At 64.2% G+C, this 53,064-nt stretch carries 52 protein-coding genes, 1 tRNA gene, 1 other RNA gene and 4 pseudogenes; 33 read left to right on the top strand and 25 right to left on the bottom strand.

Annotated features, from left to right (window positions below; translation table 11 throughout):
• Both WJW29_RS10005 and WJW29_RS10010 read right to left on the bottom strand, forming a co-directional pair.
• Window positions 1-240: transposase (locus tag WJW29_RS10005; protein ID WP_143684359.1), on the bottom strand; the 240-nt coding region annotated here is incomplete at its 3' end.
• Between the two features lie 70 nt (window positions 241-310).
• A pseudogene (locus tag WJW29_RS10010) lies at window positions 311-496 on the bottom strand (hypothetical protein); the annotation flags it as partial.
• Here WJW29_RS10010 and WJW29_RS10015 point away from each other — a divergent pair.
• Window positions 490-816, top strand: a pseudogene (locus tag WJW29_RS10015) (hypothetical protein); the annotation flags it as partial. The pseudogenes WJW29_RS10010 and WJW29_RS10015 sit on opposite strands and share 7 nt — an antisense overlap.
• On the opposite strand, the gene WJW29_RS10020 reads toward WJW29_RS10015, so the two are convergent.
• Together WJW29_RS10020 and WJW29_RS10025 are read right to left on the bottom strand one after the other, a co-directional pair.
• Window positions 770-1,285: an IS110 family transposase gene (locus WJW29_RS10020; RefSeq protein ID WP_011257475.1), complete on the bottom strand. Its 516-nt coding sequence runs from the start codon at window positions 1,283-1,285 to the stop codon at window positions 770-772. The pseudogene WJW29_RS10015 and the gene WJW29_RS10020 sit on opposite strands and share 47 nt — an antisense overlap.
• A 402-nt stretch (window positions 1,286-1,687) precedes the next feature.
• Window positions 1,688-3,910 carry a primosomal protein N' gene (locus WJW29_RS10025; protein ID WP_011257476.1) on the bottom strand — a complete coding sequence of 741 codons (2,223 nt, stop codon included), beginning with the start codon at window positions 3,908-3,910 and terminating at the stop codon, window positions 1,688-1,690.
• Between the two features lie 465 nt (window positions 3,911-4,375).
• Here WJW29_RS10025 and WJW29_RS10030 point away from each other — a divergent pair, with 465 nt between their 5' ends.
• Together WJW29_RS10030 and WJW29_RS10035 are read left to right on the top strand one after the other, a co-directional pair.
• Entirely contained in the window at window positions 4,376-5,401 is a 1,026-nt protein-coding gene (locus tag WJW29_RS10030; protein WP_113084432.1) for a hypothetical protein, read from the top strand.
• Window positions 5,385-5,987 (top strand): DUF3106 domain-containing protein, encoded by a 603-nt coding sequence (locus WJW29_RS10035; protein WP_012443959.1) that lies wholly within the window; start codon window positions 5,385-5,387, stop codon window positions 5,985-5,987. The genes WJW29_RS10030 and WJW29_RS10035 overlap by 17 nt, the downstream gene beginning before the upstream one ends.
• Before the next feature lie 330 nt (window positions 5,988-6,317).
• On the opposite strand, the pseudogene WJW29_RS10040 reads toward WJW29_RS10035, so the two are convergent.
• Window positions 6,318-7,391: pseudogene (locus WJW29_RS10040) on the bottom strand (DUF3667 domain-containing protein).
• 280 nt (window positions 7,392-7,671) lie between these two features.
• Between WJW29_RS10040 and WJW29_RS10045 the strand changes: the two are divergent.
• Window positions 7,672-9,048, top strand: a complete 1,377-nt coding sequence (locus WJW29_RS10045; RefSeq protein ID WP_041181945.1) for an MATE family efflux transporter — start codon at window positions 7,672-7,674, stop codon at window positions 9,046-9,048.
• Between the two features lie 84 nt (window positions 9,049-9,132).
• Window positions 9,133-11,034 (top strand): signal peptide peptidase SppA, encoded by a 1,902-nt coding sequence (sppA, locus tag WJW29_RS10050; protein WP_041181946.1) that lies wholly within the window; start codon window positions 9,133-9,135, stop codon window positions 11,032-11,034.
• 185 nt (window positions 11,035-11,219) lie between these two features.
• Here sppA and WJW29_RS10055 read toward each other — a convergent pair whose 3' ends face one another.
• Window positions 11,220-11,435, bottom strand: coding sequence for a hypothetical protein (locus WJW29_RS10055; RefSeq protein WP_011257482.1), 216 nt, complete (start codon window positions 11,433-11,435; stop codon window positions 11,220-11,222).
• A 106-nt stretch (window positions 11,436-11,541) separates the two neighbouring features.
• Between WJW29_RS10055 and WJW29_RS10060 the strand changes: the two genes are divergently transcribed.
• Window positions 11,542-12,318: an SDR family oxidoreductase gene (locus tag WJW29_RS10060; RefSeq protein ID WP_011407495.1), complete on the top strand. Its 777-nt coding sequence runs from the start codon at window positions 11,542-11,544 to the stop codon at window positions 12,316-12,318.
• A 161-nt stretch (window positions 12,319-12,479) separates the two neighbouring features.
• Here the strand turns inward: WJW29_RS10060 and WJW29_RS10065 are convergent, their stop codons facing one another.
• The 9 genes from WJW29_RS10065 to WJW29_RS10105 form a co-directional block, all read right to left on the bottom strand.
• Window positions 12,480-13,127, bottom strand: coding sequence for a DUF4124 domain-containing protein (locus tag WJW29_RS10065; RefSeq protein WP_171970790.1), 648 nt, complete (start codon window positions 13,125-13,127; stop codon window positions 12,480-12,482).
• Window positions 13,128-13,150: 23 nt separating this feature from the next.
• Window positions 13,151-13,924 (bottom strand): hypothetical protein, encoded by a 774-nt coding sequence (locus tag WJW29_RS10070; RefSeq protein WP_011407497.1) that lies wholly within the window; start codon window positions 13,922-13,924, stop codon window positions 13,151-13,153.
• Window positions 13,925-14,147: 223 nt separating this feature from the next.
• Complete coding sequence (locus WJW29_RS10075) at window positions 14,148-14,711, bottom strand: Sua5/YciO/YrdC/YwlC family protein (RefSeq protein ID WP_011257486.1); 564 nt, start codon at window positions 14,709-14,711, stop codon at window positions 14,148-14,150.
• Window positions 14,712-14,721: 10 nt separating this feature from the next.
• Window positions 14,722-17,214 carry a DNA topoisomerase I gene (locus WJW29_RS10080; RefSeq protein WP_011257487.1) on the bottom strand — a complete coding sequence of 831 codons (2,493 nt, stop codon included), beginning with the start codon at window positions 17,212-17,214 and terminating at the stop codon, window positions 14,722-14,724.
• Between the two features lie 182 nt (window positions 17,215-17,396).
• Window positions 17,397-18,671 (bottom strand): RDD family protein, encoded by a 1,275-nt coding sequence (locus WJW29_RS10085; protein ID WP_011257488.1) that lies wholly within the window; start codon window positions 18,669-18,671, stop codon window positions 17,397-17,399.
• 41 nt (window positions 18,672-18,712) lie between these two features.
• A complete protein-coding gene (locus WJW29_RS10090; RefSeq protein ID WP_041181947.1) occupies window positions 18,713-19,435 on the bottom strand; it encodes a pilin in 723 nt (240 codons plus the stop codon).
• A 40-nt stretch (window positions 19,436-19,475) separates the two neighbouring features.
• Entirely contained in the window at window positions 19,476-19,949 is a 474-nt protein-coding gene (locus tag WJW29_RS10095) for a DUF494 family protein (protein WP_011257490.1), read from the bottom strand.
• Between the two features lie 42 nt (window positions 19,950-19,991).
• On the bottom strand, window positions 19,992-21,134 hold the full coding sequence (gene dprA / locus WJW29_RS10100; RefSeq protein WP_011257491.1) for a DNA-processing protein DprA: 1,143 nt from the start codon (window positions 21,132-21,134) through the stop codon (window positions 19,992-19,994).
• A gap of 71 nt (window positions 21,135-21,205) precedes the next feature.
• Window positions 21,206-22,342, bottom strand: coding sequence for a LysM peptidoglycan-binding domain-containing protein (locus WJW29_RS10105; protein ID WP_011407499.1), 1,137 nt, complete (start codon window positions 22,340-22,342; stop codon window positions 21,206-21,208).
• A gap of 132 nt (window positions 22,343-22,474) precedes the next feature.
• On the opposite strand from WJW29_RS10105, the gene def reads away from it, so the two are divergent.
• The 5 genes from def to WJW29_RS10130 all read left to right on the top strand — a co-directional run bounded on the left by def (window position 22,475) and on the right by WJW29_RS10130 (window position 28,831).
• The gene (def, locus tag WJW29_RS10110) at window positions 22,475-22,987 is read left to right on the top strand and encodes a peptide deformylase (RefSeq protein ID WP_011257493.1); all 513 of its coding nucleotides are present in this window, start codon (window positions 22,475-22,477) and stop codon (window positions 22,985-22,987) included.
• Between the two features lie 393 nt (window positions 22,988-23,380).
• A complete protein-coding gene (fmt, locus tag WJW29_RS10115) occupies window positions 23,381-24,304 on the top strand; it encodes a methionyl-tRNA formyltransferase (RefSeq protein WP_011257494.1) in 924 nt (307 codons plus the stop codon).
• Window positions 24,304-25,617: a 16S rRNA (cytosine(967)-C(5))-methyltransferase RsmB gene (gene rsmB / locus WJW29_RS10120; RefSeq protein WP_011407500.1), complete on the top strand. Its 1,314-nt coding sequence runs from the start codon at window positions 24,304-24,306 to the stop codon at window positions 25,615-25,617. The genes fmt and rsmB overlap by 1 nt, the downstream gene beginning before the upstream one ends.
• Before the next feature lie 50 nt (window positions 25,618-25,667).
• Window positions 25,668-27,389, top strand: coding sequence for a glycosyltransferase family 39 protein (locus WJW29_RS10125; protein ID WP_011257496.1), 1,722 nt, complete (start codon window positions 25,668-25,670; stop codon window positions 27,387-27,389).
• Window positions 27,390-27,553: 164 nt separating this feature from the next.
• Window positions 27,554-28,831, top strand: coding sequence for an O-antigen ligase (locus WJW29_RS10130; RefSeq protein WP_011257497.1), 1,278 nt, complete (start codon window positions 27,554-27,556; stop codon window positions 28,829-28,831).
• A 197-nt stretch (window positions 28,832-29,028) separates the two neighbouring features.
• Here the strand turns inward: WJW29_RS10130 and WJW29_RS10135 are convergent, their stop codons facing one another.
• Window positions 29,029-29,853, bottom strand: a complete 825-nt coding sequence (locus WJW29_RS10135; RefSeq protein WP_011257498.1) for a glycosyltransferase family 2 protein — start codon at window positions 29,851-29,853, stop codon at window positions 29,029-29,031.
• Here WJW29_RS10135 and WJW29_RS10140 point away from each other — a divergent pair, their 5' ends adjacent.
• On the top strand, window positions 29,854-30,912 hold the full coding sequence (locus tag WJW29_RS10140) for a UDP-N-acetylglucosamine 2-epimerase (RefSeq protein ID WP_011257499.1): 1,059 nt from the start codon (window positions 29,854-29,856) through the stop codon (window positions 30,910-30,912).
• Between the two features lie 165 nt (window positions 30,913-31,077).
• Here WJW29_RS10140 and WJW29_RS10145 read toward each other — a convergent pair whose 3' ends face one another.
• The 3 genes from WJW29_RS10145 to ribA all read right to left on the bottom strand — a co-directional run bounded on the left by WJW29_RS10145 (window position 31,078) and on the right by ribA (window position 34,287).
• Window positions 31,078-32,544 carry a PH domain-containing protein gene (locus WJW29_RS10145; protein WP_011257500.1) on the bottom strand — a complete coding sequence of 489 codons (1,467 nt, stop codon included), beginning with the start codon at window positions 32,542-32,544 and terminating at the stop codon, window positions 31,078-31,080.
• Window positions 32,541-33,044, bottom strand: a complete 504-nt coding sequence (locus WJW29_RS10150; RefSeq protein WP_042465436.1) for a PH domain-containing protein — start codon at window positions 33,042-33,044, stop codon at window positions 32,541-32,543. Before WJW29_RS10150 ends, WJW29_RS10145 begins: the two co-directional genes overlap by 4 nt.
• A gap of 109 nt (window positions 33,045-33,153) precedes the next feature.
• Window positions 33,154-34,287 carry a GTP cyclohydrolase II RibA gene (ribA, locus tag WJW29_RS10155; protein ID WP_011257502.1) on the bottom strand — a complete coding sequence of 378 codons (1,134 nt, stop codon included), beginning with the start codon at window positions 34,285-34,287 and terminating at the stop codon, window positions 33,154-33,156.
• 242 nt (window positions 34,288-34,529) lie between these two features.
• On the opposite strand from ribA, the gene WJW29_RS10160 reads away from it, so the two are divergent.
• Window positions 34,530-35,051, top strand: a complete 522-nt coding sequence (locus WJW29_RS10160) for a GNAT family N-acetyltransferase (protein ID WP_011407503.1) — start codon at window positions 34,530-34,532, stop codon at window positions 35,049-35,051.
• A 61-nt stretch (window positions 35,052-35,112) separates the two neighbouring features.
• A non-coding RNA gene (locus tag WJW29_RS10165) (sX9 sRNA) lies at window positions 35,113-35,192 on the top strand.
• Window positions 35,193-35,250: 58 nt separating this feature from the next.
• Here WJW29_RS10165 and WJW29_RS10170 read toward each other — a convergent pair.
• Window positions 35,251-36,267 (bottom strand): lauroyl acyltransferase, encoded by a 1,017-nt coding sequence (locus WJW29_RS10170; RefSeq protein WP_011257504.1) that lies wholly within the window; start codon window positions 36,265-36,267, stop codon window positions 35,251-35,253.
• Between WJW29_RS10170 and dtd the strand changes: the two genes are divergently transcribed.
• From dtd to WJW29_RS10260, 18 genes are all read left to right on the top strand, one after another.
• Window positions 36,266-36,706, top strand: coding sequence for a D-aminoacyl-tRNA deacylase (dtd, locus tag WJW29_RS10175; protein WP_011257505.1), 441 nt, complete (start codon window positions 36,266-36,268; stop codon window positions 36,704-36,706). The two genes, WJW29_RS10170 and dtd, sit on opposite strands and share 2 nt — an antisense overlap.
• Window positions 36,707-36,814: 108 nt before the next feature.
• The gene (rpoD, locus tag WJW29_RS10180) at window positions 36,815-38,689 is read left to right on the top strand and encodes an RNA polymerase sigma factor RpoD (RefSeq protein ID WP_011407505.1); all 1,875 of its coding nucleotides are present in this window, start codon (window positions 36,815-36,817) and stop codon (window positions 38,687-38,689) included.
• A 192-nt stretch (window positions 38,690-38,881) separates the two neighbouring features.
• Entirely contained in the window at window positions 38,882-39,202 is a 321-nt protein-coding gene (locus WJW29_RS10185; RefSeq protein ID WP_011407506.1) for a hypothetical protein, read from the top strand.
• 598 nt (window positions 39,203-39,800) lie between these two features.
• Window positions 39,801-39,877 (top strand) — tRNA-Ile (locus tag WJW29_RS10190).
• A gap of 74 nt (window positions 39,878-39,951) precedes the next feature.
• Window positions 39,952-41,046, top strand: a complete 1,095-nt coding sequence (locus tag WJW29_RS10195) for a site-specific integrase (protein WP_041181948.1) — start codon at window positions 39,952-39,954, stop codon at window positions 41,044-41,046.
• A gap of 238 nt (window positions 41,047-41,284) precedes the next feature.
• Window positions 41,285-41,524 carry a hypothetical protein gene (locus WJW29_RS10200; protein ID WP_025988679.1) on the top strand — a complete coding sequence of 80 codons (240 nt, stop codon included), beginning with the start codon at window positions 41,285-41,287 and terminating at the stop codon, window positions 41,522-41,524.
• The gene (locus tag WJW29_RS10205; protein ID WP_011257508.1) at window positions 41,521-42,372 is read left to right on the top strand and encodes a helix-turn-helix domain-containing protein; all 852 of its coding nucleotides are present in this window, start codon (window positions 41,521-41,523) and stop codon (window positions 42,370-42,372) included. The genes WJW29_RS10200 and WJW29_RS10205 overlap by 4 nt, the downstream gene beginning before the upstream one ends.
• Window positions 42,373-42,633: 261 nt before the next feature.
• Window positions 42,634-42,789: a hypothetical protein gene (locus tag WJW29_RS10210; protein WP_162899400.1), complete on the top strand. Its 156-nt coding sequence runs from the start codon at window positions 42,634-42,636 to the stop codon at window positions 42,787-42,789.
• A 215-nt stretch (window positions 42,790-43,004) separates the two neighbouring features.
• Window positions 43,005-43,724, top strand: a complete 720-nt coding sequence (gene virB5 / locus WJW29_RS10215) for a P-type DNA transfer protein VirB5 (RefSeq protein ID WP_069959713.1) — start codon at window positions 43,005-43,007, stop codon at window positions 43,722-43,724.
• A gap of 13 nt (window positions 43,725-43,737) precedes the next feature.
• The gene (locus WJW29_RS10220) at window positions 43,738-44,217 is read left to right on the top strand and encodes a hypothetical protein (RefSeq protein WP_011257512.1); all 480 of its coding nucleotides are present in this window, start codon (window positions 43,738-43,740) and stop codon (window positions 44,215-44,217) included.
• The gene (locus tag WJW29_RS10225; protein WP_041181949.1) at window positions 44,214-44,474 is read left to right on the top strand and encodes an EexN family lipoprotein; all 261 of its coding nucleotides are present in this window, start codon (window positions 44,214-44,216) and stop codon (window positions 44,472-44,474) included. The genes WJW29_RS10220 and WJW29_RS10225 overlap by 4 nt, the downstream gene beginning before the upstream one ends.
• Window position 44,475: 1 nt before the next feature.
• Window positions 44,476-45,561: a type IV secretion system protein gene (locus WJW29_RS10230; RefSeq protein WP_011257514.1), complete on the top strand. Its 1,086-nt coding sequence runs from the start codon at window positions 44,476-44,478 to the stop codon at window positions 45,559-45,561.
• A 6-nt stretch (window positions 45,562-45,567) separates the two neighbouring features.
• On the top strand, window positions 45,568-45,870 hold the full coding sequence (locus tag WJW29_RS10235) for a hypothetical protein (RefSeq protein WP_041181950.1): 303 nt from the start codon (window positions 45,568-45,570) through the stop codon (window positions 45,868-45,870).
• Entirely contained in the window at window positions 45,867-46,025 is a 159-nt protein-coding gene (locus WJW29_RS10240; protein ID WP_011257515.1) for a hypothetical protein, read from the top strand. The genes WJW29_RS10235 and WJW29_RS10240 overlap by 4 nt, the downstream gene beginning before the upstream one ends.
• A gap of 648 nt (window positions 46,026-46,673) precedes the next feature.
• Window positions 46,674-47,345, top strand: a complete 672-nt coding sequence (mobC, locus tag WJW29_RS10245) for a plasmid mobilization relaxosome protein MobC (protein WP_198912804.1) — start codon at window positions 46,674-46,676, stop codon at window positions 47,343-47,345.
• Complete coding sequence (gene vsr / locus WJW29_RS10250) at window positions 47,338-47,748, top strand: DNA mismatch endonuclease Vsr (RefSeq protein WP_011257516.1); 411 nt, start codon at window positions 47,338-47,340, stop codon at window positions 47,746-47,748. Before mobC ends, vsr begins: the two co-directional genes overlap by 8 nt.
• 80 nt (window positions 47,749-47,828) lie before the next feature.
• Entirely contained in the window at window positions 47,829-49,103 is a 1,275-nt protein-coding gene (locus tag WJW29_RS10255) for a DNA cytosine methyltransferase (RefSeq protein WP_041181951.1), read from the top strand.
• The gene (locus WJW29_RS10260; RefSeq protein WP_011257518.1) at window positions 49,100-49,897 is read left to right on the top strand and encodes a hypothetical protein; all 798 of its coding nucleotides are present in this window, start codon (window positions 49,100-49,102) and stop codon (window positions 49,895-49,897) included. Before WJW29_RS10255 ends, WJW29_RS10260 begins: the two co-directional genes overlap by 4 nt.
• Window positions 49,898-50,156: 259 nt before the next feature.
• Here the strand turns inward: WJW29_RS10260 and WJW29_RS10265 are convergent, their stop codons facing one another.
• From WJW29_RS10265 to WJW29_RS10285, 5 genes are read right to left on the bottom strand one after another with little or no spacing between them, the layout of a single operon-like run.
• Window positions 50,157-51,344 (bottom strand): integrase, encoded by a 1,188-nt coding sequence (locus tag WJW29_RS10265; protein WP_011407507.1) that lies wholly within the window; start codon window positions 51,342-51,344, stop codon window positions 50,157-50,159.
• Window positions 51,344-51,568, bottom strand: a complete 225-nt coding sequence (locus WJW29_RS10270) for a hypothetical protein (protein WP_024745954.1) — start codon at window positions 51,566-51,568, stop codon at window positions 51,344-51,346. Before WJW29_RS10270 ends, WJW29_RS10265 begins: the two co-directional genes overlap by 1 nt.
• Window positions 51,565-51,771, bottom strand: coding sequence for a hypothetical protein (locus tag WJW29_RS10275; protein WP_011257520.1), 207 nt, complete (start codon window positions 51,769-51,771; stop codon window positions 51,565-51,567). The genes WJW29_RS10270 and WJW29_RS10275 overlap by 4 nt, the downstream gene beginning before the upstream one ends.
• Entirely contained in the window at window positions 51,768-52,040 is a 273-nt protein-coding gene (locus WJW29_RS10280) for a hypothetical protein (RefSeq protein ID WP_011257521.1), read from the bottom strand. The genes WJW29_RS10275 and WJW29_RS10280 overlap by 4 nt, the downstream gene beginning before the upstream one ends.
• Window positions 52,037-52,282 (bottom strand): hypothetical protein, encoded by a 246-nt coding sequence (locus WJW29_RS10285; protein ID WP_011407508.1) that lies wholly within the window; start codon window positions 52,280-52,282, stop codon window positions 52,037-52,039. The genes WJW29_RS10280 and WJW29_RS10285 overlap by 4 nt, the downstream gene beginning before the upstream one ends.
• A gap of 482 nt (window positions 52,283-52,764) precedes the next feature.
• Here WJW29_RS10285 and WJW29_RS10290 point away from each other — a divergent pair.
• Window positions 52,765-53,064 (top strand): annotated as a pseudogene (locus WJW29_RS10290) (transposase); the annotation flags it as partial.

Genomic DNA, 53,064 nt, shown 5'->3' on the forward strand with positions numbered 1-53,064 from the left:
CAGCAGCGCTTGATCGCTCCAGTCGGCATCGGCCACCAGATGGTGCATCGATTGATGGGCTGAGCGCACGTTCTGCGGGTGCACCCGCGCGGCCATGGGCTCCACGCTCTTGCGCCCTCCAGGCAGTAGCAACCCCTTCAGGTACCAGTGTGCGGGCTGTTTGCGATCCGCATGGGACAGGGCGGCAGCAACTACTTCCCCGTACTGTTCAAAACGCACTTCCAGTGACCTATTCAACACAGCTCTCCCGCGTGGCCTGAAGGTCTTCCAATAGTGGCACAAAGGTACGATTATTTGTAACACAGTGGAATTAAGTGGCGAGCTGGCAGCTGGCCGGTTTGGCCGGATTGAACAGGCGGGCGGTGGCCCTGGACGCTGAAGATCACCTGGTTGCGGGCGCGGTCTGCACGATCTTGCTGCGGTCGTCGGTGCGCTCCAGGTCAGGCTCGGCTTGGCCGGTGGTCGCATCAAGGCCGCCTTCGTAGCGGATCGCCACGCAGCAGCACTCGCAAGCTCCACTCGACGCTGCGCGTCGGCCGCGAGGCGTTGGTCAGGCACTGGCCCATGGAACCGGTCTCACGCTGGCTAGATCGCTTGCGCACACTGCCCGACGCAGCGCGCGAGCAGCTGACATTGGTGCTGCAAAACGTGGGGATACCTCAGTATCTGCTCCAGGTGTCGAGTCTCCACCGACGCCAGTGTTGTTCATTGCATGGGCCACACGCGCTGCCTGCGGGCCTGGCGTTTTTCGCAGATACCGTCTTGCCCCTCATGTGGCAAGGGCCTTCTGCGGGTCAAACGCAGTGCTGGATTTGAGCACGCCGTAGGCCAGATGCAGCAGCTTGCGCATGGCGGCGCAGACGATCTGCTTGCCGTGTTTGCCGCGGGCATGCAGAGGCTGTTTGAGCGCGGTAACCACCGGGTGATGGCGCATGGCCACCAGGGCTGGCATGTACAGTCCGGCGCGCAGCCGCGCCGAGCCGGTGCGGGAGATGTAGCTGGCGATCAGCTTCGCATCGCTGCGGTCGGTCTTGCCCCGCTGCAACTGGCTGCGCGCGTCTAGCGCCACCTGCGCTGGATTGAGTACGCACACCCGGTAGCCGTGCGCGTACAGGAACTCGGCCAGCGCCTGGTGATAGATGCCGGTGGCTTCCATCACGACCCAGCTGTCCGGCTGGGCGTGGGTGCACAGCCAGGCGTACAGGGCCGCACATCCTGTCGGATCGTTGGAGAGCTTGGCCTTCATGCGGTACTTGCCATTGCCCAGCTCGATGGCCAGATCCACGCTGTGCTTGGCGACGCGATGCCCACGATCAGGGACATGGAAACCTCCTCAGACGGAATGGACGACGATCAACGCCGGTCCTGGTCCTGCCTTGTGATGCGAGTTCACGCCTGTGGCGGACTCTGGATACCGTTCGGACACGCAAGGACCAGCAAATGCAGATGCGCGAGCCGATCCACGATACAAGCTTGACGCTTCAGGAGCGCATGGACTTCCCGCATCTGCTCGGATGATCAGTCGGAAGACACACCGCTGTTAGGCGGCCATGTCCAGATACAAGGAGCGAACCCGGGCGCGACGGGCATTGCCGGTAGCCGCATCGCGTGCGAGCGCGTCCCTAAAAAGCGAGCAAACTGCGCAGAGCGTGTGTCTGGCTGCGAACGATGTTCGATACGCCGTGCCCTAATACAAATCGATCGGGTCCACATCCAGCGACCAGCGTACGCGGCGGGCTTGCGGAAGCGCATGGATCGCCGGCAGTTGCGTATCGAGCAAGCGATGCAACGCCGAGCGTTGTTGCGCCGACAACAGCAGTTGGGTGCGCTGGAATCCGGCGCGGCGTGGCATTGGGGCCGGCATCGGGCCGTAGCATTCTACTGCGGCAAACGCCGGCGATTGGGTGCTGGGGTCGGTGCTGGTCAAACCACGCACCGCCAATAGGAAGTGATTGGCCGCAGCCACATCCTTGGCTTCGGCACGGAACAAGGCCAGGTGCGCGAAGGGTGGGAATCCGGCCGCTTCGCGCTGTTGCAGCTCGGCGTCGGCAAAGGCGTGGTAGCCGCCGTTGACCAGGGTCTGCAGCAACGGATGTTCGGGGTGATGGGTCTGCAACCAGACTTCGCCCGGGCGGTCGGCGCGGCCGGCGCGTCCTGCTACCTGGATCAACTGCTGGGCCAGTTTTTCGGCGGCGCGGAAGTCGGCCGAAAACAGGCCTTCGTCGATGCCGACCACCACCACCATGGTCAGCCGGGGCAGGTCGTGGCCCTTGGCCAGGATCTGCGTGCCGACCAGGATGCCGGCCTCGGTGCCGAGTCGGGCGAACTGGGTTTCCAGTGCGTCGCGGCGCTGGGTGGTGCTGCGGTCGATGCGCACCACCGGCACGTCCGGGAAGGCGTCGGTCAAGCGCTCTTCCAGTCGCTCGGTGCCGATGCCCTGCGGCTGCAGCGCCAGGCTGGCGCAGGCCGGGCAGGCCAGCGGTGCAGGTTGGCGCGCGCCGCAATGGTGGCACTGCAGGCGGCGGCCGCCGGCATGCACGGTCATCGGGGTCTGGTGCAGCGGCGTGCTGCAGCGCTGGCAAGCCGCGGTCCAGCCGCAGTCGTGGCACAGCAGCACCGGCGCATAGCCACGCCTGTTCTTGAACACCAGGACTTGCTCGCCGCGCGCCAGGGTAGCGCCGATGCCGGCCAGCACTTCCGGCGACAGGCCGTCCTTGAGCGGCCGCTTGCGCACGTCGAGCACGCGCACGCGCGGCGGACGCGCTTCGCCGGCGCGCCGCGACAGGCGCAGATGCTGGTAGCGGCCCGAGTAGGCGTTGTGCAGGCTCTCCAGCGATGGCGTGGCGCTGCCCAGAATCACCGGCACATCCAGCGCCTTGCCGCGCACCAGGGCGAAATCGCGCGCGTGATAGCGGATGCCGTCCTGCTGCTTGTAGCTGCCGTCGTGTTCTTCGTCGATCACGATCAGGCCGGCGTTCGGCAGCGGAGTGAACACCGCCGAACGAGTGCCGACGATCAGCTTGGCCTCGCCGCGCCAGGCCGCTGCCCACACGCGTGCGCGCTCGCCATCGGAGAGTCCGGAGTGCAGCGCGTGCACCGGCACGCCCAGGCGCGCCCGGAAGCGGCCTAATGTCTGCGGTGTCAGGCCGATCTCCGGTACCAGCACCAGCGCCTGCCTGCCGGCGGCCAGGCAATCGGCGATTGCCTGCAGATAGACCTCGGTCTTGCCGCTGCCGGTGACGCCATCGAGCAGATAGGTGGCGAAACCGCGATGCGCGCGGATCGCGGCGGCGGCGGCCTGTTGTTCCTCGTTGAGCTGGGGGCCGCTGCCCGGGCGCGGTGAGATGGTGTCGGCTGGCACTGCCACACGTTCGGTGTAGTTGCGCTTGGCCAGGCTGCGCGCGGCTTCGCGCCATTGCGGCAGTAGCGGGTCCAGTTGTTCTTCGCCCACTGCGCCGGTGAGCAGAAGAGCGGCCAGCAGGGCAGGGCGGCTGCCCGTGCGCAGGCTGGCGGCACCGCTGCGGCCGGCTTCGGTCAGCTGCCAGGCCCAGGCGTGGGTATCGGCCAGCGGCTCGCCGCGGCGCAAGGGGCCGGGCAGGGCGCTGGCCTGGGCCTCGCCGAGCGGGGCGTGGGTGTAGCGCGCTAGCCACTGCAGCGAGCGGGCCAGTTCATCGACCAGCAGCGGCGCTTGGTCGCACCAGGCCAGTGCCGGGCGCAGGCCGTCGGCCGTGGGCAGTTGGCCGATCTCCACCACCACGCCGATCAACTCGCGTGGCCCGAACGGCACCCGCACCCGGCAGCCGACCCGCACCGGGTCGGCCAGCGGCGCATCGGCCGGAGGCAGATAGTCGAATAACTGCGGCAGCGGCACCGGCAAGGCGACGCGCAGGGTGGCGACGGTCGAAGACATCCGACCAGTCTACCGACCCTGTCCAGAGGCCGGCAGCCGACCCGAACCGGCTCAAATCGGCGCCGGTGCGGCGGCGTTTCTGTGACGGAAGTGATAAATCCGACGTAAACCTATGGGAGGGCTATGGAAACAGGTTTATCCACACCGCCTGTGGATAAAGCTGTGAATTAGTCTTGTGCTCCACGCTGCGACGATGGATTCACTAGCCTTCGCAACCTCTTGGACATTTTTTAGCCAACATGAATAAGTCAATAAATTTCAATCACTTAGGCGTGAAACACGATTGCAACAAAGAAAAAACAACAGTTGACAGACGCCTGTGTATCGGTATGTCCGCCGCTGTGCACAACCCACCGCAGAGATCGGCTCGGGTGGTGTGAAGGCAGAACGCGGCCGGGCCGATCTGTCAAGCCATCGGCGGGGGCCAATCGCGTCGGTATCATGCCGGCCGATGCTGGAGTTCTCATGACCGTAGTCCCCGACGCCCCCGTGACCCCTGCCGCGTTATCTGCCTTCTTGCGCGGTGTCGAACGCCGGGGTCTGGTGCTCGCACAATTGCAATGCGGCGACGTAGCCGCCGCTGAGCGCGCCCTCGCAGCGGCCTTGCGCGCCTTCAGCAGCCAGGCAGCAGGTCGACCGATGGCTGGCTGGCCGATGCGCTTCTGGAGCTTGCTGGCCACCGCGCCACCGCTGCGACGCGAGCCGATGTCGGGCACCTGGCTGCCCCCATTCACCGCGTTGGGCCGGATGCAGACCGCCGACCGCCTGGCCCTGCTGCTGCGGATCGTGGCCGGGCTGGAAGAGGAAGCGGCCAGCGAGGTGCAGGGTATCGAGGCGGCGGACTACCGGCAGTCGCTGGCCGGTGCCTGCCCGCGCGATGCTGCCGGCAACCCGGACGCACAGGCCTGGCGGGCCCTGGCCGAGGCAGCGCAGATGGAACTGCGCGATCTGACCCCGGCCCAGCTGACCCGGCTCAGCCAGCTGCGCGATTCGGCCTTGGCCGGGATGTCGCTGCAGACGGCCGCGCCAGCACCGGCGCCGCAGCGTCCGGCCGCTGCACGCACGCGCCCCAGGCGGCAATGGCAGTGGCCGCAGCTGGAGCGTCGCCATGCAGGCATGGCGCTGGGCGTGCTGGCCTTGGCTCTCTTGCTGGCGGTGCTGGGCTGGTGGTGGACCCACCGCCGGCCGGCGCTACCACCCGAGCCCGTGTCGCAGGCGCCGGCCGGCGTACTGCATGTGACCGACGCGGCACCGGTCTTGGTGGAAGAACTGCCCGCGGCCGACCTGTCCGATGCAGTGGCTAAGCCAGGCATGGACCCGCGCGACCAGGCCATGCTGGCCGACCCCGATCTGGAATTGGTGCGTTCTGCGGATTTCTATGCCTGGTATGCTGCCGGCCACCCGGTGCCGGTGGACGAATCCGGCGCGCATGCCAGCGCGGTCGAGCAGCCTTCCGCCCCGCTGGAGACGGTCGATGATGAAGCCAACTAACTGGTGCGGCCTGTTGCTCTGCGCGATTGCAGGCATTACCGGCGCGCAGACAATGCCGATGCCGCTGGAAGAAGCCAGCGCTGCACCGTCGGCATCCACGCCGGCTGCCCCAGTATCGAGCACAACCCCGAGCGCCGCGCAGCAACGCGCGCGCTGGGAGGCGATGACGCCCGCGCAGCAGGCCGAGCTGCGCGCGCGCTACGCCGCCTGGAAGGGGCTGACTGCAACCGACCGCGTAGTGCTGCGTCATGCACGCGAGCGTCTGCAGGCTTTGCCTGAGGATCAGCAACGCGCGTTGCACACGCAATTCGGCGCGATGGATCGCCTGCATCGCGACGGCTGGCGCCTGGGCTCGCAGGTGGGAGCGTTCTATGCGCAATTACAGCCCCTGATCGGCTACGTGCCGCCGGCCCAGCGCGACGCCATGCTGGCCGCGCTGCGCAGCCTGGATGCCGGCCAGCTGGAGCAACTGGCAGTGCTGGCACAGCGCACCCCGTCCCAGGAGCGCGATGGTTTGCGCGATGCCTTCCTCGTCCAAGCACCGGCCACCCGCAGCACATGGTTGAAGCGGCAGCTGGCGCGTTGATCGGTCGCGGCAGGATTTTGGCGCGGTAGGCGTGCGCGCCATGTTTAAGCTTGCGCGCGCGGCATTGGTGGAAGCGGCTGTTGGCGTCAGATAGCGCGGCCACATACGGCGCACCGCGCGCGCTCAGCCTCACTGCGTCACACGGCGGTCTCAAGAGTCAAGTGCAACAGCTCGAGAGACCTGCTGTTAGCGCAACGTATGGACGGGCAGCCCAGCAGGCCATTGATTGTGCAAAAGTTACGTGAGCCAGTGTTTTGACAGAAAACGCGGGTCTGCAGTGGAGAAAAGTGTTGCACTTGGAACTTGAGTCGGCCCACTGCAATGCGGGTGTTATCGCTCAGTCGCATCCACATCGGCACCGCAGCAAAGACGCGCCGGGCTCGCCACCATCAACAGCGCGGCGGCAACCGTCACGAACACCAGGTACACGCCGCTCAGGCCGATGTACGTGAGCCCGGTCACTGGCCAGGACTGCGCATACACGCATCGCTGCATCCACAGCAGATACACCGGCATCCACACCGTCAGGCCCAACTGCACCAGTCCAAACAACGCCACCACCAGATGCTCCAGATACACCTGCCCGCTGCGCACATAGAACACGCGTAACAGCAGCGCAAACAGCGGCACCAGCACCAGCAACGCAGACGGCACTGCGGCGAAGAACGCGTGATGGAGCAGCTGCGGATTGCTGGGCAGGCGCGGCACGTTGTCGCGGATATGGCTGCGTAGCGTGTTGATCCAGCGGTTGGCGAATTGCGGTAGCGCCGCGTAGTGCAACGGGTTGCTCACCGGGTCCCACGGCTTGCCCATCACCGCAAAGAACGTGCTGTCGCTGTCTGCCTCCGCGGTGGGCACGGCGCTGATCGGGCGCGCATCGGCTTGCAATTGCGCCAAGCGCCTGTGCGCTTCGGCATTGGTGCGCGCAATGCCGGCGTCCACGCTGTCGCGTGCGATGGCGGTCGGCACCACGGTGCGCGTCTGCGTCAGCGTCTCGACCAGTTGACTGCGCAGCGCTTCCACCTGTGTCGGCGTGTGTGCGTGCGCGAAATCCTTGGGCACAGCAGTCTGGCTGGTACCGGGCGGCGTGGCGATATCGTTGTCTGCGTCGGACGCGTGCACGGCGATGCGCGCGATGAAGAACGTCAACAGGCTCAGGATCAGCAACAGCCGCATCGGCGCGGCGTTGGCCGCTCAGCAAGCGCAGCGCCAGGCGTCCGGGCACCAGCAGATCGCGCAGGGTGCGGAAGATGCGCCCATCCAGATGCCAGAACGATTCGAACACTTCTTCCACCGCGTGCGCATCGGGTTGTGCACGCTTTGCCCGCAGGCGTGGCAGAACGCGCCGTGCCGTGCAGTCGAACAGTTTTCGCAATCCGTGGGGTGGTGCGCGGTCAAATGCAGTGACCTGAGCCAGGTCCGGTTGGCGGGTGGTGGGAGGGGCGCGCTGCCGAAGACGCGATTCCGAAGGGACCGCGTTGGCGCACGCTTGCAACGTTTATGCCGCGCTGGTCCGGTCGCAGCAGCCGTCGCGTCTTTTTGCCCGCACGCGCTTACGCGCAGCAGGCTCTACCCATATGCGCGACAAGGCCGCAGTCGGAAAGTAGGGGTAAGATAGCCGGCCCACGCGACCCGGTGCCAGCGCCTCCCGGCACGGCCGTAGTCCACGCAGCAATTGGTTTTCATGTCTGTTTCTTCAGCCCCCCCGTCCGCGACGCCAGGCTTCGCCTCGGAAGTGCGTACCACCGGCCTGCTTGCGTTGCCGCTGGTGCTCGGCCACGTCTCCACCGGCCTGATCGGGTTTGTCGACAACGTCATCGCCGGCCACCACGGCACTGCCACGCTGGCCGCGGTGACCATCGGCACCTCGCTGTTGTGGCTGCCGATGCTGGTGCCGATCGGCACATTGATCTCATTGACCACCTCGGTTTCGCAACTGATGGGCGCCGGCCGCGAGCGCGAGATCGGGCCGCTGTTCCGGCAGGCGCTGTGGCTGTCGCTGGGGCTGAGTGCGCTGATGTTCGTGTTCCTGAGCGTGGTGCCGCCGTTGCTGCCCACCTTCGGGATTGCGCCGGACATCGTGCCCGGCGCCACCGACTTTCTGCATACAGTGCGCTGGGGCGTGCCGGCGCTGACGTTCTACTTTTGCATGCGCTACCTCAGCGAGGGCATGCACTGGACGCTGCCGACCATGCTGCTGGGCTTTGGCGGTTTGCTGGTCCTGGCACCGACGGGCTATGCGCTGACCTATGGCAAGTTCGGCTTCGCCGAGCACGGTGCCGAAGGACTGGGCATGGCCTCGGCCATCACCCTGTGGGTGCAGGCGAGCGTGTTTGCGCTGTACCTGTGGCGCGCGCGGCGCTTTGCGCATCTGCAATTGTTCACCCACCTGGAAGGCCCGCGCTGGCGCGCCATTGGCGAGTTGCTGCGCACCGGCTTGCCGATCGGCATCACCGTGCTGATGGAAGGCGGGTTGTTTATCGTCACCGCGTTGTTGATCGGCCGGCTGGGCTCCACCGAAGCGGCCGCGCACCAGATTGCGATCAACGTCGCGCAGCTGTGTTTCATGATCCCGATGGGCGTGGCCGAGGCCACCACCGTGCGCGTCGGCCATGCGGTGGGGCGTGGCGATCCGCTGGGCATGCGGCGCGCGGCCTGGGCCGGCTATGCGATCGTGCTGGGCACCCAAGCGCTGTCGGCCAGCGCACTGTTGCTGGGCCATGATGCCATCGTCGGCGTCTATACGGACGATGTGGCCGTGGCCGCGCTGGCCTCGGTCTTGCTGCTGTTTGCCGCCACATTCCAGTTTCCCGATGGCATCCAGGTGCTCTCGGCCGGTGCGCTGCGCGGGCTCAAGGACACCCATGTGCCAATGTTCCTGGCAATGTTTTCGTACTGGGGCGTGGGCATGCCGATCGGCGCCGGGCTCGGCCTGGGGCTGGGCTGGGGGCCGCAGGGCATGTGGGTAGGCCTGATTCTGGGCCTGACGGTGGCCTCGCTCCTGATGGGGCTGCGCTTTCGCCAGACCAGCCGGCGGCTGACCGCCACCGCGACACCCTGACTTCCAGCGCATGCCGCGCGCGCTGCGCAGCCGGTATGCTGGGCACCATCGATTTGTATGCAGCGTCTTTCGACGGAGTTTTCCATGAACCATCCCGTGCGTCGCAGTCCCATCGCCAGCTTCTTCGTCGGCCTGTGGGATGTGATGAATTTCACCCGGCGCCTCATTTTCAACCTGGTGTTCTTCGGTTTCCTGTTTATGCTGCTGCTGGTGTTCGTGGTGGCGCTCGCGCGTGGCGACGGCACTAAGCCGCTGGCTGAGCGCACCACCCTGGTGATCAACCCGGAAGGCACGCTGGTCGAGCAGTTCAGCGCCGACCCGGTAAGCCGGTCGCTGGCCAAGGCAGTGGGCGACAAGAGCGCTCAAGAAGTGCAGCTGCGCGACCTGGTGCGGGTGATCGAGGCGGCCGGCAAAGATCGCAAGATCGAGCGCGTGCTGTTGAATCTGGACAAGTTCCAACCGTCCGGTTTCGCTTCGCAGCGCGAAGTGGCCGCTGCGCTGCAGAAGCTGCGTGCCTCCGGCAAGCAGATCGTGGCCTTCAGCGAGAGCATGAGCCAGGGCCAGTACCTGCTTGCCGCGCAGGCTAACGAGGTGTATCTGGATCCGATGGGCAGCGTGCTGCTGGAAGGCCTCGGCCGCTATCGCCAGTACTTCCGCGAAGGCCTGCAGGACAAGCTCGGCGTGGACGTGCATCTGTTCCGCGTGGGCGAGTACAAGTCCGCCGCCGAGCCGTACATCCTCGACGCGGCCTCTGCCGATGCCAAGGAAGCGGATCTGTTCTGGATGAACGATGTGTGGCAGCGCTATCTGGCCGACGTGGTCACTGCGCGCAAGCTGAGCCCGGCGCAGCTGACCGCCGGTATCGACACGCTGCCTGAGGGCGTGGCCGCCGCCGGTGGCGACCTGGCCAAGTTCGCGCTGCAGCAGAAGCTGGTGGACGGGCTCAAGACCCGCGAGGAAGTCGATGCGTTGCTGGTCAAGCGCGGCGTGGCCGATAGCGATGCCGAAAGCGGTTTCCGCAACATCGGTTTCAACGATTATCTGAGCCAGTTGCAGGCGCAGGATTCGCCGATGGACAGCCGCCCGCAGGTGGCGGTGGTGGTGGCGACCGGCGAAATCAGCGGCGGTGAACAGCCGGCCGGTCGCATCGGTGGCGAGTCCACCGCGGCGCTGCTGCGCCAGGCGCGTGACGACGAGAAAGTGAAGGCGGTGGTGCTGCGCGTGGATTCGCCCGGCGGCGAAGTGTTCGCCTCCGAGCAGATCCGCCGCGAAGTGGTCGCACTCAAGCAGGCCGGCAAGCCGGTGGTGGTCTCGATGGGCGATCTGGCCGCTTCCGGCGGTTATTGGATCAGCATGAATGCCGATCGCATCTACGCCGACCCGTCGACCATCAGCGGTTCCATCGGCATCTTCGGCATGGTGCCGAACCTGACCCGCGCGCTGGACAAGATTGGCGTGCATACCGACGGCGTGGGCACCACGCGGTTCGCTGGTGCGTTCGACATCACCCGGCCGCTGGATCCGGCCGCCGGCCAGGTTATCCAGGCGGTGATCAACAAGGGTTACGCCGATTTCACCGGCAAGGTGGCGCAGGCGCGCCACCAGTCGGTGGACGCGATCGACAAGGTTGCGCGTGGCCGTGTGTGGAGCGGCGCGCAGGCCAAGGAGCGTGGGTTGGTGGATGCGTTCGGCGGCATGTCCGAAGCGGTGGCCGATGCGGCCGACCGCGCCAAGCTGAGCCGTGGCAAGTTCCGCGTGCGCTATGTGGAAAAGCCGGCCACGCCGTTCTCGCAGTTCATGAACGGGTTCGCCGGCAGCCGCATGGGCGCATGGATGCTGAGCGACTCGGGCATGGCACGCGCACTTGTGGCCCGCGCGTTGCCGGAAGTGGACACGCAGCTGCGCTTTGTCGAAAGCGCCGTGCACGACAGCAAGGCGGGTGGCACGCCGGTGAAATCGCTGGCGTATTGCTTCTGCGGATTCTGATGCGGCGCGTTTGAGCAGCACCTGATGCGTCGCAACGCCGGCCATGTGCCGGCCTTGCTGTGTTGCAGGCGGATGATGCGGTGTGCGACGGCCGAACGAAGCAAGCAGACGGCAGGACGCTTGATTCAAATCGTCGGCGCGCACATCAGGTCGCGACGCCAGCAGATTGCGGACCTCCGATTCCGCTACTGCGTGGCGGCGTCGATCGCCTTGCGCTGCTCTTCGGCGGCCTGATCGGTCGAGGCCTGCACCGCGTGCGCCTTGTTCAGCGGCTCCTGAATGTGGTCGCGCAGCGCGGTGGCCTGGGGATCGGGCTTCTGTTCGGTGGGCGCGGGCTGCGGCCGCTGACAGGCGCTCAGCGACAACGCCAGGCCGGCTGCAAGCATCCAATGCATCTTCATCGTCGTGACCTCGCTCGGGGTGGCGGTATCCTAACGCTTGGGCCACGCATGCGCGTCAACTGCGCAGCAGCGGCCGTTTTCCTGCGTCTTGAAGAGGGGTACCCACGTGACAACGCACCGTTGGCGGCTGGATGGACAGACCGCCCTCATCACCGGCGCCAGCGCCGGGATTGGCCTTGCCATTGCGCGCGAACTGCTCGGCTTCGGCGCCGACCTGCTGATGGTGGCCCGCGATGCCGATGCCCTGGCGCAGGCGCGCGATGAACTTGCCGAGGAATTTCCCCAGCGCGAACTGCACGGGTTGGCCGCCGATGTTTCCGACGATGAAGAGCGCCGCGCGATCCTGGATTGGGTGGAAGACCACGCCGACGGCTTGCATCTGCTGATCAACAATGCCGGCGGCAACGTCAGCCGCGCCGCGATCGATTACACCGAAGACGAGTGGCGCGGCATCTTCGAAACGAATGTGTTTTCCGCATTCGAATTGTCGCGTTATGCGCATCCGTTGCTGACGCAACATGCTGCGTCAGCGATCGTCAATGTCGGCAGCGTCTCGGGCATCACCCATGTGCGCAGCGGCGCGCCGTACGGCATGACCAAGGCGGCGTTGCAGCAGATGACGCGCAACCTGGCGGTGGAATGGGCCGAAGACGGCATCCGCGTCAACGCGGTGGCGCCGTGGTACATCCGCACACGCCGCACCTCCGGGCCGTTGTCGGATCCGGATTACTACGAGCAAGTGATCGAACGCACCCCGATGCGCCGCATCGGCGAACCGGAGGAGGTGGCCGCTGCAGTAGGATTTCTATGTTTGCCAGCCGCCAGTTACATCACCGGCGAATGCATCGCGGTAGATGGCGGATTCTTGCGTTACGGGTTTTAGGCGCAGGCAACAAAGCACCTGTGTCGCGACGATGGACAGCGCAGGGAGGTTGACCGGCCCGTTCCTGCACACGCTGGCTCCGAGCGCGTCTGGCGGAATGACGCTGGCGATTGCTCGCCTTTGCTGCAGATCTCGCTGCGCCGATCACACGAGAGGTGTGCTTAGGGCGTTGCGGTCGGATTGGCGCAGCGGCTTTCGTCGAGTACCCGGCGCATCTGATCAAAGCGCTCTTTGCGTTCGGTCGCTTGCGCTTCGTCGGAGAAGCGCCAGGTGGATTCGGCCTGCTCGGCACGTTTGCGCCACGCCTCGCACAAGCTTTGGTCCGGTACCGGCGCGCAGCGGTCGGTAACCACCTCGCACGCGCTACCGCCACCGGTCGCAGGCCCGCCCGCCAGATTAGTCGTCTGCATTGGCAGGCAGCGCGTGGCTGGCTCGCGATCTTCGGTGAAGTAACGCCCGTTGTCGTGCGTGGTGCACTCGAACAGCGGTGGCGGCGGCAGCGTCGAGGTAGAGGTCAACGCCGGTGCCGGTGGTGCGACGGGCGTGGTCGGTGCAACTGGCGCCGATGCAACGGCTGGCGCAGCAACGCGTTGTTGCGGCGCTGGCGTCGCACGTGCTGGCGATGCGGTTGCTCCGCCTGGCGCGAATGGCACCGCCGCCGGTGCGGTCATGAGCTTCTTCTGTTGTTGCATGCCTTTCGGGCACGGCATGTTTTGCACCGTCAGCGCACCGGTGGGATCGGTACAGCGATAGATCGCCACTTCCTGCGCGTCGGCCAGCGAACCCATCGCGGTCACGCTCAACGCCATCATTCCCAACAGCCGCCAGCGCCTCATGCGCCGCCACAATCGCGTTGCTGGCGCGCTTCGATGCCGCGCTGTTCGCGGCTGAGATCCTCGCGCTCGCTCTGCAGCGCGCTGTTATAGCGGCGGATCAGCTCCCAGCGGCGGTCGGCCAGGCGCGCGCAGACTTCCTGTGCAGGCAGCGCATGGCATTCGTCGCGGATCTGCACATTGCCGTACGGCACGATCACCGTGCCGCCGTAGCCGCCGTCGTTGTAACCGCCCTGATAGCCGCCTTGGTCGGTGTCTACACCGATGCTTGCGCTGCCGCGGATGCTCCCCCGTCCGGAGCCGCCCTGCACCGAGATCGCTGGGCGCGGGCTGACCGAGATCGGCGGGCGCTGGATGCCGCCGCCATTCACCGGGCGACCAATGCCATTGCCCACATACGCCGGTCCCCAGGTTGGCACCCAGCGCGGATTGCCTTCCGGGCTGTCGCTTGTGTAGCGGTTGCCGTCTTCGGTGGTGCACTCGTACATCGGCTGTGGCGGTTGCACGGTGACGATGCGGACCTCGCGCGCGGGCGCTGCGGCGACCTGTGCCGGTGGCTCCGCACGCGCTGGACGCGGCGGTGGGTCCTGCGGGCGCTGCATGTCCAGCACCTGCTGGCGACCGCTGCTGCAGGGCGCGTCCTGCAGGGCGACGGTGCCGGTGCTGCTCACGCAGCGATAGACCCGCACATTGGGGTCGGGTTTGCTCGCTGGGGTGGCGGCCGACGCAGGCAGCGCCGCGGCCAGTAGCAGAAGAGTCAGGACGGTACGCATGACCGCAGTGTGCGCGCCTGTGCGGCTGCCGCAAAGGGGCTCGGCTGAACGGAGTGCAGGGGAGACGTGGCAACACGCCACGGGGCGGCGAACTGCTGCCGAAGGGCGTAGGCAGCCATCAGGTGGGCATCACAGCGCGAAGGCACACAGATGTGCGACCGACATGCGGAACCGAACAGGAGCGAACGCAGCGAGTGGCAGTGCATTCGTTTGTCAGCTGCGCTCAGTCGCGCAGGATCTGGCCGCTGCGCGCGTCGCGGATCCGGGTTGGCTGCGCCAGCGCGCCCACCTCGCCGTCCACGACGCCGTCGATCGTTGCCAGCAAGGCCGGTTCCAGTGCAGCGCGGCTGCGCGCTGGCGGCTCGCCAGCCAGGTTGGCGCTGGTCGACACAAGTGGTGCTCCCCAGGCCGCGCACAGCGCTGCCACGACCGGATGGGCGCTGATGCGTACCGCCAGTCCGTCATGCTCGCCGGTGACCCAGCGCGGCGCACGTGCGGTGACGGGCAGGATCCAGGTATGCGGGCCGGGCCAGCTGGCCAGCACGTCCTGCCGGCGTGCCGGCGCCAGTGCATCGATGTCGACCCAGTCGCGCAGCACGTCCACGCGCGAGGTCACCACGATCACACCCTTGTCGACCGGGCGCCGCTTGATCTCGAGCAGCCGCAGTACGGCCGCTTCCTGGCGCGGGTCGCAGCCCAGGCCCCACACCGCTTCGGTGGGGTAGGCGATCACGCCGCCCTGGGTCAGCGTGGCGACAGCGTTATCCAGGGTGAGTATGTGGGTCATGCTGCGTCTTTTAGTCTGCGGCCTTGCTCACGGTCTTCTTGACCACGCGCTTGGTTCCTTTCTCGGCAGCCGCTTTCTTGGCCGGCGCCTTCTTTGCAGCGGTCTTGCTGGCCGCCGTCTTGGTCGCGGTTTTCTTGGCTGCGGGCTTCTTTGGCGCCGAATCCTTGACCGCGTTCTTCTTGAGCGTGGCCTTCTTGGCGCCAAAGCCCTTGCGCACCGGCTTGCCGGTATCGGCCAGCAACTGCTGCACTTCTTCGAACGTCAGCGACGCCGGCTCGCGATCCCTGGGGATCTTGCCGTTGAGCTTGCCATCGCTGATGTACGGACCGAAGCGGCCATTGAGCACCTGGATGTCGCTGCCTTCGAAGTCCTTGATCACGCGGTTGCGCGCAATCTCTTCCTTCTCTTCGATCAGGAACACCGCACGCGCCAGGTCGATGGTATACGGGTCGTCTTCCTTCTTCAGCGACGCATACACGCTGCCACGGCGCGCAAACGGGCCGAAGCGTCCGATGCCCACGCTGACATCCTGGTCCTTGTCCTGGCCCAGTGCGCGCGGCATCTTGAACAGTTCCAGGGCGTCTTCGATCGAGATCGAATAGATGCTCTGGCCCGGACGTAGCGACGCAAACGTGGGCTTATCTTCGTCTTCCACGCTGCCGATCTGCACCATCGGGCCGAAGCGGCCGATGCGCGCGCTGACTTCCTTGCCGCTGACCGGGTCGGTGCCGAGCACGCGCACGCTGCCGGCGTCGGTCTTGTCCAGCGAATCCTTCTTGTCCTCGACCAGTTCCTTGAACGGGCCCCAGAACTTCTCCATCAACGGGATCCACTCTGCCTCGCCACGCGAGACCGCATCCAGGTCGTCTTCGAGCTTGGCGGTGAAGTCGTAATCCACGTAGCGGGTGAAATGCCCGGAAAGGAACTTGGATACCGCACGGCCGACGTCGGTGGGGCGGAAGCTGCGGCCTTCCATCTCGACGTACTTGCGGAACTGCAGGGTCTGGATGATCGAGGCGTAGGTGGAGGGACGGCCGATGCCGTATTCCTCCAGCGCCTTGACCAGCGCCGCTTCGGTGAAGCGCGGCGGCGGCTGGGTGAAGTGCTGGTCGGTGACGATGCGGTCCAGCGGGATGTTGTCGCCGGCCTTCATCAGCGGCAACTTGCGGCCTTCGTCCTCGTCCTCGCTGCTCTTGGTGTCCTTGCCTTCCTCATAGACGGCCAGGAAGCCGGGGACCACCACCGTGGTGCCGCTGGCGCGGAATACGTGCTCGCTTCCGGCCGACAGATCCACGCTGACGGTGTTGAGCGTGGCCGGAATCATCTGGCAGGCCACGGCGCGGCGCCAGATCAACTCATACAGGCGGCGCTCGTCGTCGGACAGGAAGCGCGCCACCTGTGCCGGCGTACGCAGTGCCGAGGTCGGGCGCACCGCTTCGTGGGCTTCCTGCGCGTTCTTGGATTTGGTGGTGTAGGCGTTGGGCTGGTCCGGCAGCGAGGCGGTGCCGTAATCGCGCGCGATCACGTCGCGGATTTCCGACAGCGCGTCCTGCGACAGGTTCACCGAGTCGGTACGCATATAGCTGATCAGGCCGACCGAGCCTTCGTCGCCCAGCGCCACGCCTTCGTACAACTTCTGCGCCACCTGCATGGTCTTGCGGGTGGTGAACCCGAGCTTGCGCGAAGCTTCCTGCTGCAGCGTGGAAGTGGTGAACGGCGGGGCAGGGCGACGCTTGCGCTCCTTGCTGGCCACATCGGTCACATGCAGCACGCCTTGCGCGGCCTGCTGGATGCGCAGCCGCGCCGCTTCTGCGGTGTCGCCGTCGGTGACGGTGAACTGCTCGAATTTCTGCCCGTCCAGCTTGATCAGCCGTGCATTGAAAGCCTGCGATGGATGCCGGCAATGCGCATCGATGGACCAGTATTCGCGCGCGATGAAGGCTTCGATCTCTTCTTCGCGCTCCACGATCATGCGCAGCGCCGGCGACTGCACGCGACCGGCCGACAACCCGCGCTGCACCTTGCGCCACAGCACCGGCGACAGGTTGAAGCCGACCAGATAATCCAGCGCGCGGCGCGCCTGCTGCGCATCCACCAGGTCGGCGGCGATCGCGCGCGGCTTGAGCATGGCTTCCTTGATCGCGCGCGGGGTGATTTCGGTAAACACCACCCGCTGCATCGGCTTGTCCTTGAGCAGGCCCCGCTCTTTCAGGATCTCGGCAATGTGCCAGCTGATCGCCTCGCCCTCGCGGTCCGGGTCGGTCGCCAGAAAGATGTCGTCGGCGCCCTTGGCAGCACGCGCGATGGCTTCGACATGCTTCTCGTTCTTCTCGATCAGGTCGTAACGCATCGCAAAGCTGTTGTCCGGATCGACCGCGCCTTCCTTGGGGACCAGGTCGCGCACGTGCCCATACGAGGCCAGGACGGTGAAGTCCTTGCCGAGGTATTTATTGATCGTCTTGGCCTTGGCGGGCGATTCGACGATGAGCAGGTGCTTGGGCATGGTGGCAACTTCTTGGGGCGGAGCCCGGGGGGCGGGTAGCGTGGCCTAATTGGCCGGTCGAGGGAAGCAGATCGGTTGTTTCCCACGCGTTAACGCCCGGGAAGTGCTCCCGGGCGTTCAGTTATCTTATGAGAAAGATCACCGCGGACGCCGCCGTGTCAAGCGACGAGCGCCGTGAATTGCTAGCTCCGGCTCATTCCGATCGCCGCCAGCATGAAAGCCACGGCCACCACCGACAGCACCTGGATCACCGCGTAAATGGCCAGAACCACGATGGACACGGTATCCAGACCCCTGGATTGCCGTTCCGGATATTCGGTGAAGGCCCAACGGTCCACGACCAGGGTGTCGCAGACCTTGTCGTGCGGAGCCTGCTTGCGCTCGGTCATGCCGGCCATGAACGCGGCCACGATCACGCCGATGCCCAGGGTAAGCACGCTGATCAACTTATAGGCCAGATAGCGCAGCACATTGCGCCAGAATCCGACGCGGCCACCGTGACTGTCGGCGCGCACCAGCTTGATGCCGCAGGCGAGCTTGCCCAGGCTGGCCTGGTGCCGGCTGGACTGCATCCAGGCGAAATACAGCGTCGGGATCGCCAGAACGATGCCGCAGGACATCACCAGGATGGCGATGCCGAGCGCACTGCCAGCGTCCAGCGCCGAACCCCAGTCGCCGCGCGTGGTGACCAGCGCCACCACGAACACCAGCGGGATCACGATCAGGTACACCGCAACGGTGGTGATCAGGCTATCGAGAATGCTGGCGGCCACGCGCCGCCACAGGCCGGCGTAGACCACCGGCGCGTCCTGCAGCGCGACGCTTGCGGTCGGCGCGGCGAGGGCCGGGGCGTCCCAGGCGCTTGGAAGCGGTGCGGGCGCCGCTGCCGGGGTATACCCCGGTGTCGATGTCGCGTCCTGGGCTGTGATTGGGGTCGGGCCTGACGTCAGCGGCGTGGCCGCCGCGTCTATCGGCGCGGTGGACCACGCCGACGCATCCGATGATGGGCCTTGGTCGCGTGGCAGGTGTCCTGGGGAGTCGACGGTTTGGTGGTCATCGGCACGGTCAGTCGCGGCAGCATCATTAACACTGGCGATGCCGCCGCCAGTCACTGCCGGCGGCCACGGCGATGTCTCCGCAGCGTGGTCGTGTGGCTGTGAGGTCGCAGCTGGCGACGCGGTGGCTGAGGCGCTGTCGCCGGAATGCGCAATCGACAATGGCGCTTCGCTCGGCACATCCGCAGGCGTCGGCCCGCTGGCCTCGGTCGTCGCCCACACCGCGCTGTCCAGACCCAGCTCGGCTGCGACCTCGTGCAGCGCCACCCACTGTGCCAGGCCCTCGCGCCATACCAGGCTGGAACGGTCGATGATGCCCTGCGACAGACGCCTGCGAAGCGTGTCCGTGTCCACCGGCCCCTGGCGCTGCCGCTGTGCGTCGGCGTAATACCACTGTGTCATGTTGTCTCCTTAACGTGTAGCAATCGGCATGCAGCAGGCGGTCAGCCGCGGCAATTAGGTGGAAGTTGGGTATCGTCGATTTCGGAACTGCAGTGCCAACTGCCGGCATCTGCATCCAGCTCCAGCCACAGTGCCTTGCCATCGATTTTGGCCGACCTGGGCGCATGGATGAGCGCTTCGATACCGCATTCGCTGCTGTCGAAACGGCCGATGCGCAAGCTGCTCAACCGCTCGCTCGCGTACTGCTCGGGTGGCTTGAAGCCGGGGTCGCCATTGACCGGGCAGCGGCCTTCGCTCGCGAGAAATTCGGCGATCTGCGGCTTTAATGGCGTCAACTCAGCCATCACCTCGGCCAACTTGGCGCGGCCCAAATAATCGTGGTAAGCCGGAAACGCGATCGCGGCGAGCATGCCGATCACGCCGACTAGCACAAAGACGCCGACCACCGCGCCGAGCACTGCAACCAGCGGCCAGGCAGGGCGGTTACTGCGCGGCTGCGCTGGTGCTACGGACCAATAGGTAAGCGGCGGCTGTGCCGCAGCACGCGGCAACGGCGGCGGAACCGCAGCCGCACGCACATCCGTGGCAACGGGTGGGCCAAGCGTGTCGGCACAGGCAGACAGCGGCAACCAGGGGTCCAGCCCTGCGCGCCAGACCAGCGTATCCAGGGCGATCACACGATCACGATACAGGCCCAGCAAGGTGTCTTTGGCCACCGGACCGTGCCGATGGCGGTGAACATCGGCGTAATACCAACTGCGCATCCCCGTCCCCTTGCACGCACATCCGTGGCGGCTTCAACACTCAGTGTACGGGTTCAGGCTCGTCCAGGAACATCTGGGTTTCCATCCAGGCGTAGGCTGCCTCGGCACCTGGCTGGTTGAACAACACCATCAGCACTACCCATTTGAGGTCGTCCAGATCCAGTTCGTCCTGATCCAGCGCCATGGCGCGGTCCAGTACCAACTCGCGCTGATCGGCGTCGAGAATGCGGTGTTGTTCGAGGAACAGCAGGAATCCGCGGCAGTCCACATCGAGCTTGTCCAGCTCCTGCCCGTGATAGATACGCACCGGTCCATCGACATGCGGGCGCGCGACGCTGGGCCGCTGCTCGGAGAGCGCGTCCAGCCAATCGAAGGCTTTGCTGATTTCTGCGGGGCTGAAACCTGCCTGGATCAGGCCATTTTGAAGTGAGTCACGGTCACGGACCAGGTCCGCGTCTTCGCTGAAATAATGTTCAAACAGGTACAGCAATACATCGAGAATGCTCTCTTTCATTGCCCTCGGCCTGCGTCGCGGGACGCTGTGGAGGTGAAGAAACTAAGGATTGCGGGTATAGCGACCGTGCTCGGTGACCACGTCTCCCTCAAGTTCCATGATGAGCAGCATGGAGGACAGCGCGGCGGCCGTCAATTCGGTGCGCTGCACCAATGAATCCATAGGGGTTGGGTCATGGCCCAGCGCTTGCCACAAGCGCTGGTAGTCGGGATCGGAACGGGCTGGACCAGCGCCGGCCGTTGTCTTCCTGGGCAATTCAGTGGGGGCCGCCAGGCGCTCGCGCAAGGCGCTGGCCAATTCGCCCGACAGCTGGCCCAGTCCCTCGATGACCTGTGCGGGCTCCTGCGCCAGCGTGGCACCCTGCCGGATCAGGTGATGGCAGCCGCGCGCGAGCGGATTGTGCAAGGAGCCGGGCAGGGCGAACACCTCGCGTCCGGCTTCGGCCGCCAGCCGGGCGGTGATGAGTGCACCCGAGCGCATTGCCGCTTCGACCACCAGCGTCCCCAGTGCCAACCCGGCGATGATGCGGTTGCGGGCCGGAAAGTGCGCCGCGACCGGGGCGGTGCCTGGCAGGTACTCGCTGACCACCGCGCCGCCTGATTCAGCGATCCGATCGCGCAAACCCTGGTGCCGCTCGGGATAGGCGACATCGGTACCGGTGCCGACCACCGCCACGGTGATGCAATCGCGCTGGGCCAATGCGGCTTCATGCGCGATCGCGTCCACACCTGCGGCCATGCCACTGACGATGCTAAGCCCTGCGCTTGCCAGGCTGGAGGCGAATGCGCGGGTGTGATCGCGGCCGCCGGCAGTGGCCGAGCGGCTGCCGACCACCGCCACTCCCGGGTGCCAGAGCGCATTGGGGTCGCCGTCCACGAACAAGGCCATTGGCGGGTTGGCGATATGGCGCAGTAAGGCCGGGTAATCCGGGTCGTGCCAGCCAATCAGGTGGTGCCCGGGTTGCTCGCACCAACGCAACGCCGCGTCCAGCGCATGCGGATCAGGGGTTTGCAGCAGTGCAGATTGCGCCTCATCACAACCGGCAAAACGCCACGCCTCAGGTCCGGCTGCCAGGCTCTCAACGGCTGATCTGAACGAGTTCAGCATTTTTCGCCGCGGTGGGGTGCGGCCACCTGCCAGCAGCAGGATCAGGAGTGCGCGTACGTCGGGAGCGATCAGGGCCATGCATTCAGGTTAGGCCGCAAACAACGACGGCGCCCTCGGGCGCCGTCGCGTTGATGCATCGGAACTTTCGCTTACTGCGCGTCAGGATGCTTGACGAAATAGCCCAGGCCGGTCGGCTTGACGCTTTCCATCACCAGCGCATAGCTGACCTTGTCGAAGGTGCGGAACACCATCGCATGCGAGGCGTACTCGTCGGGCAGGCCGACGGTGGAGCCGGACGGGCCGCTGAAATCGTCGTCGGTCCGCGAGAAGCGCGAGTGCTTCACGCGGTCGCTGACGGTACGGCCCTTGCGCCAGATCGAAAACACCGTGCCGTTGTTGATGCCTTCGCGGGCGCCGCCGGAGATGGCGATCACATCGCGGCTGCCGCCGACGATGAAGGCATCGGAGATGGCAAGCACCCGCAGTTCGGTCTGCAGCGCCTGTTCCGACGGCGGATGCGGGATGAACTGCAGGTCGTACGGCTGCGCTTCGACCGCGACGATGCGATCGCCGGCCCGCACTTCGCGGCCGCTGTCCTGCAGCAGCAACGTCGCCGCCTTGGAGTTGCCGCCCGCTGCGCTGCGGGTGATGGTGCCAATGTTGACCTGCGCCAGCTCATAGCCGAGGAACTCACGGCGCTTACTCGGCGCGATGAAGCTCTTCCAGATGTTGCCGGAGCCGGCGGTGATGTTGCCGGCCGCGTCCAGGTCTTCGTTGTGCTTGGGCAGACTGAACTTCACGGTCGGGCGCACCACCGCAAAGCGCTGGCCCGGCTGAGCGTTTTCCAGCCCGACCACGTAGGCGACCTGGCCGGTGGTGGCGCGCGAACGCCCGCCTTCCAGGCCGACAACGTAAGGCAGCCGATCAAAGTCGTCGACCACGCGCAGGTTTTTCAGGAACGGCTCGACGTCCGCCAATGGAATGGCATTGATCGGCGCTTCCTGGCGCGGGCCGGGCTGGATCGTGCCTTTGCCGACGCGGTCCAGGTAGGCCAGGCTGATCACGTCGCCCGGATAGATCTGGTGCGGATTCTGGATTTGCGGATTGGCTTGCCAGATTTCCGGCCACAGCCATGGTTTTTGCAGGAAACGCCCAGCGATGTCCCACAAGGTATCGCCCTTGCGGACCACATAGGTGTCTGGATGCTCGCCCACCGCTTGCGCGGCAGCGTAGGTCGCGACGGTCAACATCGCCGCAGCAACGACCGTACGAAGTCGGATTAACATTGAGTACCTTCTTGCCTGATTCCCCAACAGGTCCGTGCACTATAGTCCAGAAACAGGGGCGCCACGCAAGCATTGCGCTAGAATGACACCGTCTTGCCGGCGCAGCGCCGGTGTTTCCAGACGGGTAACCCCATGGTTTTGCTCCCAATTCTCGAGTTTCCCGACCCGCGGCTGCGCACCAAGGCCTTGCCGGTCGACTCTGCCGAGCTTGCCAGCCAGGCGTTCCAGGCGCTGCTGGATGACATGTTCCAGACCATGTACGAGGCGCCGGGCATCGGCCTGGCTGCCAGTCAGGTGGACGTGCACAAGCGTTTCATGGTCATCGACGTCAGCGACGAGAAGAATCTGCCGCAGGTGTTCGTCAACCCGGAAATCGTGAGCAAGCAGGGCGAGCAGCTGTGTCAGGAAGGCTGCCTGTCGGTACCCGGCATTTATGCCGATGTCAGCCGCGCCGATGCGATCACGGTGCGCTATCTCGACCGCCAGGGCCAGGCGCAGGAACTGCATGCCGACGGGCTGCTGGCCGTGTGCATCCAGCACGAAATGGACCACCTGGACGGCAAGCTGTTCGTAGATTATCTCTCGCCGCTCAAGCGCGAAATGGTGCGCAAGAAGCTGGCCAAACAGCGCAAGCATGTGGCTTGAGGGCGGGGATTGGAGAGTCGGGATTTGGGGTTTGCAAAAGCGGGTTACTGCTGGTCTTTGAGTCTGCTGGTTTCAAATCGTTGAGCGCTCATCTTGGTGCGATCTCATGGCTATGCCGGCGGATCGCTAGTGCGCCACGTCCGGGGGCAGATGGCCCTCGAACTTCGGATGCGGGATGCGTGATTGATAAGCCGCTGCCAGCACCACATTCTCGGTTGCGGCTCGCGCTTCGCAGTGCGCTCGATCGATGAGGGATTACGCAGGTTCTGGCGGCGGGGTGCCGAATCTTCCGGCGCGAATCCCGCTTCCACCTCTCAGCTCTACATTACTCTCGCCCCGGTCAACACCCCCGCCGTTGCGACTCCCCACTCACCACTCCCGAATCCCAGCTCTATGAGAATCATCTTTGCCGGTACGCCGGATTTCGCTGTCGCTTCGTTGCGCGCTGCCGCGCAGCGGCATGAGGTGGTGGCGGTCTACACCCAGCCGGATCGGCCCGCCGGGCGCGGCCGCGGGTTGACGCCCTCGCCGGTCAAGATCGAGGCGATTGCGCGCGGCATTGCGGTGTTCCAGCCGCAGACGCTGCGTTCGCCCGAAGCGCTGGCGACGCTACGTTCGCTCAATGCGGACCTGATGGTGGTGGTGGCCTACGGATTAATTCTGCCCAATGCGGTGCTGGCTGTGCCAACCCATGGCTGCTGGAACGTGCATGCCTCGCTGCTGCCGCGCTGGCGTGGCGCGGCGCCAATCCAGCGCGCGATCGAGGCCGGCGATACCGAGACCGGGGTGTGCCTGATGCAGATGGAAGCCGGGTTGGATATCGGCCCGGTGCTGCTGTCGCAGCGCATCGAGATCGGCGAGCAGGAAACCGGCGGCCAGCTGCACGACCGCCTGGCTGCGTTGGGGGCGCAGGTATTGTCCGACGGCCTGGGCCTGCTGCGCGCCGGCATCCGTCCGGTGGCGCAACCGCAGCCGGCTGAAGGCGTGACCTATGCGCATAAGCTGGACAAGGCGCAGGCGCGGCTGGATTGGGCGCAGCCGGCGCAGGAACTGGCGCGGCGCGTGCGGGCGTTCAACCCGTGGCCGGTGGCCGAGGCGATCCTGGCTGGCGAGCGCGTGCGACTGCATGGCGCAGTCGCGTTGGAGCTGGCGCATCAGCAGCCGCCCGGCAGCCTGCTGGCGGCCAGCAAGCAGGGCATCGACATCGCGTGCGGTCAGGGTGCGCTGCGGGTGCGGGTGCTCCAGCGCGAGGGGGGCAAGGCGATCACCGCCGCCGATTATCTCAACGCGCGGCGCGACCTGCTGGCGCTGCGCTGATGTCGGCCGAGACCTCAACCGCCGCCGGCATCGCCTCGCGCCTGGCCGCCGCACGCGTTCTGACCGCCGTGTTCGATCAGGGCCGCTCGCTGAAAGCCGAACTGGCTGCGACCTTGCCCGGTATCGGCGATCCGCGCGACCGCGCACTGGTGGAGGCGATCTGCTTTGCGGTGATCCGCCGTCGCCCGGCGTATGACGTCGCGCTGCGGCAATGGCTGGAACGGCCGCTGCCGCCCCGCGATGCAGAACTCAAGGCGCTGCTGATGGTCGGCTTCGCCCAGCTCGACGTGCTACAACTTCCCGCGCACGCGGCGTTGTCGGCCACCGTGGATGCATGCCGCGCGCTGGGCCGGCCACGTCAGGCCGGCATGGTCAACGCGATCTTGCGACGCGCCCAGCGCGAAGGGTTTCCGGCGGTATCGGATGATGCCGGCTGGCCGTCGTGGCTGCGCAAGCAGGTGCGCGCCGATTGGGGCGAGCGTGCAGAAGGCATTTTTATCGCGAGTGCGCAGATGGCGCCGATGTGGCTGCGTGTGCAGCATTCGCGGATCGACCCGGCGGCCTACGTCGCACGGCTGGCCGAACTGGGCATTAGCGCGCAGACAGACGTGGTGTTGCCGGATGCGGTGCGCCTGCACAGCGCCGTGCCGGTGAGCCAGTTGCCGGGCTTTGCCGACGGCGATGTTTCGGTGCAGGACGGCTCTGCGCAGCAGGTGGCCGATGCGCTGACGCTGGCGCCGTCGGCACGCGTGCTAGATGCCTGCGCCGCGCCGGGCGGCAAGGCGGCGCATCTGCTGGAACGCCATCCCGGGTTGCAGCTCGCCGCGCTTGATGTGGATGCGCGTCGCCTGGAGCGCGTGCAGCAGACCTTGCAGCGCAGCGTGCCGAGCGCACAGGTCGCATTGCAGGCAGCCGACGCCGCCGACACGGATGCATGGTGGGACGGCCAACCGTTCGATGCGGTGTTGCTGGATGCGCCCTGTTCGGCCACCGGCGTAGTGCGGCGTCAACCGGATGTGCTGCTGCACCGGCGTGCCGACGATATCGATGCATTGTGCGCGCTGCAGGCGCGGCTGCTGGATGCGACCTGGCGCACGCTGCGCCCGGGTGGGCAGTTGCTGTACACCACCTGCTCGCTGTTGGCGCGCGAGAACCAGACCCAGGTCGACGCATTCCTGCAACGCACCCCTGACGCACAGGCGCAGCCCCTGGGTGCGCAGTTCGGGCATGCAGCCGGGCCCGGGCGTCAGCGCTTTCCAGGCGAGCAGCACTGCGACGGATTTTTCTACGCGCTTTTGCTAAAAGCCTCCTGACCGCGCGCGGCGTCCAGCGCTCCACTCTCCGCCTCCGACTGCCGCCCGACATGCTCAAGAACCGCGCTTCCAACGATGTCTGCTTGCTGGCCATGACCGCCGTGCTGTTGATCGGCGCGGGCTTGGGCTTGCGTGACCCATGGCCGGCGGACGAGCCGCGCTTTGCGCTGGTCGCCAAGCAGATGGTCTTGAGCGGCGACTGGTTGTTCCCGCATCGCGGCAATGAACTGTATTCGGACAAGCCACCGATGCTGATGTGGCTGCAGGCGCTGTTCTACACGCTGCTGGGCAACTGGCGGGTGGCGTTCCTGCTGCCGTCGCTGCTGGCCGCGCTGGGCACGCTGGCCTGCGTCTACGATCTGGGCCGACGCCTGTGGACCCGGCGCGTTGGCCTCTATGCGGCCTGGATGTTGTTGTTCACGCTGCACTTCACCTTTCAGGCCAAGAAGGCACAAATCGACCCGCTGGTGGTGTTCTGGATCACCTTGGCCAATTACGGACTGCTGCGCCATCTGCTGATCGGTCCGGCTTGGCGCTGGTGGACGCTAGGCTGGTTCGCCGCCGGTCTGGGTGTGATCACCAAGGTCGTGGGCATCATCGCGCTGCTGATGCTGATCCCGGCCGGGATGGCCGCGGCGCGCGGCTGGCCGGGTGTGCGCGTGCATGTGCGCGATCGGCGCTTTTGGTTGGGGCCGCTGTTCTTCTTCGTGGCGATCGCGTTGTGGTTCGTGCCGATGATGGTGACCGCGCTCACCGCCGGCCAGCCCGAATACCGTGTGTATCTCAACGACATCCTGCTGCGCCAGACCGCCAAGCGCTATGCCAGCTCCTGGGATCATGCGCAGCCGGTCTGGTACCACCTGCAAAGCATGGCCACGATGTGGCTGCCGACCATCCTGCTGCTGCCGTGGGCGATCCCCGCATGGCGACGCCGGCTCAAGCGGCGCGACCCGCGCTATCTGCTGCCGCTGGTCTGGTGGCTGCTGGTGCTGGTGTTCTTCACCATCCCCAGCGGCAAGCGCGATGTCTACATCCTGCCGGCGCTGCCGATGGTCTGCCTGGCGCTGGCGCCGCTGGTGCCCGGCCTGCTGCGTCGGGCTGGCGTGCAGCGGCTGCTGTTCGGATTCGGGCTCTTGCTGGCAGCGGTGTTCAGCGCGGGTGGTGCGGCGATGCTGATCGGGCATCCGGGCTTCGAGCAGAAGATCATGGACAGCCGCGGGGTGGGCAACGAGGCCACCGACCCGCTGGGCTGGCTGCTGCTCGCGGTAGGGACCTGGGGCATCGCCAGCCTGTTGCTGATGCGCATGCGCCGCTCCGCGTTCGCGGTGGTTTCGTTGCTGGGTGCGTGGTGGGTGGCGTTCGGGCTGGTCTGCTACCCCATCTTCAACGATTCCAGTTCGGCCGGCGCGGTGATGCGCCAGGCCGGGCGCCGCATCGGCCCGGATGCGCAACTCGGGCTGGTGGCATGGAAGGAGCAGAACCTGCTGATGGCCGACCGCCCGGCGCAGACCTTCGGCTTCAAGGTCCCGTGGGAAACGCAATTGCAGCGTGGCGTGGCCTGGCAGGCAGAACAACCTGGCCAGCGCTGGCTGATGGCGCAAGAGACCGCATTGCTGGCCTGCGTGGATCGTAGCCGCAGCCAGTTGGTGGGCGTGGCCAACCGCCGGCGCTGGTGGCTGGTGCCGGCCGACGCGGTGCGCGGCGAGTGCGTGGCCAGCTCCAGCGAGCGCGCGGTGGAAGCAAAGGAGCAGGGCAACCTGGACACCGAATGAGCCGTCGGACCCCACAAGTGCGCGCACGTGGCAGGCGTCATCGGCGCGGAAAGCATGCAACTGCCAGCAGCTGTCTAGCAGGGATTCATGCGTCGCATCGTTAGCTTGGCCGGCGTTGCCGAAGCCCGGCCACTGCGTTGCCTTACTTTTCCACCGATCTCTAGATGAATTCCTTGCCTACCCAACCTGCTTCGCTGTCGCCTTCTGCCCCGACGACCTCGCGGGCAGGCGTACGCATTGCCGAGCTGGGCGCCTTCGCATTGACTGCGCTGGTGGTCAGCATGCCGAGCGGGCTGCTGCCGTTCGGTCTGTGCCTGCTGCTGGGTTCGTTGGTGGGTGGGCGTCACCTGCGGGACGGCATTGCTGCGCGCGACTGGTCGTTGCGCGCAGTGGGCTGGCTGACGGTGGCGGTGATTGCAATATCGTTGCTGTCGATTGCCTTGTTCGAACACGGGCTGCGCGATGTGGGCAACCGCTCGCGCTTCCTGGTGCTGCCATGGGCGGCGCTGTGGGCGTATGCGTTGCAGCCGCGTCAGATATGGCTGTGGCGCGGCGCATTGGTCGGTGTATTCGCGGCCATGTTGATCGCGCTGCTGCAGGTGATGAATGGTGCCGGTCGCGCCGAAGGCTTCACCAACGCCATTGTGTTTGCCGACATCGCGCTGATGTTGTTGGTGGTGGGCGTGTTCTGCCGCCCGGATGGCAACGTGCGTTGGCTGTTGGGCGCGGCGATCGCGACCGTGGTGGTGATCGTGCTGAGCGGCAGCCGTGGGGTGTTGTTGTCACTGCTGGCGACGCTGGGCGTGCTGATCTGGGGTGCGCCTTGGCGTAGCGCACGCGTGCGCTTGCTGACCTTCATCGGCGGCCCGGTGCTGGCGGTGGGTGTCGCACTCAGCGTGCCGGCCCTGACCGACCAGATGCGCCTGGGCGAATTACAGAGCGACCTGCAACGTTATGAAGTGGGCGACACCGATTCGTCGGCTGGTGCACGTATCGAACGCCTGCATGTGGCTTGGGACACCCTGAAGGCGCATCCGTTGACCGGTGTGGGCGTTGGTCGTTTCGACGATGCGATGCACGACCTGCCAGCCTGTGCCGCCGACCCGTCGTTGTTCCGTTGCCAGTTGGGGCACGCGCACAACGATCTGGCCGAATGGAGTGCCACCCAGGGCGTGCCCGGCCTGTTGCTGCTGATCGCCGTCTACGGCGTGCCGCTGTGGGTGTTTGCGCGACTGCATCGGCGCAGCGGGCAGCAGCAGTTTCGCGGCCCGGCGGCGGCCGGGGTGATGCTCGTGATCAGTTATGCCTTGTGCGGGCTGACCCAATCGATGTTCGCGCACCAGGTGGCGGCGAGCTTCTACACGGCCATGGTCGGCGTGCTGGTGGGTCTGGCGGCGCGGCAGGCGCAACAGACCGAGCTGAGTGTGGCGAGCAGCCGGTAGCGGCGGATGATCCATCCGCTGCATGTTGCGCATGCGCGAGCGGCATACGCTTCGAGTGGCTGATCAACGACATGCGCAGAAGCAGAATGTGCAGCCATTGCTGACGCGGCCTGCGTCACTTGGACAGGCCGGTCTCCATGCAGCGTTCGCGCCGTTCGTAGTCGCTGCACGGCCGCGCTCGACGGCTTTATCCGAACTTACTCGCTGCGCTGATCCGTGGCACGTGCTGGGTCCTGCACTGGCTGGTTGTGCTGCAGTAGCCACAACATGATGGTCTTCTGGCGTACGTAGTTGGCGCGCACGTAGGCGTAGATCAGTCCATGCCAGCCATCGCGAAAGCCGCCGCGCAACAGATAGCCGCGCCAGAAGCGCCAGGCCGGTGCCAGCACCAGCTTGCTCCAGGTGGCGCGTTTGCCGCGTGCGTGTTCGTGTTCGGCCATCATCTGCGCGTAGCGCTGGGTTTTGGCCAGTTGCTGCATCAGCGAGCGGTACGGGTAATGGATCAGATCGCCCGCCAGTGTCGCCACGGCGCCATCCACGCTGGCCGCCTCGTGGATCTCGCGCTTGCCGCGCCAGCCGCCGCGGCGACGATCGAACAAGCGCAGCACCCGGTCCGGATATGCATTGCCGTGGCGCAGGAAGCGGCCGAAGTAGTCGGACAGGCGGGCGAAGCGGTAACCGGCAGCAGTGGTGAAGCCGGCATCGCGCGCAGCGATGATCGAGGCGCGCAGGGCATCGCTGACGCGTTCGTCGGCGTCCAGGCACAACACCCAGTCGTGGCTGGCCTGTGCCACGCAGAATGCCTTCTGGCTGCGATAGCCGTCGAAGGCGCGCTGCAGCACGCGCGCGCCGTGTGCGCTGGCGATGGCAGCAGTGGCATCGGTCGAGCCGGAGTCCACCACCACGATCTCGTCGCAGAACGCCAGCGAGGTCAGACAGTTGCGTAGGCGATCGGCCTCGTTGAACGCGATAATGCAGGCACTGATGCGAGGCCGTTCGTTGGGTGCGGTCGAAGAGGACATGTGATGGCCGAGTACCTGCTGTTCGCAACGGAGCGTTACGCGCTGCCTATTCTGGCGCCATTGGCGCAGGCATTACAGGCCTGCGGGCATGCGGTGTCGGCCTGGTTCGAAGGCGGTGCGCGCGGGCTGGCGCTGCCCGGCGTGCGTGAGGTCGGCCTGCGCGATGCGCTGGTGTTGCGCCCGCGGGCGGTCTTCAGCGCGGCTAACTGGGTGCCGCCGTTTGTGTCGGGCGCGAAAGTGCAGCTGTTCCACGGTTTCAATGTGCAAAAGCGCGAAGACAACCGCGGCCATTTCCGCGTGCGGGGTTTGTTCGATCTGTATTGCACGCAAGGCCCGGCCACCACCGCGCCGTTCCGCGCGCTGGCGCAGCGCGAGGGCCATTTTGCGGTGGTGGAAACCGGCTGGCCCAAGCTCGACCCGGTCTTTCGCGACGATGGTGGGCGCAGCGCCGCCCTGCGCGCGCCAGCGAACGGGCGGCCGGTGATCCTGTTCGGCTCCACCTTCACCGAGAGGCTGAGCGCGGGGCCTGCGCTCTTGGATGAAATCGCCGCCGACATCGCGCGCGGTGCGCATTACTGGCTGCTGACCTTGCACCCGAAATGCGCTCCGGCGTTGTTCGATCGCTATCGCGCACTGGCAGGCGCCAACGCACGCTTCATCGAGCCCGAAGAAGTCATGGCGGCGCAGCGTGCGGCCGAGGTATTGCTCTCGGATACCTCATCGATCGTGTCCGAGTTCGTGGTGCAGCACAAACCGGTGGTGACCTTTCGCAACCGCGTGCCGCAGCCGCACATGCTCGACTTCCAACAGGCCGAGCAGTTGCCGCAGCAGCTGGTGCGCGCGCTGGCGCCGGATGCGGCATTGCGCAGCGCACTTGCCAGCTACGCAGATGCGATTCACCCGTATCGCGACGGGCAGTCTTCCGAGCGGGTGATCGCCGCGACCGAAGACTTCATCGCCGGCAAGCTCGGCGGACTGCGCCGCAAACCGCTGGGTGCGGTGTGGCGTGGGTTGCAGATCCGTCGCGAGTTGGGCTACTGGGGACCGGCGCAACGCTGAGCACGATCCGCCGTATCGAGCGCGGGGGTGATGATCGGCGACGCCTTGCCGAACGTGGTCGTCGTCATTGAATTGAGCAGTGCAATCGCTCGCGTTGCCAAAGCCGCTCAGCACCACGGCTGATCGCCGATGTTGAGCAGTGCAACGACTGATCGCTAATGTTGATCACCAGCGCAACTTGCGCCGCGCCAACGCAGCACCGAGTTGCGCCTGCAATGCCGGGCCGGTGGCATTGGCGCCGGCCGTATCCAGCCACAGCGTGGCGGTGCCGGTCAGCCGATCCAGCGGCGAGCGTTGCAGTTGCAACGCCTGCAGCTTGTCCAGCTCGGCCACTCGCCACCAGCGCTTCCACCAGCCACCGCGCACCGCAACGAAGCGCGCATCTACTGCATACGCCATGCGTTGCACCTGGCGCTGCGCCTTGAATGCGCTCCACGGCAGCCACGCCAGCAACCACAAGGCCTGGCTGCCGAACTGCCACGCCAGGCCCGCCACCAGCGGCAGCAGCACCAGCGCCGTTGGCAGACTCAATCGCCACCAGCAATGCGTGGCGATCGACTGCCATTGCGCCGGCGGCCATGCGATACCGGGCAGCAGGCGCTGCAGCAATGCATCGCAGTGCTGCGGGTCGGCAATGGGGGCGAGCTCCTTCAGAGCGCTGCCTTCGTTATCGGCGGTGCCGGCCACTGCGGTGTCCACCCGCAACTGGCGACGACCGAACAGACGGTGCAGCAGGCCTTCGTACAACGTCCACGACTGGATCCGCCGCAATGCCACGCTGCTGCGGATCCGCGTCAGCAGCCCGCGCTCTACGGTGAGGCGGCGCTCGGATTCGCTCAGGTGGAAGCCGTGATACTGCGTCACCGCCAAGGCCACCGACAGCGCGCGCATTGCCAACAAAACAGCCAGCGTGGCAATCGTCACCAGCGTTGCCGTGACCGCGACACCGGGATGGATCTGGCTGACGTAGCGATACGCCAGTTCGCCGTTGTGCTCGACGAAGGTGGACACCGTGCGGCGCGGAATCATCTGGTAGATCACGCCGAAGCTGGCGGCCACCACCACCATGCCACGATTGGAGATCAGCCCCAGCCGGATCACCTCGGCCATCGGCAGGCGCAATAAGCTGCCGCTGTCTTCGTCGATCTGCGGCGCGGTGGCGTCTGCGCCCGTCGCTCGGCGACGGATCAGATCTTCCAGCGCCAGCGCCTGATCCAAACGCAGCACGCGCATCTCCGCTTCCGGCTTGTGGCCGCCGGCCGATTCCAGGCGGACCTCGGCCACGCCGGCCAGGCGGTGCAGCAGCGATTGATGCACCACCACGTTATGGATGCGCGCAAACGGAATATCGCGTCGGCAGCGTTCCAGCAGACCACTGCCAATCGCCACGCCATCGCTGCCGATCCGGTAGCGGTAGGTGACGTAGCGCAGCACCGAAATCGCCACCAGCACCGCAACCACCACCCCGGTGGCGATCTGGTCGGCAAAATCGCTCCTGCCCTCGCGGCTGCCGAACAGGACCAGCGCGGCGAGCGGAATCAGGAACTGACGGATCTGTTGCAGCAACACGAACACCCACGACAACGGATGCAGGCGCTGCTCGTCGTTGCCGGGGTGCTCGATGGCGCTCATAGCGCGTCGTCGTCGTGATCGAGCTGGCGGGCCAGGCGATCACGCAGGCGTTCGGCATCGTCCTGATCCAGCCCAGACAGCGCCACGGCATTGAGGCGGCTGCCGGCGGTATGCACCACCAGCGTGGTCAGGCGGGTAGCGCGTTCGATCGGCCCGCGGCGCAGGTCCACGTGCTGCACGCGCGAGATCGGAACGCGCGTATCGCTTTGCCACAGATGTCCCCGCTGTAGCGCCAGACCATGCTGATCGAGCTTCCAGTGCGTCAGTCGGTGCCGTTTGACTGCAAACCAGGCGCCGAGCAGGGCGATGAGCGCAGTTACGCCCAGCACCGCCGGCCACTGATGCCAGGCGTGCAGCCAGGCAACCGTGACGCCGCCTGCGATCAGGCCCGCACATCCGCCGCCGAGCGTGCCGTTGACCGCCGCCACATACGCACCGCGTCGCGGCAGCGACTGCCACTGGCTCGCGGCTGGCGGTTCTGCCGAATCAGGCTCGACGATGACAGCGGGGTGCGGCGGTGGAGCGTCGTGCACGAGGTTAGCCTGCAGAAGCGGTTCGCAAGCATAGCTGGCCGCCGAGCCGACCACAGGCACACTCGCGCCGGACGCGCTACTGCGCGGCCAGGATCAACGCATCCACATCCAGCGCATGGCCTGCGCGTGCGGCCTTGGTGCGCAGGTACTGCTCGTTTTCCGCGGTGATGTCGCCGGTGATTGCGATGCGGTCTTCGACCGCAATACCTGCCGCGCGCAGGCGCTCGGCCTTGGCCGGGTTATTGGTCAACAGCCGGATCCGGCCAATGCCCAGCCCTTGCAGCATCGCCACCGCACTGCCGTAGCGGCGCTCGTCCGGGCCGAAGCCCAGCTGCGCGTCGGCATCGATCGTGTCCAGGCCAGCATGCTGATAGCCGTAGGCGCGCATCTTGGCGGCGATGCCGGTGCCGCGGCCTTCCTGATCCAGGTACAGCAGCACACCGCCGCCGAGTTCTTTCAGCTTGGCCAGGCCGTGTCGCAGCTGGTCGCCGCAATCGCATTTGAGCGAGCCGAACAGGTCGCCGGTCAGGCACGACGAATGCACACGCACCGGCACGGCACTCATGAGGTCCGGCTGGCCGACCAAGATGGCCAGCTGGTCGCGCTGCGCCACGCCGCCGCGGAACACCACGAATTCGCTCATGCCCAGGCCGCGTAACGGCACCGGGGTGCGGGTCACCAACTCGTAGCCGGCGGCCGCGGACGTGGCGCAGCCGCGGCTCAAATCGCCCAGTGCCAGCGACTGGCAGCCGGCGAACGCGGCATGGTCGTGCACATCGCGCAGTTCCACCGCCAGCAGTGCCGGCAGCAGTAGGCCAAGCCGTGCGATCTCCACGCCACCGGCATCCAGCGCATCGCCGGCCGTCCACTGCGTGGGCACCGTTGTGTCGCGCAGGTAGGCCAGCGCGGCGATCTGGTCGTAGCTGTGATCGCTCAAGCGCACGCGCGCGCCCTGCGGCGCGCGCAAGCCCAGCACCTGGGCGCGGGTGGGCGTCACGAACAGATAGTGGCGGGCCTGCGCGGCGCGGGCGAAGGCGGTGTGCGACTGCGCCGTGCTGCTATCCAGTGCCAGCACCGCACGCGCCTGCCCATCTGCCGCCGTCAGCAGCACCGGGCGCCCGGCACGCAGCTCGGAGGCGGCGCGCTCGCAGCGGATGGCCGCCGGGTCGCCGAAGCTCTGCGCGCTGGGGGAGGGGATGGGCCTGCTCATTCACGACTCCAAATGGGGGCTGCCACGGCCGCTTCAAGGCGGACGCCGCCGCGGTCACTGCATGATGGCGTCTGCCCATTGTCGCGCGCCTGGCAACAGGCAGTCGCCACGACCGGGTAGAACGCTGCATCCAGCCGCTGCCGATTGAGTGGTGCGGCATGTGCCGATTGGTTGCCCGTGTCCCGCGTCGTTCAGCGCCTGGCAATGCTTTAATCGGGCGACCTCCACGTTTATCGGGCCCCATGCACATTGTCGATTGCAGTCAAGCGCGCCACGCCAGCGCCATTCTGGACATCTTCAACGAAGCCATCGCCACTTCCAATGCGCTGTACGACTACCGGCCACGGCCGCCGGAGAGCATGGTCGGCTGGTTCGCCACCAAACAGGCGGGCGGCTTTCCGGTGATTGGCGTGGAGGACGCCGACGGCACCCTGATGGGCTTTGCCAGCTACGGCACCTTTCGCGCCTGGCCGGCGTTCAAGTACAGCGTCGAGCATTCGATCTACGTGCACTGCGATCATCGCGGCAAGGGTCTGGGGCGCTTGTTGCTGCAAGCCTTGATCGCAGCGGCGCAAGCGCGCGGCGTGCATGTGCTGGTGGGCGGCATCGATGCCAGCAACCAGGCCAGCATCGCCTTGCACGAACAGTTCGGCTTCACCCATGCCGGCACCGTGCGCGAGGCCGGTTTCAAGTTCGGGCGCTGGCTGGACCTGGCGTTTTATCAACGCATTCTGGCCACGCCTGCGGATCCGCACGACGACTAGGTGCGGTTACCAAGACGACTGCGCAGGTGCCAGGCGGGCGCGGCCGGTGCTCGGAATCGGCATGTACCGCTCGTACACTGCGGTTCTGAGCGCGCCGTGCGCACCTACTTGACGACTGCTCGTGACGCCTGGGTCGCATCCCCAACTGCGTTTGAACCAACAGGCAGGGCGGAGCAACGAGGCCGCTGTGGCGCTGCACTCAATGCGGATGCCGCTCGGTCGCATACGGGTTGGCCTCGCCGCTGCCCGGCGGGCGCAGGGTGTAGCGCTTGTAAGTCCACTGGTATTGCGCCGGGTCGCGCCGGGCGATCTGTTCGATGCCGGCGTTGAGCGCGCTGGCTGCGCGTACCGGATCCGCATCGGCCACCGCGGGGTCGGCCGGTTGCACATGCAGCGCGAATTGCAGGTCGTCGCCAGCGCGTTCGCACCAGCCGTACAGCACGATCGCCCCGGTCCGCTCGGCCAGCCGGTTGACCAAGGTCATGGTCAAGGCCGGAATGCCGAAGAACGGCGCGAACACGCCATCGCCCATCTTCGGTTGCTGGTCGGGCAGGATGCCGACCGCGCCGCCGTCCTTGAGCACCTTGAACAACTGCCGCACCGCCGGGCCTTCGGCACGCACCTGGCGCACGTTGTCGCCGCCGCGCGCCAGGTGCAGGAAACCGTCCACCGCCTCGGACTCCGGCGGCCGGTAGACAATCGCGATGGGCCCACGCTCGGACAGCCACTGGTTGAGCAGTTCCCAGTTGCCGAAATGCGGCGCCGCCACGATGACTCCACGCCCGGAGGCCAGTGCGGCGTCGTAGAGCTCCTGGCCGTTGCGCTGCAGGCGGGCCAGATTCTCCGCTGGCGGGTGGGTCCAGGTGCGCAGCACTTCCAGCGTCTGCCGCGCGGTCGATTGCAGGATCTTGGCGTGCAACTGCGCGCGCTGCTCGGCGCTCAATTCCGGATACGCCAGTTCCAGATTGCGGCGCGCCACGCGTGATTCGCGTGCATTGAGCTTGCGCCAGCTCCAGGCCAGCCTGTCGGCCAGGCGCTTGAGCAGCGGCCACGGCAGGCGGCCCACGGTGGCGGCGGTGGCGTACAACAGGCGAGCGCGAACGTCAGGTGTCATTCGCGCAATTCTAAACAGCGCGGCCGGCGAAGACCCGCGCGTGACAGTGCCGGCAGCGCTGGGCATGCTGCGCGGAACAGTTTGCTGCCAGAGAATGCCCATGCTTGCACTGATCCAGCGCGTCACCCGCGCCAGCGTCACGGTCGATGACCGGATCGTCGGGCAGATCGGCCCCGGGCTGCTGGCGCTGATCGGCGTGGAGCCCGGCGACCGCGACGCGCAAACCCGGCGCCTGGCCGAGCGCCTGCTCAGCTACCGCGTCTTCAGCGACGACGCCGGCAAGATGAATCGCTCACTCACCGACACCAACGGCGGCCTGCTGCTGGTGAGCCAGTTCACCCTGGCCGCGGACACCAGCTCTGGCAACCGCCCAGGCTTCAGCACCGCGGCACCGCCCGAAGAGGCTGAACGGGCGTTCAATCAATTGGTGGACATTTGTCGCGAAAAACATCGCGGCGGGGTGGAAACGGGGCGCTTCGGTGCCCATATGGTTGTCGACCTGGTCAACGATGGCCCGGTGACCTTTCTTCTCAGACCCTAGAGACACTACGTCCACCAGCGGTCCCGTCTTGAATCCGGCAGACCGGGCTTCACGCTGGTATAATGATAGGTTCTCTTTCCAATCTCAAAGCCGGTGGCGCGAGCACTCATGGCCAACGAACGTCCTGCCCAGCAATCCGACATCAAGCTACTGATCAGCAAGGGCCTGGAACAGGGCTATCTGACCTACGCCGAAGTCAATGACCATCTGCCCGACGACCTCGTCGACCCGGAGCAGATCGAAGACATCATCAGCATGATCAACGGCATGGGCATCGATGTCCATGAAGTTGCACCCGATGCCGAAACCCTCTTGCTCAACGATGGCAACACCGGCAACCGCGAGGTTGACGACACCGCCGCCGAAGAAGCTGCCGCCGCGCTGACCGCGCTCGACACCGAAGGTGGCCGCACCACCGACCCGGTGCGCATGTACATGCGCGAAATGGGCACCGTCGAGCTGCTGACCCGCGAAGGCGAAATCGCCATCGCCAAGCGCATCGAAGAAGGCCTGAGCCAGGTCCAGGCAGCATTGGGCGTGTTCCCGCTGTCGACCGAAATGCTGCTGGCCGATTACGAAGCGCACAAGGAAGGCAAGAAGCGTCTGGCCGAGATCGTGGTCGGCTTCAACGACCTGATCGAAGAAGCCGACGCCGCCGCCGCCGCGCTGGCTGCCGCTGGTCCCGTCGCTGTCGACGAGGATGCGCTGGATGAAGACGACGACGAAGACGGCGATGACGCCGCCGCCGAAGAAGAGGTCGGCCCGACCGGTCCGGACCCGGTTGAAGTCGCCACGCGCATGCAGAACCTGGCCAACGAATACGCCAAGTTCAAGAAGGTCTATGCCAAGAACGGCGCCGAGCACAAGCTGGTGGTCAAGGCGCGCGAAGACATGGCCGCCATCTTCACCACGCTCAAGCTGCCGCTGCCGCTGACCGACGCGCTGGTCACCCAGCTGCGTGGCGTGGTCAACGGCATCAAGGACCACGAGCGCAAGGTGCTGCACCTGGCCACCACCGTGGCCCGCATGCCGCGCAAGGATTTCATCCGCTCCTGGGAAGGCAATCAGACCAACCTAGAATGGGTGGAAGATGCACTCAAGCGCAAGCAGAAGTGGTCGTCGGCGCTGCGCGACGTCAAGGATCAGATCATCTCCGAGCAGCAGGGCTCGATGGAGATGGAAAAGGCCAGCTATCTGACGCTGGGCGAGATCAAAGAGATCAGCCGTGCGATGGCCTATGGCGAAGCCAAGGCGCGCAAGGCCAAGAAGGAAATGGTCGAAGCCAACCTGCGTCTGGTGATCTCGATTGCCAAGAAGTACACCAACCGCGGCCTGCAGTTCCTCGACCTGATCCAGGAAGGCAACATCGGCCTGATGAAGGCCGTGGACAAGTTCGAATACCGTCGCGGTTACAAGTTCTCGACGTATGCAACGTGGTGGATCCGTCAGGCCATCACCCGTTCGATCGCCGATCAGGCGCGCACCATCCGTATCCCGGTGCACATGATCGAAACGATCAACAAGCTGAACCGCATTTCCCGCCAGATGCTCCAGCAGTTTGGCCGCGAGGCGACGCCGGAGGAATTGGCCAAGGAAATGGACATGCCCGAGGACAAGATTCGCAAGGTGATGAAAATCGCCAAGGAGCCGATCTCGATGGAAACCCCGATCGGCGACGACGAGGATTCGCATCTGGGCGACTTCATCGAGGACACCAATGTGGAGTCCCCGATCGACAACACCACCAACATCAATCTCTCCGAGACGGTGCGTGACGTGTTGGCCGGCCTCACCCCGCGCGAGGCCAAGGTGCTGCGCATGCGCTTCGGTATCGATATGAACACCGATCACACGTTGGAAGAGGTCGGTAAGCAGTTCGATGTCACCCGCGAGCGGATTCGTCAGATAGAGGCCAAGGCATTGCGCAAGCTGCGTCACCCGAGCCGCTCGGAACAGCTGCGCTCGTTCCTGGATATCGACTGATACCTCAGTCGTACCCGTGCAGTGATCACAAAGCAGCCCCGCTCATGCGGGGCTGTTGTGTTGTGGCCCAGGCAGTTGGCTATGCTTGGCCCTAGGCTGCAGCGGCGTGCAATGCACCGCGAACCGGTGAGGTGGGCATCGAGGCGTTCACGCAATGGAGACGAAGCCACACGGTCACGCAACATTAAACAGATGTTTCTGCAAACCTCACGTCACGTTCTGACCACGACTTCTACGTTGGCGGACGAATGGAAACGGGATCGTCTTATGAGTAGGCAACGCCGCTTCGAAACCACCACGTACCACGAGCACGAGATCCGCGTACGCGTCGAGCAGGCTTCCCCGGATGCCAACTGGACGCTATGGGTGGACGTGTACGCGCTCGGCGGTAGGCGTCAGCCACGCATCGCCGGTCGCGGGCCGGGCTATGAGACGTATCAGGAGGCCATCGCGCACGGATTTCGTGCGGGTCGCCAGCTGGTCGATGGGCAGTTCGAGACGACGGATGCCTGAGACACGGGGATTGGGGATGGGTGATTCGGGATTGCTAGGTTCTGCTGGCTGTTTCTAGGCCGCGTTTCCCAACGTCACCCGCGCGTTACCGCGATCATCGTGCCCGCCACAGTGTAGTGAGTGCCATGATTGCGCCAACGGCTCCCAGCGGTCACGCACACATGGCGCTGCTGGCGCTGTGATCGACCGTTGACCAGGCCAGCTTCGGCATCGCCAAGCTCCACTCCGTGCTGCAATCTGCTCGGGTGCACCGGTCGGTAAAAGGCGTCTGCAGAGCGGCGGCGAGACGGAACTCTGAAATCTGATACGCAACGCTCAGCCACCGCTGGGCTTTTTTGTCGTGGGTGCCGATGCACGAGCGCGCGGTCAAGCATGGATCGCTGCGCGCACCGGCCGCCTAGCAGACAGGGTGACGCGCAGACAGGTAAACTTTCGCGTCCGCTGCACGGCCCGACATGCTCGCCATCTCGCTGCCAGACATACGGGCCTATAGCTCAACGGTTAGAGCAGAGGACTCATAATCCACTGATCGAGGCCAGATCGGCGAGGCAGAATTGAGCGGGGTGGCCACCCTTCCGCCCCATCAAAAAAGCAAAAAGGGCCTATAGCTCAATTGGTTAGAGCAGCGGACTCATAATCCGTTGGTTGCAGGTTCAAGTCCTGCTGGGCCCACCATCTTTGCTTGCGCTGGCGCGTCGGTACAGTTTCGGTACAGTGGCGGTACACGAGCCCTGTTCTGGAGCAACCGAATGGCGACCATCGTCAAGACACCCTCAGGCACGTGGAAAGCGCTCGTCCGCAAGACGGGATGGCCGGCCACAGCCAAGACCTTCCGCACCAAACGCGACGCCGAGGATTGGGCGCGGCGCACCGAAGACGAAATGGTGCGCGGCGTCTATATCCAACGTGCGCCGTCCGAGCGCATGACCATCGAGGACGCGCTCAAGCGCTATCTATCCGAAATCTCACCAACCAAGCGCCCGGCATCGGCCGACAGCGACGCGAGACACGCGAAGCCGCTGATGCAGAACCTGGGCAAGTATTCGCTGGCCGCACTGACACCGGAGCTGATCGCCAAGTACCGCGACGACCGGCTCGCTGGCCTGGATCGCAAGGACGCCAAGGGCAAGCCTGCCCCCAAGCCCCGTTCGCCCAACACGGTACGTCTCGATCTCGCATTGCTCGGCCACCTGTTCAACGTGGCGATCAAGGAATGGGGGATCGGCCTGACCTACAACCCCGTGCAAAGCATTCGCCGTCCAGCGCCAAGCCCTGGGCGGGATCGACGGCTCACGCGAGAAGAAGAAACCCGCCTGATGGCGGCGGTCGATGCTCACTCGAACCCAATGCTCGGCTGGATCGTGCGCATCGCGCTCGAAACAGGAATGCGTTCTTCGGAGATCACAGGCTTGCGCCGGAACCAGGTCGATCTTGACCGGCGCGTGGTGCGTCTCCAGGAAACGAAAAACACGATGTCGCGTACCGTTCCTCTGACGGTCGAGGCAACCCGGCTGTTTCGTGAAGCGCTGAACAATCCGGTGCGCCCCATTGATACCAACCTGATCTTTTTCGGTGAGCCTGGACGTGACAACAAGCGCCGGGCTTACCAGTTCAATCCGATCTGGACGCGCATCAAGAAGGATGCCGGCGTGCCGGACTTTCGCTTTCACGATCTGCGCCACGAAGCCGTCAGCCGTTTTGTGGAAGCAGGCTTGTCCGATCAGGAGGTCGCGGCCATCAGCGGCCACAAGTCGATGCAGATGCTCAAGCGCTACACCCATCTGCGCGCGGAGGATTTAGTGGGCAAGCTCGATCAGGTGGTGAAAAAGACAGGAAATCCATGAATTATTTCAATGAATTTTCTTATTTCCATAGCTGACGCAATTATTTGATTTGAAAAGATATTTTTCTATCCGCGAAATGCTCGACGCCAAGATACCTTATTTTGGTAATCGAGGATGGTGCATTTTGGTATGGTGAGATAGTTGATTTTGGCTTTAAAAATCAATGACTTAAATTTGACCAATAGCCATATCAGTCAAAAAATACGCCCATCTACTCATTATTTCGGTGGATGTATTGATGACAACGGAAGAATATCTACTTCAACGGTATGGCCCACTCATGAGTCTTGGCGACGTGGCGGGGTTGCTCGGTCGCTCGCCAGACGGTATCCGGGTTGCGCTGTACTCGGATACTGATGTCGCCCGCAAGCTCAAGCCCACGATGCTGCGGGTTGGCCGGCGCGTCTACTTCCGCACTCTCCAAGTCAAGGACGCGCTCGCACTCGATAGCAGTGCGCAAGGAGCGCTGGCGCGATGAGCATCAAGGCGATGAACTGGGCGTGGGAGCAGCGGCTACCACCCAATTCAAAGCTGATCCTGATGGCCTTGGCTGATTCGGCCGATGAGATCGGGAAGTGCTGGCCGCGCGTGCGGCTCATCGCCGAAAAGTGCTGTGCGTCTGAGCGAACGGTGCAGCGCGTTTTGAAAGAGCTGGAAGAACGCGGCTTCCTTCATATCGAGCGCAGATTTCGAGGCGACGGAGGGCAATCCTCGAATGCCTATTACCTGTGCCTCGAATCACCCCCCGTCAATTTGTCATCCCCATCTCTCACCCCCTCCGACAAGTTGTCACCGGGGGGCGACGCGGCCGTCACTCCCCCGGTGACACGACAGACATCCCAGGGCGACAGAACTGTGTCACCCCATGAACCACCAACCAGAACCATCAATAAATCGTCACTACAACTACCGGCGAAAGTTATCCACACGCCGCCCCCTTCGCCCGTACCGGGCGAGGCGGAGAAAGGCGCCTGCGGCGCATTGGTGTGGCCTTCACGCCTGAATGAGCGGGAGCGCAGTGCCATCGCCTCCATGGTGAGTGGCCTTGATGCCAACGATGCACAGATGCTCCTGGACGAACTCGCCGGGGTAATGGCAACGCAGAGCATCAAGACCAGCCCGGAACGCTGGTTTCGCGCGGTTCTGGATCGCTTTCATCAAGGACGTTTCGCACCGTCGGCCGGTCTTGCCGCGAAGGAAAAGAGATTGCGGATTCAGAGCACACCAGCCGAGACACCAGTTCAGACAGCTTCGCCCGAGGTCATTCGTCATCACTTGGAGCGCATCCAGACCATGCTGGGCAGAAAGGGGGCCACCGTCGAATGACTACCCGGCCGCAGAGCCGCCGCCCGACTGCGACCTTGCGCTATGGAGACCTGGATGCTTACTGCGACAGCTTGGAGCGAACGGGGCTCGTGCGCGTGATCCTGAAAGCGAATCGGCGGCATGGATACGCCTTGAGCGTGGAGAACGCCGGAGACTTTCGGCGCGTTGTTGATGGCCACGGACGTCAACTCTGGTTCAGAACCGTGGATCAAGCCTTGGAGGAGCTTGCGAATATTCCGTATTTGAGCGAAGAATTCAGTATTGATCGAACCGATTGGTAAATCGGCCGGGTTGTCCCCGGTCACCGTATCCCCCAAGGGGGACGCTTGTTTGCCCCAAGAGCGCTTCGGCGTACCGGGCTGCCGGCCTGAAAAGAAGGGCCTGATGATCGGGGAAGGCATCAAGATGCCGATCTGACCCGCCGAAAGTGGCGTGACCGTGGGAACCGGAAAAGACGGCCCTGACGACGCGGAAAGACCGTTGTGACTAGCCCGAAGCCCGTGCAACGCGGGCAGGGTGCCGCCCCAAGTAATGCGGGGCTGACTGCCGGGAACAGTAGCTCGAAAGAGCCGGCGGACAGGTCGGAAAGACGACCAGCGTCCCCTCCTTCTCACCGAAAAGGAGTGGCAAACATGCAATCTCTCAAAACCTTAGCGGTAATCACCGTAGCTTGCTCAGTTTTCCTGAGCAATTCCACATACGCGCAGATTCCGGTCACTGACGGCGCTTCCATTGCGCAGCAGGTCGCCGCCCAGGTCGAAACCATCGCCAAGTGGAAGATGCAGTACGACCAGATGACCAGCCAAATCAACCAGATGAAGCAGCAATACGAGTCGCTGACCGGCTCGCGGAACCTCGGGCAAATCCTGAATAACGCGGCCCTGCGCGACTACCTGCCGAACGACTGGCAAGGCGTCTATGACGCCGTGAAGTCGGGCGGCTATTCCGGCCTGAGCGGCCGGGCGCTGTCAATCTATGAGGGCAACAAGGCTTTCGATGCCTGCGCGCATTTCAAGGTCGCAGACCAGCGGACGGCGTGCGAAGCCCAGGCCGTCAAGGGTGCCCAGGACAAGGCTTTTGCCCTGGATGCCTACGACAAGGCGAAGTCGCGGCTAACCCAAATCGACCAGCTCATGGCGAAGATCAACGACACGCCCGATCCGAAGGCCATCGCCGAGCTGCAAGGCCGGATCGCCGTCGAACAGGCGATGATCCAGAACGAGCAAACGAAGCTCCAGATGTATCAGATGGTCGCGGCGGCCGAAGATCGTTTGCAGGAGCAGCGGCAACGCGAACTGAACGCCAAGGCAGGCGCACGGCGCGGCTGGATTCAGCCCCAGGTCACGAATTGAGGGGGACACGACCATGATTTCCTATTTTCATGCTCCCCTGGTGGCGCTCTGCTTCTTCATCCTGCTGGCAATGTGGCGCTTCTGGTCGTGCATTGACCGCATGGGCTTCATGCGCGAGGTTAGCCGGCGCGCGCCCTCGATGTTGCACGGTGATCTTGTCGCCGGCATCCTGGCTTTCATGCCCTTCCTGCTCGCACTGGTCGATTGGGCAGGTATCACGCTACCGCGCCAGGACGGCCCCATTTCGCCGTATGCGTCGGTGTTCCTCTCCCTGGGTTGCCTGCTCGGGTGCATGTTCATGCTGCGCCAGTCCGGCGAACGCTTCGCGGGCCATTGGGCCGGCACGCGGGAAAGCGCCCTGCGCACGGTCGCGGCGCTGCGCATCATCGACGCGGCCGAGCTGGCCCACGCCCTGGACGTGGCGCAGCAACACGAAGCCCGCCAAGGCTCCGGCCGTGTCATCGACGCGGAAACGCGCGAGGTGCGCAAATGAAAAAGCTCGCCCTCTCCCTAGTTGTCGCGGCCGTCCTGGCCGGCTGCGGCGAGAACACGCCCGTTCAAACGGTCGATTGGTACAAGGCCCATGACGCGGAACGAAAGGACATGATCGCCAAGTGCAAGAGCAACCCCGGCGAACTGGCAGCCTCTCCCAACTGCATCAACGCGCAGCAGGCGCAGAACGAAAAAGACCTGTCGCGGCGTGGCTACTTGAAGCTGCCGCCGGTCGATCTCAATAAGAGGGGGGAATGACATGGACCCGATGATTTTTCAGTTCATAGGCCAGTACCTCGACGCGGCGCTGAATCCGTTCATCACCGGAACCGTGGGTGAGGTCATTTCGACCTTCACCCTGTTTTTCATCGGCGGGGCCACCATCCACCTGACGCTGATGGGCTACGCCATCGGTTGGGGGTATGTCGAACTGCCCTTCTCCACGTTCATGAAAACGTGCGTCAAGTACCTGTTCATCGGTGCCCTGGCGCTGAACGCTGCAACCTACTCGGATTGGGTCGTCGGTAGCATCCAGTCGCTGGAAACCGGCTTTACATCGGCCTTTGCCGGGACGGGGGACGGGTCAAGTCCCACGTCGGTTTACTCGGTCGTGGATGCGGCGCTCGGCAAGGGATGGGGGATCGCTGCCGACCTTTGGGAAAAGGCCGGAAATCGAGGCATAACCGAGATGGGCACGATGTTTGGTGAATACATCAATGCCACCATCATCGCCGTTGCAACGGGCCTGATTGGCGTGCCGGCCGGCGGCATGATCGTTGTGGCGAAAGCCGCCCTGACGATCATGCTCGGCATCGGCCCGGTGTTCGTTGCGCTGCTGCTCTGGCCTGCCACGTCGAAGTTCTTCGATAGCTGGTTCGGGCAGGTGATGACCTACATCCTGCGCATCGCCCTGGTGGCGGCCGTCATGGGGTTGGCCTTCAAGGGCTTTGACGCGGTGATAAACAGCGTCGATCTGGACAGCGACCAAAACACGCTATTCACGTCCCTGGTGCTGATTACCTTCACGTTGGTTATGTTCTGGCTCCTGGCCGAAGCAAACAACGTCGCCGGCCAGCTCGCGGGTGGCATCAGTAGTGCAGCCGTGACATTGCGCGGCATGGCTCAAGGCGCTATGGCTCCGGCCAGTACGGCGGTAAGAATCATCAATCCGACCTCAACCCGCCTTGACCCGCGCACCGGGCACCAAACCACATCCAGCCGCCTTGAGCACCTTGCGATGGGTCGCAGTGTCTTTGCCAAGAATCCAGCCTATCGGGACGGCCTGAAGGAACGGTTGCAACAAGCCTGGAGCAAGCCCGATGGCGGAACCATGAAAAAGGGATAACAAGCCATGTTCAGCCAGCTAGAGCATGAAGCCCTGATGCGCCTCATGACGCACGCAACGGGCTACGTTCCCGACAGCCGCCGCATTGCTCACTGGCTGCAAGAGTGGGAACAGTCGAGCAATCCTCGGGGTATCAAGGCGAAGGTGCCGGGCCTCGCCTTCGATCATGCCAGGGACGTGCAGACGGTCGCCCATGCGGCGAAGCGGACAGGGGCTAAGCCCTCCACGCTTGGCCGCCTGGAATACCGCTACAACATGGAAAGCATCGCGCGGGCCTACCCGCTGCCGGTGATGGAGTACGAACGATGAAGGACAAGCCGCACGACGAAGCAATGGCCGAGGCGTACCGCAAGCGGCCGGGCGAGGCGTTCGCCATGTTCCGGGCGCTGCTGCTCGATGGCGGCCAGCTCGGAGAATGGCGCATCTTCTGGCGTCACGTCCGGCTTGCGCTGCGTCAGCGGTAAGTCTCTCGATCCGCACCATGGCCCCGCCTCGGCGTGGCTTTCTTTTTGGTGACGGCGGATTTTCCTCGATCGCGCGAGCCTGTCACCATCGCCGGGCATTGGTGACGCCGGCAGCTCGGCCAGGTCATCGCCGTGTCACCATCCCTGCATTGGTAGTAATAGTCGTAGTAATACTATTACTACGACTACAAGGCTCTGGCAGTGACCAAGAGCAGCGCTAGAGGTCTGAGTCCTGATCTCGAAAATTTCGTCATGACGAAATTCTTAGCGCCTATGCCGACTGATGCCGAGTTGGTGTTCCTGACTCCGAAGGCTGCGGCGGCGAAGCCGCCTTTCTCCACCACGCCCGCAGGGCGAAGGGGGCGGCGTGCTGATTGCAAGTGGATGGCTCGTACTGCAAACAGCGGCACCACGCCCGAAGGCAACGGCCAGTTGAAAGTAACCCTCGCCCAGCAAGGTCTGGCTGCCCGATGCACAGCGAACCCATGCCTCCATCCTTTTGGATGTCCTTGGCCATGACCCTGAATTTCTTCGTCATGACGAAAAAACGAGGGGAAGTGTGGGCTAGTGCAGGATAGGCTAACGCCGGTATTTTGTGCCACACTACGGGCAAGCACGTGAACTGAACATATTTCTACCGAGAAGGCCATGCCGAGAAAAGCTGAAATCGGAGCGACCCGCGACAGTCACATTTACCGCGTTCGCGTACCGGCCGGATTGCAAGCGCAATGGGAGGAATGGTGCGCGAAGTCGGACAAGAAGCCGTCCGAGGTGATCCGGGCGCTAATGCGCTACCTCGTCCAGGACAACATACCGAACGAGGTGCGTAACTGGGTCGCCGCTCAGGCTGCTGGCCATCCAGACGATGGGCCAAAGGAACGGGTCGAGGTTCGACTCACACCAACCGAGTACCAGAGCATCACGACCAAGGCCGACGCCGAGGGCTGTTCCCCTCATCGCTGGATCGTCAACTGCGTGCGGGCCAGCCTGACCCACGAACCGCAGTTCACGATGGAGACGACGAAAGCTCTATGGGAATCGTCGTATCAGCTCAGGGCCATCGGCCGGAACCTGAATCAGATCGCCAAGCGGCTAAACGAAGGCAAGCCGGCCGGAATCAAGACTGAACAGATGGAGAAACTGGCGACTTACATCTACCGGCACACGGACAAGGTGGCGGCCGTCCAGGACGCTAGCCTTAGTCGCTGGATGCTGAACATCGCGACGAACAGCAACGTTGCCCCCCCTCTGCCCGCTTCCAACGGGCGGAAAGCGCACAAACCTTCATCAATACAGACACGCAACCAGGGCCATGACTGACCGATTGTCCCCCGAGCGTCGTCGCTATCTGATGCAGCAGGTAAGAAGTAAGAACACGCGGCCCGAGAAGGCGGTGCGCTCTCTACTGCATAGCATTGGCTACCGCTTCCGACTGCACCGCAAAGACTTGCCTGGAACTCCCGATATCGTGTTTCCGAGCCGGCGCTTAGTGTTGTTCGTGCATGGCTGCTTCTGGCACGGTCATGGGTGTCGGATCGGACAACTACCGAAATCGCGCCTCGACTACTGGAGTCCGAAGATCGAGGCCAATCGAGCTCGCGATCAGCGAAAGGAAGCCGCTTTGGCCGCAGAAGGCTGGCGCGTTGCCGTTGTCTGGCAGTGCGAGCTGAGCGATCTCGGCGCTTTGGAGGCACGGCTTAGGAACATCCTTGACCCGAGCTAAAAACGATCGACAAAGCGATCGTTTCTTTGTATGATCCCAGTCTGCGATCTGCACTCAACGAACGACAAGGACATTCAGCTATGACACGCCCCATCGGGATCGACCTGTTCGCTGGGGCCGGGGGGCTCAGCCTCGGTTTCGAGCAAGCTGGATTCGACCTCGTCGCAGCGGTGGATATCGACCCAATCCACTGCGCTGCGCACAAGTTCAACTTCCCCAAGTGCGCCACTGTCTGCAAGAGCGTTGTCGATGTAACGGGCGACGAACTGCGTCGCATCGCCGGCATCGGAAAGCGCGATATCGACATCGTGATTGGTGGTGCGCCCTGTCAAGGCTTCTCTCTCATCGGGAAGCGCGCGCTCGACGACTCGCGCAATCAGCTCGTGCATCACTATGTGCGCGTGGTGATGGAATTGAAGCCCAAATACTTTGTGTTCGAGAACGTCAAGGGCCTCACCGTCGGTAAGCATCGCCAGTTTCTAAAGGAGGTTATCGAGGCCTTTCAGAATGGTGGCTACGATGTAGTAACGGATTACAGAGTGCTCAACGCAGCCGACTATGGAGTGCCGCAAGATAGACGCCGTTTGATCCTCATGGGCGCTCGCAAAGGTCTTCCTCTTCCGGCCTACCCGGAGCCTACTGGACGCACGACCGTAGGCGATGCTATAGGCGACATACCCGATGCGGAGAGCTTCCCTGAGCTATGGGAGCGCGACTGGGTGAAGGCGAAATACGGTAAGCCATCAACGTATGCGGCTTATCTTCGTGGCAAGAAAGACGATCCGACCGACTTCGGCTATCGCCGACAATTCGACCCCATGCTACTCACTGGCTCATTGTTGACAGACCACACCGAGTTATCGCGTCAACGCTTTGCTGCCATAGCTCCCGACGATGTGGAGCCTGTCAGTCGGTTCAAGAAACTGGCTCTAAACGGCATCTGCAACACACTACGCGCAGGTACTGCGAGCGATCGAGGTGCATTCACGTCGCCTCGCCCAATTCATCCGACGGTTCCGCGCGTCATCACTGTTCGTGAAGCTGCTCGCCTGCACTCCTATCCGGATTGGTTCCGATTCCATGCGACCAAGTGGCACGGGTTCCGCCAGATCGGCAACAGCGTCCCTCCGCTGCTAGCTCGTGCCGTCGGAGGACAGATCATGAAAGCTCTGCGCAAAAAGCCAGAAAAGCCGTCCGAGATGTTGGCGCTTGGAGACCAGAGCCTGATTGGCATTTCTATGACCGATGCCGCAGCGATGTTTGGCGTTTCTAGCACGGTCATTGCACGACGTAGCCGCCCTGTTGATCGGCCCGCACCTCGACGTCACGAAGAAAGAGAGCTGGTAACAGCATGAACGACACCACCAAGGCACCGAGCCGCTATCACCAGCTTATCGAGAAAATTTTCTTCGACGGGTACTCCGAGGGCATAACCGAAATTCCGTTCGAGCGCAAAGCACTCAAGGAAGCTGCCCAGGAACTCGACATCGCGCTACCCGACAATCTTGGCGACGTGATCTACTCGATCCGTTTTCGCACTCCCATGCCCGCCAAGGTGTTGGCGACCCAGCCAGTGGGGCGCGAATGGATCATCGAATTGGTCGGGCGGGCCAAGTACCGCTTCCGCTTGGCGACGGCCAATCGCATCGTCCCCAACCCGAACCTCGCTGTCATTCGTATTCCCGACAATACGCCCGAGATCATCGGTGCCTATGCGCTCGACGACGAACAGGCGCTGTTGGCGAAAGTGCGCTACAACCGCCTCATCGACATCTTTCTTGGCCTAACTACATTCTCTTTGCAGAACCATCTGCGTACGAGCGTAAAGGGCGTCGGACAGATCGAGATAGATGAGTTGTACGTGGGTCTCGACAAGTACGGTTGCCACTATGTCATTCCAGTACAAGCCAAGGGAGGCAGCGACCAAATTTCTGCAGTGCAGACCGCTCAAGACACTGCTTGGTGCACGCAGAAGTATCCAACCCTACGATGCCGAGCCATCTCGGCGCAGTTCGTCAGCAGCGACCAGATCGCCTTGTTTGAGCTGAAGATGGACGACGACGAGCTCAAGGTCGTAGAAGAACGGCACTACAAGCTGGTTCCTGCCGGAGAGCTTGATCGTAAAGAGATCGTCGACTACCGGAGCTGATCAACCCGGTACTCCTGCGGTACAGGACTCAGTTTTGCCCACCTTCGTCAAGCTGCGCTAAACTACTGTCGCAGCTTACTTTTTTGTTCTGTAGCTTACGCTCCCCTATGCTTGATTTTCCTAGGCATAGCACGTTGGCGACGAACTCATAATCCTTTGGTTGAAGGTTCGAATCCTTCTGGGCCCACCAATAAAAACAGGCACTTGGACGCGAGTCGAAGTGCCTGTTTTGTGGGCTTGGGAAAATTGTTGGGAAAATTCAGCGCCGTCGTGGAGGTTTCACGACCGGTAACTCGTGGTCGTAACGATCTGTCATCGACGACGAGACGTGCCCAGCTGCATCTTGCTTATCGCCTCGATTGCCCTCGGTGTCGGTAACGCCCCGATGCTTCAAACCATGTAGTGAGAAGCGCTCCTCAGACTTGATCACGCCATCGCGTATTGCCGCAGGGATGAATCGCTGCCATGCGCTGTCGAGTGACGACTTGACAATCGGATTGCCGGTCTGCTCAATGAGGAAGAAGCGTTCTTCCGGCTTCATTGGTATCGGAAAGTTGCGGCCAGGCTTGTTGCAGATTTCTGATCGGCGAGCCAGCAACGCCTCCCATGCTTCCGTCATGTGGGCGTCCCACGTGGTGAGTGTGTCGCGCGATCCCTTTCTACGTGACGCGTGCACGCCGTGTTCTAGCCGATGTGCGTCAGTGAGTGAGCAAACTTCGATACCGCGCAGCCTGGCGCTGTATGCCAGCACCATGACTGGGGGGAGATAGCTGGGAAAGCTACCTTTGGTGTGAGGCTTTAAAGCGCCGCGCTCGCGGGCGAACTGTAGAACAGCCTCGAACGCATCAGGCGTAGGCATCCTGAAGGCCTTAGCCTCCTTCGCCTGGAGAACACCAATTGCAGGATTCTCCTTGCAGTAGCCATGGCGCACCCCCCACGCGAGTGTTCGCCGGAGGTAGCGATACAGATGATTGGCCTTGCTAGGCGTTGGAGGAAGCGCCTGCTGCAGGCGAGTAGCCGGTCTCCCGTTTGCAAAGGTCTCAAGCAGCCGCTGCACCACGGGCGTAGTGATGTGTTCCAACTGCACACCACCGAGCTTGGACCCATCCTTGCGGACATAGTTGGCAAGCGTATCAGCGTAGCGTCGGTAATCCTTCTGCGTGTCATGCTGTAGTTCCTTAAATTCGCTCGCTTCGTGGAAACGGTCGAAGAGGTAACGCAGCGTGCCACGCACGTCCCCTCGTAGTCGAGATTCTGCGATTGCATGGAGTTCAGAGAGACGAGCACTTCGAAAGGCGACCGTACGCTTCACTTGTCGGCCACCGTCCGGATGGTCTTCATGCATGTACCAGCGGCCGTTCTCCCAGTAGATGCCTTTAGGGAGCGCCTCCTGCTCGATGTGACCTGGAATATTCGGGTTGAACCTCCGTTTACGTCCCCGCGCCATCAGATGAGATCCTCGTCTTGGTGCTGTTCTTGATTTGCTGCAGTGACAAGGCCAAGAGATGCGTTTATCGCATCCAACGTTGTCCATATGCGGCCGCGCCTGTCGTACTGGTAGCGAATGCCTGTCCGATCAGCCCACCTGACCACGGACGCTACCTGCGGCCTGGGTCCGTCAGGAGCATAGATACGCTGCAGATCCTCGAAGTGCAGGATTCGCTCGGTCATAGCAGCTGCTCCTGCTGCCATTGACGGCGGGTCTTCCATTGCTGCCGCATCTCGTCGCGCAGATCCTGTGCCGCCTGGGCGCCGCGCTTGGCGGCGATCATCTGCTGCAGGAGACTCACCGACCTGGCGTCGGTGTAGCCCTGCTGCAGCCAATGGCGCGCCTCGCATTGGAGCCTGTGTACTTCCATTGCCTCATCGCTCATTGGCTGGTGCCTCCGCGCAGGCGTAGGCCCAGCTGCACCACGTTGCTGTCTGCCGGCGCTGCCTGGCGAGGCACGCGGATGCGATGCATCCGCTTCCATTCGGCCAGTGCCTGGTCGAACGCGGCGTGCTTCTTGGTGCGACCACATGGGCACTCAATAACGTGCCCGCCGCCGGCCTGCAGGCGGCGGCCGTCCGCGATGTGCCGGCCAGCATGTCCATCCCTGTAGGCGGGCAGCGGCTCAGGGTGCGAGATCTCGCGCTGTGTCATGCGGGGTTTTCCTCCGTTGCCCCCGCGCCGTTTCCGATCGCTCGCTCTGCCTGCCGTAGGTGCGCAATGCTGTCTTCATCGATCCGATCGAGCGCCTGCGCGATGGTGTAATCCATGTCCGCGAGCCAGTCGTGCCGGTTGAGCACTAGGGCAGCGGTCAATGCCTCCCCAGTGGACAGCGGACCGGGGTCGTCGTAGGCCTGCGCTGCGCGGGACACAGCAATGACGCGGTCAAGGTTCATCGCGGCATCCTCCACGCTGCACCGACCGGCACACACGCCTCGGCGATCGCAACCGTCTGGATGCGCATTCGCTGTGCCGTGCGTTCAGCCAGCGCCTTGTCGTTGGCGAGCATGAGCACGTCGTTCTGGCTCAGCTGCCAGTCCTAGCCTTTGCGTTGCAGTCGCTCATCCAACTCGACCACGCGCTTGAGGCCGCAGGCCTGGCAGATCGCCTCGGCGTTTAGCGTCTTGCCGCTGGCCATCGGTCCATAAACCAAGATTGACTCAGCCATGGGCTACCACCCGACGCACGGCCATAGCCCGACGACGACGCAAGCGTTGCGGAATCTGTCCCACTGCCAGCCCGACATGTGCAGTCCTTGCCGGGCGAGAGATCCATAGGCGGTAGAGCAACGCGCCGCCGATCGTTGGGGCCGACGTCCCCCCAAGTTTGAGTAGCACCTCAGTTTGCAATCCAATTCCCTATCCCGAGGAGATTGGACGTGAAGAAGCGCTTTTCCGAAGAGCAGATCATCGGCTTCCTGCGCGAAGCCGAGGCCGGCATGCCGATCAGACCTGTGCCGACGGCATGGCTTCAGTGAGGCTTCCTACTACCTGTGGCGCAGCAAGTTCGGCGGCATGAGCGTGCCCGATGCCAAGCGGTTCAAGGACCTGGAGGCCGAGAACACGCGACTGAAGAAGTTGCTGGCCGAGCAGGTGTTTCAGAACGACCTGATCAAGGATGCGCTGCAAAAACAATGGTGAGCGCACCGGCGCGTCGTACGCTGGTGCGCGAGTGGATC

It is taken from the genome of Xanthomonas sp. JL1 (genome assembly GCF_038405005.1).

Bases quoted from the DNA above. Each gene is read 5' to 3' on its own strand.
- WJW29_RS10085 (WP_011257488.1), bottom strand. From the start codon at position 18,671: ATGACACAGTGGTATTACGCCGACGCACAGCGGCAGCGCCAGGGGCCG.
- WJW29_RS10255 (WP_041181951.1), top strand. From the start codon at position 47,829: ATGACACGCCCCATCGGGATCGACCTGTTCGCTGGGGCCGGGGGGCTC.
- WJW29_RS10200 (WP_025988679.1), top strand. From the start codon at position 41,285: ATGACAACGGAAGAATATCTACTTCAACGGTATGGCCCACTCATGAGT.
- WJW29_RS10205 (WP_011257508.1), top strand. From the start codon at position 41,521: ATGAGCATCAAGGCGATGAACTGGGCGTGGGAGCAGCGGCTACCACCC.
- sppA (WP_041181946.1), top strand. From the start codon at position 9,133: ATGAACCATCCCGTGCGTCGCAGTCCCATCGCCAGCTTCTTCGTCGGC.
- WJW29_RS10070 (WP_011407497.1), bottom strand. From the start codon at position 13,924: ATGCGTACCGTCCTGACTCTTCTGCTACTGGCCGCGGCGCTGCCTGCG.
- fmt (WP_011257494.1), top strand. From the start codon at position 23,381: ATGAGAATCATCTTTGCCGGTACGCCGGATTTCGCTGTCGCTTCGTTG.
- WJW29_RS10280 (WP_011257521.1), bottom strand. From the start codon at position 52,040: ATGACACAGCGCGAGATCTCGCACCCTGAGCCGCTGCCCGCCTACAGG.
- WJW29_RS10105 (WP_011407499.1), bottom strand. From the start codon at position 22,342: ATGTTAATCCGACTTCGTACGGTCGTTGCTGCGGCGATGTTGACCGTC.
- WJW29_RS10045 (WP_041181945.1), top strand. From the start codon at position 7,672: ATGTCTGTTTCTTCAGCCCCCCCGTCCGCGACGCCAGGCTTCGCCTCG.
- WJW29_RS10270 (WP_024745954.1), bottom strand. From the start codon at position 51,568: ATGACCGAGCGAATCCTGCACTTCGAGGATCTGCAGCGTATCTATGCT.
- WJW29_RS10220 (WP_011257512.1), top strand. From the start codon at position 43,738: ATGATTTCCTATTTTCATGCTCCCCTGGTGGCGCTCTGCTTCTTCATC.
- WJW29_RS10065 (WP_171970790.1), bottom strand. From the start codon at position 13,127: ATGGCGTTGAGCGTGACCGCGATGGGTTCGCTGGCCGACGCGCAGGAA.
- WJW29_RS10160 (WP_011407503.1), top strand. From the start codon at position 34,530: ATGCACATTGTCGATTGCAGTCAAGCGCGCCACGCCAGCGCCATTCTG.
- WJW29_RS10285 (WP_011407508.1), bottom strand. From the start codon at position 52,282: ATGAACCTTGACCGCGTCATTGCTGTGTCCCGCGCAGCGCAGGCCTAC.
- dtd (WP_011257505.1), top strand. From the start codon at position 36,266: ATGCTTGCACTGATCCAGCGCGTCACCCGCGCCAGCGTCACGGTCGAT.
- WJW29_RS10055 (WP_011257482.1), bottom strand. From the start codon at position 11,435: ATGAAGATGCATTGGATGCTTGCAGCCGGCCTGGCGTTGTCGCTGAGC.
- WJW29_RS10030 (WP_113084432.1), top strand. From the start codon at position 4,376: ATGACCGTAGTCCCCGACGCCCCCGTGACCCCTGCCGCGTTATCTGCC.
- WJW29_RS10035 (WP_012443959.1), top strand. From the start codon at position 5,385: ATGATGAAGCCAACTAACTGGTGCGGCCTGTTGCTCTGCGCGATTGCA.
- WJW29_RS10265 (WP_011407507.1), bottom strand. From the start codon at position 51,344: ATGGCGCGGGGACGTAAACGGAGGTTCAACCCGAATATTCCAGGTCAC.
- dprA (WP_011257491.1), bottom strand. From the start codon at position 21,134: ATGGCCCTGATCGCTCCCGACGTACGCGCACTCCTGATCCTGCTGCTG.
- ribA (WP_011257502.1), bottom strand. From the start codon at position 34,287: ATGAGCAGGCCCATCCCCTCCCCCAGCGCGCAGAGCTTCGGCGACCCG.
- WJW29_RS10230 (WP_011257514.1), top strand. From the start codon at position 44,476: ATGGACCCGATGATTTTTCAGTTCATAGGCCAGTACCTCGACGCGGCG.
- WJW29_RS10275 (WP_011257520.1), bottom strand. From the start codon at position 51,771: ATGAGCGATGAGGCAATGGAAGTACACAGGCTCCAATGCGAGGCGCGC.
- WJW29_RS10130 (WP_011257497.1), top strand. From the start codon at position 27,554: ATGAATTCCTTGCCTACCCAACCTGCTTCGCTGTCGCCTTCTGCCCCG.
- rsmB (WP_011407500.1), top strand. From the start codon at position 24,304: ATGTCGGCCGAGACCTCAACCGCCGCCGGCATCGCCTCGCGCCTGGCC.
- virB5 (WP_069959713.1), top strand. From the start codon at position 43,005: ATGCAATCTCTCAAAACCTTAGCGGTAATCACCGTAGCTTGCTCAGTT.
- WJW29_RS10080 (WP_011257487.1), bottom strand. From the start codon at position 17,214: ATGCCCAAGCACCTGCTCATCGTCGAATCGCCCGCCAAGGCCAAGACG.
- WJW29_RS10145 (WP_011257500.1), bottom strand. From the start codon at position 32,544: ATGAGCGCCATCGAGCACCCCGGCAACGACGAGCAGCGCCTGCATCCG.
- WJW29_RS10090 (WP_041181947.1), bottom strand. From the start codon at position 19,435: ATGCGCAGTTGGTATTACGCCGATGTTCACCGCCATCGGCACGGTCCG.
- WJW29_RS10170 (WP_011257504.1), bottom strand. From the start codon at position 36,267: ATGGGCATTCTCTGGCAGCAAACTGTTCCGCGCAGCATGCCCAGCGCT.
- def (WP_011257493.1), top strand. From the start codon at position 22,475: ATGGTTTTGCTCCCAATTCTCGAGTTTCCCGACCCGCGGCTGCGCACC.
- WJW29_RS10195 (WP_041181948.1), top strand. From the start codon at position 39,952: ATGGCGACCATCGTCAAGACACCCTCAGGCACGTGGAAAGCGCTCGTC.
- WJW29_RS10095 (WP_011257490.1), bottom strand. From the start codon at position 19,949: ATGAAAGAGAGCATTCTCGATGTATTGCTGTACCTGTTTGAACATTAT.
- WJW29_RS10075 (WP_011257486.1), bottom strand. From the start codon at position 14,711: ATGACCCACATACTCACCCTGGATAACGCTGTCGCCACGCTGACCCAG.
- WJW29_RS10225 (WP_041181949.1), top strand. From the start codon at position 44,214: ATGAAAAAGCTCGCCCTCTCCCTAGTTGTCGCGGCCGTCCTGGCCGGC.
- WJW29_RS10240 (WP_011257515.1), top strand. From the start codon at position 45,867: ATGAAGGACAAGCCGCACGACGAAGCAATGGCCGAGGCGTACCGCAAG.
- vsr (WP_011257516.1), top strand. From the start codon at position 47,338: ATGACTGACCGATTGTCCCCCGAGCGTCGTCGCTATCTGATGCAGCAG.
- WJW29_RS10125 (WP_011257496.1), top strand. From the start codon at position 25,668: ATGCTCAAGAACCGCGCTTCCAACGATGTCTGCTTGCTGGCCATGACC.
- WJW29_RS10235 (WP_041181950.1), top strand. From the start codon at position 45,568: ATGTTCAGCCAGCTAGAGCATGAAGCCCTGATGCGCCTCATGACGCAC.
- WJW29_RS10260 (WP_011257518.1), top strand. From the start codon at position 49,100: ATGAACGACACCACCAAGGCACCGAGCCGCTATCACCAGCTTATCGAG.
- WJW29_RS10135 (WP_011257498.1), bottom strand. From the start codon at position 29,853: ATGTCCTCTTCGACCGCACCCAACGAACGGCCTCGCATCAGTGCCTGC.
- rpoD (WP_011407505.1), top strand. From the start codon at position 36,815: ATGGCCAACGAACGTCCTGCCCAGCAATCCGACATCAAGCTACTGATC.
- WJW29_RS10025 (WP_011257476.1), bottom strand. From the start codon at position 3,910: ATGTCTTCGACCGTCGCCACCCTGCGCGTCGCCTTGCCGGTGCCGCTG.
- WJW29_RS10185 (WP_011407506.1), top strand. From the start codon at position 38,882: ATGTTTCTGCAAACCTCACGTCACGTTCTGACCACGACTTCTACGTTG.
- mobC (WP_198912804.1), top strand. From the start codon at position 46,674: ATGCCGAGAAAAGCTGAAATCGGAGCGACCCGCGACAGTCACATTTAC.